At 63.7% G+C, this 43,853-nt stretch carries 36 protein-coding genes and 1 pseudogene; 19 read left to right on the top strand and 18 right to left on the bottom strand.

Features of this window, described 5'->3' with window-relative positions:
* Nucleotides 1-108 precede the first annotated feature (108 nt).
* Together NKH13_RS32870 and pgi are read right to left on the bottom strand one after the other, a co-directional pair.
* On the bottom strand, nucleotides 109-831 hold the full coding sequence (locus NKH13_RS32870) for an HAD family hydrolase (RefSeq protein ID WP_352719328.1): 723 nt from the start codon (nucleotides 829-831) through the stop codon (nucleotides 109-111).
* Nucleotides 832-836: 5 nt separating this feature from the next.
* Nucleotides 837-2,480, bottom strand: coding sequence for a glucose-6-phosphate isomerase (pgi, locus tag NKH13_RS32865; RefSeq protein ID WP_352719327.1), 1,644 nt, complete (start codon nucleotides 2,478-2,480; stop codon nucleotides 837-839).
* A 255-nt stretch (nucleotides 2,481-2,735) separates the two neighbouring features.
* Here pgi and pdxR point away from each other — a divergent pair, with 255 nt between their 5' ends.
* Both pdxR and NKH13_RS32855 read left to right on the top strand, forming a co-directional pair.
* Nucleotides 2,736-4,229, top strand: coding sequence for a MocR-like pyridoxine biosynthesis transcription factor PdxR (pdxR, locus tag NKH13_RS32860; RefSeq protein WP_352467513.1), 1,494 nt, complete (start codon nucleotides 2,736-2,738; stop codon nucleotides 4,227-4,229).
* 194 nt (nucleotides 4,230-4,423) lie between these two features.
* The gene (locus tag NKH13_RS32855; RefSeq protein ID WP_352665368.1) at nucleotides 4,424-6,013 is read left to right on the top strand and encodes a trimethylamine methyltransferase family protein; all 1,590 of its coding nucleotides are present in this window, start codon (nucleotides 4,424-4,426) and stop codon (nucleotides 6,011-6,013) included.
* 3 nt (nucleotides 6,014-6,016) lie between these two features.
* Here the strand turns inward: NKH13_RS32855 and chrA are convergent, their stop codons facing one another.
* The 4 genes from chrA to NKH13_RS32835 all read right to left on the bottom strand — a co-directional run bounded on the left by chrA (nucleotide 6,017) and on the right by NKH13_RS32835 (nucleotide 11,739).
* On the bottom strand, nucleotides 6,017-7,405 hold the full coding sequence (chrA, locus tag NKH13_RS32850) for a chromate efflux transporter (RefSeq protein WP_352719326.1): 1,389 nt from the start codon (nucleotides 7,403-7,405) through the stop codon (nucleotides 6,017-6,019).
* A complete protein-coding gene (locus NKH13_RS32845) occupies nucleotides 7,402-8,241 on the bottom strand; it encodes a chromate resistance protein ChrB domain-containing protein (protein WP_352719325.1) in 840 nt (279 codons plus the stop codon). The genes chrA and NKH13_RS32845 overlap by 4 nt, the downstream gene beginning before the upstream one ends.
* Nucleotides 8,242-8,512: 271 nt before the next feature.
* On the bottom strand, nucleotides 8,513-10,318 hold the full coding sequence (locus NKH13_RS32840) for an IlvD/Edd family dehydratase (RefSeq protein WP_352665372.1): 1,806 nt from the start codon (nucleotides 10,316-10,318) through the stop codon (nucleotides 8,513-8,515).
* Nucleotides 10,319-10,554: 236 nt separating this feature from the next.
* Complete coding sequence (locus NKH13_RS32835) at nucleotides 10,555-11,739, bottom strand: Mrp/NBP35 family ATP-binding protein (protein WP_352916980.1); 1,185 nt, start codon at nucleotides 11,737-11,739, stop codon at nucleotides 10,555-10,557.
* Nucleotides 11,740-11,934: 195 nt separating this feature from the next.
* On the opposite strand from NKH13_RS32835, the gene NKH13_RS32830 reads away from it, so the two are divergent.
* The gene (locus NKH13_RS32830; RefSeq protein WP_352719323.1) at nucleotides 11,935-12,312 is read left to right on the top strand and encodes a VOC family protein; all 378 of its coding nucleotides are present in this window, start codon (nucleotides 11,935-11,937) and stop codon (nucleotides 12,310-12,312) included.
* A gap of 38 nt (nucleotides 12,313-12,350) precedes the next feature.
* Here the strand turns inward: NKH13_RS32830 and NKH13_RS32825 are convergent, their stop codons facing one another.
* Nucleotides 12,351-13,355 carry an inorganic phosphate transporter gene (locus NKH13_RS32825; RefSeq protein WP_352719322.1) on the bottom strand — a complete coding sequence of 335 codons (1,005 nt, stop codon included), beginning with the start codon at nucleotides 13,353-13,355 and terminating at the stop codon, nucleotides 12,351-12,353.
* A complete protein-coding gene (locus tag NKH13_RS32820) occupies nucleotides 13,355-13,996 on the bottom strand; it encodes a DUF47 family protein (protein ID WP_352719321.1) in 642 nt (213 codons plus the stop codon). The genes NKH13_RS32825 and NKH13_RS32820 overlap by 1 nt, the downstream gene beginning before the upstream one ends.
* A 189-nt stretch (nucleotides 13,997-14,185) precedes the next feature.
* Here NKH13_RS32820 and NKH13_RS32815 point away from each other — a divergent pair, with 189 nt between their 5' ends.
* The 6 genes from NKH13_RS32815 (at nucleotide 14,186) to NKH13_RS32790 (ending at nucleotide 21,485) form a co-directional block, all read left to right on the top strand.
* Entirely contained in the window at nucleotides 14,186-15,085 is a 900-nt protein-coding gene (locus NKH13_RS32815; protein WP_023717897.1) for a LysR family transcriptional regulator, read from the top strand.
* A gap of 133 nt (nucleotides 15,086-15,218) precedes the next feature.
* A complete protein-coding gene (locus tag NKH13_RS32810; RefSeq protein WP_352916977.1) occupies nucleotides 15,219-15,698 on the top strand; it encodes a formate dehydrogenase subunit gamma in 480 nt (159 codons plus the stop codon).
* Nucleotides 15,695-17,251, top strand: a complete 1,557-nt coding sequence (locus NKH13_RS32805) for a formate dehydrogenase beta subunit (protein ID WP_352719320.1) — start codon at nucleotides 15,695-15,697, stop codon at nucleotides 17,249-17,251. Before NKH13_RS32810 ends, NKH13_RS32805 begins: the two co-directional genes overlap by 4 nt.
* Nucleotides 17,252-17,263: 12 nt before the next feature.
* Nucleotides 17,264-20,176: a formate dehydrogenase subunit alpha gene (gene fdhF / locus NKH13_RS32800; RefSeq protein ID WP_352719319.1), complete on the top strand. Its 2,913-nt coding sequence runs from the start codon at nucleotides 17,264-17,266 to the stop codon at nucleotides 20,174-20,176.
* 183 nt (nucleotides 20,177-20,359) lie between these two features.
* Nucleotides 20,360-21,187 (top strand): formate dehydrogenase accessory sulfurtransferase FdhD, encoded by an 828-nt coding sequence (gene fdhD / locus NKH13_RS32795; protein WP_502908434.1) that lies wholly within the window; start codon nucleotides 20,360-20,362, stop codon nucleotides 21,185-21,187.
* Nucleotides 21,177-21,485, top strand: coding sequence for a formate dehydrogenase subunit delta (locus NKH13_RS32790; protein WP_352467525.1), 309 nt, complete (start codon nucleotides 21,177-21,179; stop codon nucleotides 21,483-21,485). Before fdhD ends, NKH13_RS32790 begins: the two co-directional genes overlap by 11 nt.
* A gap of 357 nt (nucleotides 21,486-21,842) precedes the next feature.
* Here the strand turns inward: NKH13_RS32790 and NKH13_RS32785 are convergent, their stop codons facing one another.
* Together NKH13_RS32785 and NKH13_RS32780 are read right to left on the bottom strand one after the other, a co-directional pair.
* Entirely contained in the window at nucleotides 21,843-22,343 is a 501-nt protein-coding gene (locus tag NKH13_RS32785; protein ID WP_352719334.1) for an MmcB family DNA repair protein, read from the bottom strand.
* 742 nt (nucleotides 22,344-23,085) lie between these two features.
* Nucleotides 23,086-23,385 carry a DUF1330 domain-containing protein gene (locus NKH13_RS32780; RefSeq protein WP_023717905.1) on the bottom strand — a complete coding sequence of 100 codons (300 nt, stop codon included), beginning with the start codon at nucleotides 23,383-23,385 and terminating at the stop codon, nucleotides 23,086-23,088.
* 153 nt (nucleotides 23,386-23,538) lie between these two features.
* On the opposite strand from NKH13_RS32780, the gene NKH13_RS32775 reads away from it, so the two are divergent.
* From NKH13_RS32775 to NKH13_RS32765, 3 genes are all read left to right on the top strand, one after another.
* Nucleotides 23,539-23,865, top strand: coding sequence for a GYD domain-containing protein (locus tag NKH13_RS32775; RefSeq protein ID WP_023717906.1), 327 nt, complete (start codon nucleotides 23,539-23,541; stop codon nucleotides 23,863-23,865).
* 164 nt (nucleotides 23,866-24,029) lie between these two features.
* Nucleotides 24,030-24,158, top strand: coding sequence for a hypothetical protein (locus tag NKH13_RS32770; protein WP_302893588.1), 129 nt, complete (start codon nucleotides 24,030-24,032; stop codon nucleotides 24,156-24,158).
* Nucleotides 24,159-24,284 carry a hypothetical protein gene (locus NKH13_RS32765; protein WP_352467528.1) on the top strand — a complete coding sequence of 42 codons (126 nt, stop codon included), beginning with the start codon at nucleotides 24,159-24,161 and terminating at the stop codon, nucleotides 24,282-24,284.
* A gap of 40 nt (nucleotides 24,285-24,324) precedes the next feature.
* On the opposite strand, the pseudogene NKH13_RS32760 reads toward NKH13_RS32765, so the two are convergent.
* Nucleotides 24,325-24,399 (bottom strand): annotated as a pseudogene (locus tag NKH13_RS32760) (MerR family DNA-binding transcriptional regulator); the annotation flags it as partial.
* A 223-nt stretch (nucleotides 24,400-24,622) separates the two neighbouring features.
* Here NKH13_RS32760 and NKH13_RS32755 point away from each other — a divergent pair.
* Nucleotides 24,623-25,240 (top strand): L,D-transpeptidase, encoded by a 618-nt coding sequence (locus tag NKH13_RS32755; RefSeq protein WP_352719316.1) that lies wholly within the window; start codon nucleotides 24,623-24,625, stop codon nucleotides 25,238-25,240.
* 110 nt (nucleotides 25,241-25,350) lie between these two features.
* Here NKH13_RS32755 and NKH13_RS32750 read toward each other — a convergent pair whose 3' ends face one another.
* From NKH13_RS32750 to trpS, 3 genes are all read right to left on the bottom strand, one after another.
* Entirely contained in the window at nucleotides 25,351-25,920 is a 570-nt protein-coding gene (locus NKH13_RS32750) for a NifU family protein (protein ID WP_292664553.1), read from the bottom strand.
* Nucleotides 25,921-26,465: 545 nt separating this feature from the next.
* Complete coding sequence (locus tag NKH13_RS32745) at nucleotides 26,466-26,957, bottom strand: universal stress protein (RefSeq protein ID WP_107649287.1); 492 nt, start codon at nucleotides 26,955-26,957, stop codon at nucleotides 26,466-26,468.
* Between the two features lie 192 nt (nucleotides 26,958-27,149).
* Nucleotides 27,150-28,226, bottom strand: a complete 1,077-nt coding sequence (gene trpS, locus NKH13_RS32740) for a tryptophan--tRNA ligase (RefSeq protein ID WP_352719315.1) — start codon at nucleotides 28,224-28,226, stop codon at nucleotides 27,150-27,152.
* Nucleotides 28,227-28,580: 354 nt separating this feature from the next.
* Between trpS and NKH13_RS32735 the strand changes: the two genes are divergently transcribed.
* Together NKH13_RS32735 and NKH13_RS32730 are read left to right on the top strand one after the other, a co-directional pair.
* Complete coding sequence (locus NKH13_RS32735) at nucleotides 28,581-28,826, top strand: type II toxin-antitoxin system VapB family antitoxin (RefSeq protein ID WP_023676383.1); 246 nt, start codon at nucleotides 28,581-28,583, stop codon at nucleotides 28,824-28,826.
* Complete coding sequence (locus NKH13_RS32730; RefSeq protein WP_352719314.1) at nucleotides 28,826-29,230, top strand: type II toxin-antitoxin system VapC family toxin; 405 nt, start codon at nucleotides 28,826-28,828, stop codon at nucleotides 29,228-29,230. Before NKH13_RS32735 ends, NKH13_RS32730 begins: the two co-directional genes overlap by 1 nt.
* On the opposite strand, the gene murJ is transcribed toward NKH13_RS32730, so the two are convergent.
* Both murJ and NKH13_RS32720 read right to left on the bottom strand, forming a co-directional pair.
* Complete coding sequence (gene murJ / locus NKH13_RS32725; protein ID WP_352719313.1) at nucleotides 29,205-30,803, bottom strand: murein biosynthesis integral membrane protein MurJ; 1,599 nt, start codon at nucleotides 30,801-30,803, stop codon at nucleotides 29,205-29,207. The two genes, NKH13_RS32730 and murJ, sit on opposite strands and share 26 nt — an antisense overlap.
* Before the next feature lie 46 nt (nucleotides 30,804-30,849).
* On the bottom strand, nucleotides 30,850-33,648 hold the full coding sequence (locus NKH13_RS32720) for a [protein-PII] uridylyltransferase (RefSeq protein WP_352517229.1): 2,799 nt from the start codon (nucleotides 33,646-33,648) through the stop codon (nucleotides 30,850-30,852).
* A gap of 227 nt (nucleotides 33,649-33,875) precedes the next feature.
* Here NKH13_RS32720 and NKH13_RS32715 point away from each other — a divergent pair, with 227 nt between their 5' ends.
* The 3 genes from NKH13_RS32715 to NKH13_RS32705 all read left to right on the top strand — a co-directional run bounded on the left by NKH13_RS32715 (nucleotide 33,876) and on the right by NKH13_RS32705 (nucleotide 37,743).
* Nucleotides 33,876-36,380, top strand: coding sequence for a heavy metal translocating P-type ATPase (locus NKH13_RS32715; RefSeq protein ID WP_352916972.1), 2,505 nt, complete (start codon nucleotides 33,876-33,878; stop codon nucleotides 36,378-36,380).
* Nucleotides 36,381-36,423: 43 nt separating this feature from the next.
* Entirely contained in the window at nucleotides 36,424-36,810 is a 387-nt protein-coding gene (gene copM, locus NKH13_RS32710; RefSeq protein WP_352469262.1) for a CopM family metallochaperone, read from the top strand.
* A gap of 87 nt (nucleotides 36,811-36,897) precedes the next feature.
* Nucleotides 36,898-37,743 (top strand): aldo/keto reductase, encoded by an 846-nt coding sequence (locus NKH13_RS32705; protein ID WP_352719311.1) that lies wholly within the window; start codon nucleotides 36,898-36,900, stop codon nucleotides 37,741-37,743.
* A 220-nt stretch (nucleotides 37,744-37,963) separates the two neighbouring features.
* Here NKH13_RS32705 and mutS read toward each other — a convergent pair whose 3' ends face one another.
* Entirely contained in the window at nucleotides 37,964-40,615 is a 2,652-nt protein-coding gene (gene mutS / locus NKH13_RS32700) for a DNA mismatch repair protein MutS (protein ID WP_352719333.1), read from the bottom strand.
* Nucleotides 40,616-40,818: 203 nt separating this feature from the next.
* Between mutS and NKH13_RS32695 the strand changes: the two genes are divergently transcribed.
* Nucleotides 40,819-43,098 carry an NADP-dependent malic enzyme gene (locus NKH13_RS32695; RefSeq protein WP_352719310.1) on the top strand — a complete coding sequence of 760 codons (2,280 nt, stop codon included), beginning with the start codon at nucleotides 40,819-40,821 and terminating at the stop codon, nucleotides 43,096-43,098.
* A 276-nt stretch (nucleotides 43,099-43,374) separates the two neighbouring features.
* Here the strand turns inward: NKH13_RS32695 and NKH13_RS32690 are convergent.
* On the bottom strand, nucleotides 43,375-43,853 hold a 479-nt coding region (locus NKH13_RS32690), incomplete at its 5' end, for an adenosine kinase (RefSeq protein ID WP_352916969.1).

The following is a 43,853-nucleotide window of genomic DNA, read 5'->3' as shown; positions in this document are numbered from 1 at the left end:
GGTCATCCGATGCTGGCCTCCACTCCAGCCAGCATCTTGAATCACAAAACAGATAAATCTGGAATCCCCTTTGATTCCGTCAAAGGGGGAACCGCTCTAGCTGCGAGTCTAGACCGTCTCGCTGACTCGGGCCGCAAGAAAATCGGGCAGATCGGCAACCGAATCCAGAATGATATCGGCGATCTGCGACAGCGATTCACGTGTACCGGTGCCGGACAGCACGCCGATCGCCAGGCCGCAGCCGCCGGCGCGCGCCATTTCCAGATCGTGGCGATTGTCGCCGACGACGGCGATCGCCGCTGGCCTGAGTCCTGTCAGATCCGAGAAGGCAAGGATCGTATCCGGCGCCGGTTTTGGATTGGCCACCGCGTCGTAACCATAGGCGGCTTCGAAAAGCTGCGCGACGCCCAGTGTGACCAGGGTCTTTTCCGCGCCGCTGGTCGAGTCGTTGGTGGCGACGCCAAGCCGGTAGGATTTCCTGTGAAGCAGCCCAAGCGTCTCGACCACACCCGGCAGCGCCACCGCCATTGCCGATCCTTGCGCCGAGGTGATGGCGTTGAAGCGGGCGACGGCAAGCATCTGGTCCTCGTCGGACAGCCGTGGAAACCACAGCTCGACGACGTCCATGTTGGTGCCGGAGGCAAAAATCGAATCCGGCTTGAAGCGCTTGGTGGCGAAGTCGAAGCCCGCCGCCGCAAGCAGCCTGTCTGCTTTCCAGCGATCGCCTTCGGCCGCATCCATCGCCATGAAGTCGGCGATGCCCAGCCATGTCGCGTTGAAATCGACAAGCGTGCCGTCCTTGTCGAACAATATTCCCTTGATGTCCGCCAAGCTTTTCACTCCGGGCCGCGCAAGCGGTGAATGTATTCCACCAGTCCGGCAGTCGAGGCATCCCGCTTTGCGGCATTCTCCTTGCCTTCAACGACGGGCAGCAGGCCGGTCGCCAGTTCCTTGCCGAGCTCGACGCCCCACTGGTCGAAGGAGTTGATGTTGAACAGCGTGCCTTCGACGAAGACGCGGTGCTCGTAGAGTGCAATCAGCCGTCCGAACGTGTGGGGGTCGAGTTTCCTGTAGAGGATCGTCACCGAGGGGCGGTCGCCGGAGAAGACGCGGTGCGGAGCAACCCTGTCGACATCGGCGGGCTTCATGCCTTTCGCCAGCATCTGCGCGCGGGCTTCCTCAAGCGTGCGGCCCTTCATGAAGGCTTCCGACTGCGCCAGGCAATTGGCGAGCAGAAGGTCGTGGTGATGCTTCAGTTCCGGCTCGTGGCCGACGGCAGCGGCGAGGAATTCGACCGGAATGAAATCGGTGCCCTGATGTAGAAGCTGGAAAAAGGCATGCTGGCCATTGGTGCCGGGCTCGCCCCAGACCAGCGGGCCGGTCGGCGTCGTCACAGCGCCGCCGTCCAGGGTGACGCTCTTGCCGTTCGATTCCATGTCGAGCTGCTGCAGATAGGCCGGTAGCCTGGACAGACGCTGATCGTAGGGGATGACGGCGCGAGCGGGGTATTTGCAGACCACCCGGTGCCACCAGCCAATCAGCCCCATCAGCGCCGGCAGGTTCTTCGCCAGCGGCGCGGTGCGGAAATGCTCGTCCAGCTCATGGGCGCCGTCGAGAAAGGCGCGAAAATCCTTCGGGCCGATGGCGATCATCACCGGCAGGCCGATCGCACCCCAGACGGAATAGCGGCCGCCGACCCAGTCCCAGAAGCCGAAGACGCGATCGGGCGCGATGCCGAATTTGGCGACCAGGTCGAGCGCCGTCGAGACGGCGGCGAAATGCTTGCCGACTGCTTCCTTGCCGAGCGCCTTCTCGACCCATCGGCGCGCGGTCTCGGCATTGGTCATCGTCTCGACCGTGGTGAAGGTCTTGGAGGCGATGATGAACAGGGTGGTTTCGGCGGAAAGACCCTTCAGTGTGTCGTGAATATGGGCACCGTCGATATTGGATACGTAATGCGCGCGCGGCCCGTCATGATAGGGCGCCAGCGCCAGCGTCGCCATGGCCGGGCCGAGATCGGAGCCGCCGATGCCGATGTTGACGATGTCGGTGATCTTCTTGCCGGTCGCGCCGGCCGCCTTGCCGGAACGCACCGCGTCCGCGAAGGCACCCATCGCGTCGAGTACGGCAAGGACTTCCACCTTCACGTCCTGACCGTCGAGCACGATGCCCTTGCCGGTCAAGTTGCGCAGCGCCGTGTGCAGCACGGCGCGGCCTTCGGTGACGTTGATCTTCTTGCCAGCAAACATAGCGTCGCGCCGGCCTTCGAGGTCGGCGGCCTCAGCCAGCTTCTCCAGCAACTCCATCGTCCGCGCATCGACCGCGCATTTCGACCAGTCGAGCAGCAGGTCGCCGTCGCTGGCGGAGAATTTCTCGAAGCGCTGCGGATCGGCAGCGAAAGCCTCGCGCATCGAGCCCGATTTGGCCGCACGATGATCGCGCAATGCGTCGAGCTGCTTTTGAAAGGACGATTGATCCACTGCTTTGCTCCGGTCTCTTGAGATGCATCTTATCAGGCCGGATGTTTCCGGCGCGTGTCGTCGCGGCAAACTATCGGGTCGAATTCTATCTGTTTCAATGCGCAGCGATGCCGCAGCGCAGCGTGGGCCGGCGCAAAGGATCACTGGCATAAATCCCAGCGATCAGAAAAATTGATTGGCGCAACACCTTGTGCCACCGGTACATTCGACTGGTCCAGCCAAGTGAAAAAAGCTGGCCATCGAGGAACATCTCCCATGCCACAGCGAAACGACACGGCCATATGGTCCGGCCTGTTCCGGATTTCGGCGGAATCCGGTCAGACCCTGCAAGCGCAGATCCGCCAGGCGATTGTCGCCGCCATCCTCGACCGGCAGATCGCGGCTTCCATGCCGCTTCCGTCCTGCCGGATTCTTGCCGAAAAACTCGGCGTAGCGCGCGGCACCGTGGTGCTGGCCTTCCAGCAGCTGGTCGACCAGGGCTTCCTGGTGGCGCGCGAGCGCCGCGGCCATTTCGTCAATCCCGAAGTGCTGGCGACGCCGGCCAAGCCGCACCAGAAAGCGCCCGACCAGGCCAACGAGATCGACTGGAAGGCGCGCCGGCAGATCGCGGCGAGCGACATGCCACCGCCGGCCAAGCACGACAACTGGATCAAGTCGTCCTACCCCTTCGTCTATGGCCAGTTCGACCCGGCGCTGTTCCCGACCGCCGAATGGCGCGAGTGCAACCGCATGGCGCTGGCGGTGCTCGAAATCCGCAACTGGGCGTCCGACATGGTCGACCGCGACGATCCACTCCTGATCGAGCAGATCCAGGCACGGCTGCTGCCGCGACGCGGCATCTTCGCCAATCCGGACGAGATCATCGTGACGCTGGGCGCGCAGAACGCGCTTTACATGCTGGCGACGCTGTTGATGACAAAGGGCTCGAAGGTGGCGATGGAGGACCCGGGCTATCCCGATGCACGTTCGATCTTCCGGCTGGCCGGCGCCGACATCCAGCCGGTTCCGGTCGACCACTCCGGCATCGTAACCTCGGCCATTCCCAATGATTCCGGCTTCGTCTTCGTCACGCCCAGCCACCATTGCCCCACCATGGTGCCGCTGTCGGCAGAGCGGCGGCAGGATCTTCTGGCGCGCGCCAACCGCTACAACCAGATCATCATCGAGGACGGATATGACAGCCAGCTCCTGGACGAGGCGCCGCAGCAGGCGCTGAAGAGCCTCGATCGGTCCGGCCGCGTCGTCTACGTCGGCTCGATGTCAAAGACGCTGGCTCCCGGCCTCAGGCTCGGCTACATCGTCGCCTCGGCCGGGCTGATCTCCGAGCTTCGGGCGCTACGCCGCTTCATGCTGCGCCATCCGCCGGCGAACAACCAGCGCGCCGTCGCATTGTTCCTGTCGCTCGGCCATCACGAGGCGCTGGTGCGGCGGCTGTCGAGCGCCTTCGATGAGAGGCGCAAGCGTCTGGTCCATGCGATTTCCGCCTTCCTGCCGGAGTGGCGCTCGACCGATTCGGCCGGCGGCACGTCGCTCTGGCTCGAGGGGCCGCGCGGCACCGATTCGCGCGGGCTGGCGGAGGCCGCAGCCTCGCGCAGCGTCATCATCGAGCCTGGCGACCGCTTCTTCGACCGTACCGAAAAACCATCGCGTTTCATGCGCTTGGGCATTTCCTCGATCGCGTTGCAGCACATCGAACCCGGCATCCGCGAACTGGCGACGGCAGCTGGACGCAGGCCGGCAGCGGCCTGATCTCCCTTCCCCGACCGGAGCCTGGCGCACGTAGTGCGGCTCCGGTTCTTTAGCTCCTTGGCATATGCGACGGGACCGGCTGGCACATAGGCTGTGCCAATGCCGGCGGCATAGTCGCTATATAAAGGGGACGAAGCAGGCCGATGGTGGACCAACCGCCGCGCCCGCTCCGCAGCTAAAGTTGGAGTGCCTTCATGCCAATGGCCCATGAGAAGCAGGACGTGTCCGCAGACCAGCGTTCGCGGCGGTCCGGCGGGCGCGAGGCGCGCCGCGCCATGCGGGCGGCACCGCTCGCCGACGACGTCAAGCCGGTGCGTGCTGGCCTCGAAGGCGGAAGCTACAGCCCGCTCAGCGGCAATGATTGCGAACGTATCCATGAGGCCGTGCTTACTCTTCTGGAGACAGTCGGTTTCGCCAACGCCATCCCCTCCTGCATCGAGGCACTCACCAAAGCCGGCGCGACCTTCAGTGAGGACGGCCGCCTGCGGTTTCCTCGCGGCCTTGTGCTCGACACGATCAAGAAAGCGGCACGGCATTTCACCCTGCACGGCCAGGATCCGAAGCATGACATGGTGATCCAGGGCAAGCGCGTGCATTACGGCACGGCTGGTGCTGCGGTGCATCTCGTCGATGTCGAAAAGCGTGAGTATCGCGAGTCGCTGCTGCAGGACATTTACGATGCCGCGCGCCTGGTCGAAGGGCTCGACAACATCCATTTCTTCCAGCGGCCGATGGTGCCGCGCGACATTCCCGACCCGCTCGATATGGATTTCAACACGCTCTACGCCTGCGTCATGGGCACGTCGAAGCATGTCGGCACCTCGTTTACCGTGCGTGAGAACGTCAAGCCGGCGCTCGACATGCTCTATGCGATTGCCGGCGGCGAAGAGAATTTTCGCGCCCGGCCTTTCGTCTCCAATTCGAACTGCTTCGTCGTGCCGCCGATGAAGTTTGCCGAGGACGCCTGTGGCGTTCTCGAAGCCTGCGTCGAGGGCGGCATTCCGATCCTGCTGCTGTCGGCAGGCCAGGCGGGTGCGACGGCACCGGCGGCGATTGCCGGCGCCGTGGTGCAGGCGGTCGCCGAAGTGCTCGTCGGCCTCATCTACGTCAACGCCATCAAGCCAGGCCATCCGGCGATTTTCGGTACTTGGCCGTTTGTCTCGGATCTCCGGACCGGCGCCATGTCGGGCGGTTCGGCCGAGCAGGCGGTGCTGACCGCGGCCTGCGCGCAGATGGCGCAATTTTACGACCTGCCGGGCGGTTCGGCCGCCGGCATGACAGATTCGAAACTGCCTGACATTCAGTCCGGCTACGAAAAGGGCATAACCGACGTGATGGCCGGTCTTGCCGGCCTCAACCTGGTTTACGAATCGGCCGGCATGCACGCCTCGCTGCTCGGCTTTTGCCTTGAGAGCCTGATCATCGACAACGACATGCTCGGCCACTGCCTGCGCTGCGTGCGCGGCATCGAAGTGACGGACGAGTCGCTGTCGATCGACACCATTGCCGATGTCTGCCTGAAGGGCCCGGGCCATTATCTCGGCAACGAGCAGACGCTGCGGCTGATGCAGACCGAATATTTCTATCCGGCCGTCGGCGACCGCTTTTCGCCTAAGGAATGGAATGAGAAAGGTAGGCCTGACATCTTGCAGCGGGCGATCATCGAGAAGAAGCGCGTGCTTGCCGAACGCTTCCCGCGCCACGTGCCGAAGCCGGTCGACGACAAATTGCGCGCCCGCTTCGGCGATATGATCAAGCTGCCGCGCGGCAGAATGGGCGGCTGAGCGTTACCCGCTCACCGCCAGCAACAACACACCGGCCAGCGCCGATCCGGCAAGCGTCGGCAGCATACCGATCTTCAGCTTCAGAATGGCGATCATGGAGGCACAGGAAAGCAGCGCCGCGCGCCAGTCTATCGATGAAAGCACCGGCACGTCCATTTCAAGCCCGACATTGCGCACTTCGCCGAAGATGACGTGCAAGCCAAACCATAGAGCGAGATTCATGATGACGCCGACGACGGCGGCGGTGATCGCACCGAGCGCCGCCGACAGCGCCTTGTTGCCGCGCAGCGCTTCGATGTAAGGCGCGCCAAGGAATATCCACAAGAAACATGGAGTAAACGTCGCCCATAGCGTGAACAGACCCCCAAACAATCCGGCAAGCAGCGGCGCCAGCAAGCCCGGCTGGCGGAACGCGGCAACGAAGCCGACGAACTGCAAGACCAGGATGAGCGGACCCGGCGTGGTTTCGGCAAGTCCGAGGCCGTCGACCATTTCACCGGGTGCCAGCCAGCCGAAGTACTCGACCGCTGCCTGCGCGACATAGGCAAGGGCTGCGTAGGCACCGCCGAAGGTGACGACCGCCATGACACTGAAGAAGCCACCGATTTGCGTCCAAACGCTGGCAGGGCCGGTGACAGCCCAGACCAGCAGAATAGGCCCCAGCCAGATCGGCAGCCAGATCGCCAAAGTGCGCGGCGCGTGCCATCGTGTCGGCCTGACGTGGGTCAGTTCGCCGCGCTCGAACATCAGATCGACCACGCCCTTTATGTCGGGAACATCGCCCTTGCCATGCGAAGCGCCGGAAAAAAAAGCCGGCGCACTACGGTTGCCGATCCAGCCTGCCAGGCCGGCAAGCAGCACGATCAGCGGAAACGGCACGTTCAACGCGTAGATGGCGATGAAGGCGGCGAGTGCGATCGACACCATGACCGGGTTTTTCAGCGCGCGTCTGCCGATCCGGATCACCGCCTCGATGACAATGGCGAGCACGGTCGCCTTGACCCCGAAAAACAGCGCCGCGACGAGTGGTACATCGCCATAGAGCGCATAGAGGCTGCTCAGGACGAACATGACAAGCGCGCCCGGCACGACGAAGAGAATGCCGGCAACAAGGCCGCCGACCGTTTTGTGCAGCAACCAGCCGATATAGATGGCGAGTTGCTGGGCCTCGGGGCCAGGCAGCAGCATGCAGTAGTTCAACGCATGCAGGAAGCGTTGTTCGCCGATCCAGCGCCGTTCCTCGACCAGTTCCTTGTGCATGAGCGCAATCTGCCCGGCCGGGCCGCCAAAGCTGAGCACGCCGATTTTCGCCCAGACCTTCACGGCCTGCCGGAAGCTCGGCACAACCGGCTCCTGGATCTCCGGCGGCTTTTTCGAAAGGACGGCGCTCACGATGGTTTGCCCGCGCCGAGACTGACTGCGCCGGCGGCCGGCCAGTTATGCGTCTCTTCGGTGGCATCGCGGCACCAGCGGAAGAACGCATCGTAAAGCAGCATGCCGGCCTCGAGCTGCTCCAGATCGTCGCGAAACATTCGTGACAGGCCAAGCGAGGCGGCCAGGAACCCGGCCGCCTGTGGAACAAGATCGAGGCTCGCAGTATCGGCAGCGCGTATGATCGTGGCCAGGCGATCGAGCGCTTCGGATTTAAGCCCGAACTCCTCGATCATGGTGTCGAAGGTGCAGCGTTCGCCGCGGTGGCTCCAGAACACGTTCTCGATGTCGAAAGGCACGGCCTGAAAGCGATCGGCGACGGCCGCCACTTCGGCCGGCTCGACGAAGAGAAAGACCGCGTGAGGATCGATGAAGCGCCGGATCAGCCAGGGGCAGGCGATGCGATCGACCTTCGGGCGCGTACGCGTCACCCAAACGGTGCGGCCCTTGGCATCGGCGGGCGGTATCTTGTCGGCGTGAACGAGAAGGCCCTTGGCATCGCGCCATGCTTCAAACCCGCCGTCGAGCGATTCGGCGGCAATGCCCTCCTGCCGCAGCCATGCGGCCACGCCTTGCGAAAGCTTTTTTCCCTGCTGGCAGACGACTGTCACTTGCCTGCCAGCGAAGTCGGCAGCCCAGTTCGAGACAGTCCTGAAATCACGCCGATCCGACCCCGGCAGCAATCGCGGGTCGGCGTTGTAGTCATCATCGATGCGGACGTCGATGATTGCGGGTGCACCCGGCAGCCCAATCAGACGGGACAGTTGCGATACAGTGATAGCGGTTGTTGACGGCATGGCGTCCACCTCCTTGAAAGAGAAGCTTGGACGCGAACGTTGGGCTGACGCCTCACGGGGTCGTCGCGATGCACCCCTTGCGATGATCGTGGATTTGTCACGCCCGCTTGTCAAGCATTTGTCCCTGCTGTCGCAGGGCAATCGCTTTTGACAAATGACCGCATCCAACTCTGTGGCAAGCATTTCTCCCCGTTAGCGGGCTGTTAACGGGGAGAAATGAGGTGACCGCAAAATTGGCGACCTGACGGCTGGCTCGTGCGACGGACCCTGGTCAGTGATTGTCCCTCGGCACGCCGCTTGTATGAGCCACATCCTGGTATTTCACCGCCGGCTTCAGCACCATGCCTTCGGAAAACTGGTCGACCATGCCGCGCTGGATTTCCTGCCAGGGCGTCTGGTGCTTCGGATAGTGATAGCCGCCATTGTTTTGCAGCTCGGCGCGGCGCCGCGTGATCTCGTCGTCGCTGACGAGGATGTCGGCGGTACCCTTGCGCAGGTCGATGCGGACGCGGTCGCCGGTCTTCAGCAGCGCCAGGCCGCCGCCGATGGCGGCTTCCGGCGAGGCGTTGAGGATCGATGGCGAGCCCGACGTGCCCGACTGGCGACCGTCGCCGATACAGGCCAGCGCGTGGATGCCCTTTTTGATCAGATAGGCAGGCGGCTGCATGTTGACGACTTCCGCGCCGCCGGGATAGCCGATCGGGCCGGCGCCACGCATGAACAGGATGGTGTGCTCGTCGATGCCCTGTGCCGGGTCGTCGATGCGGGCGTGATAGTCCTCGGGGCCGTCGAAGACCATGGCGTTGCCCTCGAAGGCTTCGGGGTCCTTTGGGTTCGACAGATAGCGCTCGCGGAATTCGGGCGAGATGCCGCTGGTCTTCATGATCGCCGAATCGAACAAATTGCCCTTGAGATTGATGAAGCCGGCATTGGCTTTCAGCGGCTCGGCAACCGTGCGGATGACGTCGAGGTTCTCGTTGACGGCGCCGCTACAATTGTCGCCGATGGTCTTGCCGTTAGCCGTCATGGCTTCCGGATAGGGCAGCAGGCCGCCCTTCATCAGTTCGGCGACCACGGCCGGCACGCCGCCGGCATGGTGATAGTCCTCGCCGAGATATTCGCCCGTCGGCTGCAGATTGACGATGAGCGGTATGTTGAGGCCGACCTTCTGCCAATCGTCATTGTCGAGCGGCACGCCGAGATGGCGGGCGATGGCGTTGAGGTGGATCGGCGCATTGGTCGAGCCGCCGATCGCCGAGTTGACGACGATGGCGTTCTCGAAGGCCTTACGGGTCATGATGTCGGAGGGCTTCAGATCCTCATGCACCATGTCGACGATGCGCTTTCCGGTCTCGTAGGCGATCTGGCCGCGTTCGCGATAGGGGGCGGGGATAGCGGCCGAGCCCGGCAATTGCATGCCGAGCGCCTCGGCCAGCGAATTCATCGTGGTGGCGGTGCCCATCGTGTTGCAATAGCCGGTCGACGGCGCCGAGGAGGCAACGATATCCATGAACTCGTCATAGCCAATCTCGCCGGCCGACAGGCGCTGGCGCGATTCCCAGACGATGGTGCCGGAGCCGGTGCGCTTGCCCTTGTGCCAGCCGTTGAGCATCGGGCCGACCGAAAGCGCGATAGCCGGAATGTTGACGGTGGCCGCGGCCATCAGCATGGCCGGCGTCGTCTTGTCGCAGCCGATGGTGAGCACCACGCCGTCGAGCGGATAGCCGTAGAGCACCTCTACCAGGCTGAGATAGGCAAGGTTGCGGTCAAGTGCAGCAGTCGGCCGCTTGCCGGTTTCCTGGATCGGGTGGCAAGGGAACTCGAAAGGAATGCCACCCATCGAGACGATGCCTTCGCGCACGCGCTTGGCCAGTTCGATGTGATGGCGGTTGCAGGGCGACAGGTCCGAGCCGGTCTGGGCGATGCCGATCAGCGGCTTCCCGGACATCAGTTCGGCCCGCGTCAGCCCGTAATTCAGGTAGCGTTCCAGATAGAGTGCCGTCATGCCCGGATTGTCGGGATTGTCGAACCACTCCTGCGAGCGAAATTTTTTCTTGTGGGTGGGGGCGCCTGCCATCGTGGTCTCCGTATTTGTATGACAAATCGATATGACAACGCGCGGAAGCAGGCAAGGGGCACGCGCCATCCGAATCCGCACTTTGGTGCGATAGACATAGATCTGCCCCCGCGCTAGACGGGGATTGGGGTTTGCCAGTCCGCTATCCCGGAAAAGTTGGAGCGTGTCGCCGCGGACCTACCTGACCCTTCCGGCCACCCTCCCCCTCAAGGGGCCCACTTGGGGGGATATCCGCATCACTCGAATACGATGCTCGGCACTGCAGCCTCGGCCGCGCCGCGCTCTTCATTGACGCGGTCCCAGACCTTGGCGGCGATGTCGCGATAGATTTTCGCCTCAGCGCCATCCGGCTTAGAGACCACCACCGGCGTGCCGGCATCGGAGCTCTCGCGGATGGACATCTCGAGCGGCACTTCACCAAGGAAGGTGACGCCGAGACGCTCGGCCTCGCGGCGCGCGCCGCCATGGCCGAAGATGTCGTAGCGTTTTCCCGTATCGGGGGCGAGAAAATAGCTCATGTTTTCGACGATACCCAATAGCGGCACGTCGACCTTTCTGAACATGTTGAGGCCTTTGCGCGCATCGATCAGGGCCAGGTCCTGTGGCGTCGAGACGATGACGGCGCCGGCCAGCGGCACCTGTTGGGCCATGGTCAGCTGGGCGTCGCCGGTGCCGGGCGGCATGTCGACGACGAGCACATCGAGCGGTCCCCATTCGACCTCGCGCAGCATCTGCGTCAATGCCGACATCACCATCGGCCCGCGCCAGATCATCGGCGTCTCCTCATCGACGAGGAAGCCCATCGACATGACCTTGAGGCCATAATTCTGCATCGGTTTCAGGATCTTGCCGTCGACGGTCTGCGGTCTGCCACGAATGTTGAGCAGACGCGGCATGGAGGGGCCATAAATATCGGCATCGAGCACGCCGACCCGCAGCCCGTTGGCGGCAAGCCCAAGGGCGATATTGACGGCGGTGGTCGACTTGCCGACGCCGCCCTTGCCGGAAGCAACAGCGATGATCGCCTCGATGCCGGGTACGCCGCGCTTGCCCTGGCTGTGTGAGGCCGGCGCCTGGGGCATGGGACGCGCAGGTGCGGCCGGTGGAGCGGGCCTCTGAGCCGGGCTTTGCGGAACCGGCGCCTCCATGCCGCCTCCCTTCTTTTCCGCCGTCAGCGCGACCACGGCGCCGGCGACACCGGGGATCGCCTTGACGACACGTTCGGCGGCCGCGCGCAGCGGCTCCATCTCCTGGGCACGGGCAGCGGGAACGGTGATTGAGAAGAACACCTTGGCATCGGCAATGAAAATCTCGGACACCAGGCCGAGGTCGACGATATTGCCGGTGAAATCCGGCCCATTGACCGTTTTCAGGCGCTCGATAACGATTTCCTTGGTCACGTTTTCATGGGCGGCGGGCATGAGTTTTTCCTCTACTTTTCCGCTCCAGATAATGCAGTTCCGGAACAGAACCAAGCGATGGACCAACAGTTGCAGCGGCGTACCGGGGAGGCAGCGAGCATATGACGGCATTTCCAGTGGGAGTAGCCGTCGCCAAATCGTCAACGCAGCCTATTTCAATGGACATGGAATGACCGTCAGGGAAGGAGACGAATCATGCTCGCAAACAGCAACGCAACGGCCAATCTCGCTGTGAAGGACCTGGCCAAGGCCAGGGCTTTCTACGAAGGGACGCTCGGCCTCAAAGAGGTGCACAATGAAGGTGGCGAACTGATCGTCTATGAAAGCGGCGATACCGCCATCAACGTGTACCGTTCGAACTTCGCTGGGACCAACAAGGCGACGGCTGTGACCTGGACGGTCGGCGATGAACTCGGCAAGATCGTCGAGGCATTGAAATCGAAGGGCGTGACCTTCGAGCATTACGACATGCCCGGCCTGACGCTGGAGGGCGACGTTCATGTCGGTCAGGGCATGAAGATCGCATGGTTCAAGGATCCGGACGGCAACATCCTGAACCTTGTGGATAGGTAGATACGGCGCATCGCCTGCCGCGCAGTGCTGCGGTGCTGTCACCATGCCAGGCCGACCGCGAGGTAGGTGAGAGCCGCGATCGCCGCGGTTGCCGGCAGGGTGACGATCCATGCCACCACGATGTTGCCGGCAATGCCCCAGCGAACGGCGGAGACGCGGCGGGCGGCGCCGACGCCAATGATGGCGCCGGTGATCGTGTGCGTGGTCGATACCGGAATACCGAGCCAGGTGGCGGCGAACAGGGTGATCGCACCGCCGGTCTCGGCGCAGAAACCCTGCATCGGGTTCAGCCGGGTGATCTTCGAGCCCATTGTGTGGACGATGCGCCAGCCACCGAGCAATGTGCCCAGCGCCAGCGCCGACTGACAGGTGATGACGACCCACAGCGGCACGTAAAAATTCGCGCCGAGCATGCCTTGCGAATAGAGCAGCACGGCTATGATGCCCATCGTCTTCTGCGCGTCGTTGCCGCCATGGCCGAGCGAATAGAGCGAGGCGGAAAAGAACTGCATGACGCGGAACGTGCTGTCGACTGCGAACGGCGTCTGCCGCACGAACAGCCAGGAAACCGCAAGGATCAAGATGAGCGCCAGCAGAAATCCCGCCGCCGGCGATAGCACGATGGCTGCCGTGGTCTTGCCCAATCCGGCCCAGACGATAGCGCCGGTGCCTGCCTTGGCAACGCCGGCGCCGACCAAACCGCCGATCAGTGCGTGTGAGCTGCTGGACGGGATGCCGACGAGCCAGGTGACGATGTTCCAGACGATGGCGCCGACAAGTGCTGCGAAGATCACTGCCGGCGTGACGATGCTGGCGTCGATGATGCCGGTTCCCAGCGTCTCCGCCACGTGGAGACCGAAGAACATGAAGGCGATGAAATTGAAGAAGGCCGCCCAGAACACCGCATAATGCGGCCGCAGCACCCGGGTGGAGACGATGGTGGCGATGGAGTTGGCGGCATCGTGCAGGCCGTTAAGGAAATCGAAGAACAGCGCGACGAAGACAAGGCCGACCAGCACGGGAAAGGCTATTGCGGCTTCCACTATACGTTCTCGATGACGATGCCGCTGATTTCGTTGGCGACGTCCTCGAAGCGATCGACCACCTTTTCCAGCTCGCCGTAGATCTCGCTGCCGATCAGATAGGCCATCGGATCGCTGCGGCCGTGCCGCTTGAACAGGTCCTTCAGGCCCTGCTCGTGCAGGTCGTCGGCCCGGCCTTCCGCGCGCATGACCTCCTCGGCGATGGCGTTGAGGCGCACCGTATGCGCCCCGACCTCGCCGAGCAGCGGGATCGCCTCGGCCACCAACTTGGCGGCCTCGACGACGACGCCCCCCATTTCCTGCATCAGCGGGTCGAATTCCTTCTTTTCGAACAGCCTTACCGTCTTGACGGTCTTGTGCATCATGTCGATGGCATCATCCATCGACTGGATCAGGTCCTTGATGTCGCCGCGGTCGAAGGGCGTGATAAAGGAGCGGCGCACGGCCAGCAGCACTTCCGCGGTGATCTGATCGGCTTCGTCCTCGAGATCGATGATCGTCTGACACCAGCGGTCGATGTCGTTGCCCTGCAAAAGCTGCTGCAGTGCCTCGGCGCCAGCGACCACGGTGCGGGAATGCCGCTCGAACAGGTCGAAGAAGCGATCTTCGCGCGGCAAAAGCTTGCGGAACCAGCCCAGCATGTTCGGTCTCCCGTCGTGTCGGTCCACGACCAGTTCCATCCACATAGCGCTGCATGCCATCGCGGGAAACAGTAAGCCGGCTGAAAGATGTGGATGCGGACGATTTACAGGCGGCTTGCGGCCGAAGGCGATTTCCACGACGTTGCGCGCTACGATCGGACACAGCGTCCGTGACAGGCTCCCGACGGCATGATCGACAAGCTGGAATTCTTCATAGCACTTGCCAGGGAAGAACATTTCGGCCGGGCGGCGGAGGTGTGCGGCGTCACCCAACCGACGCTTTCGGCCGGCATCAAGCAGCTGGAGGGCCAGCTCGGCGTGATGCTGGTGCTGCGCGGCTCGCGCTTCCAGGGGCTGACGCCGGAAGGCAAGCAGGTGCTGGTGTGGGCGCGCCGCATCGTCGGCGATAGCAGGACCATGCGCGAGGAGATGCGGGCGGCACGCCACGGCTTGTCAGGGCGCATCCGTATCGCCGCGATCCCGACGGCGCTGGCCATGGTGGCGCGATTGACGACGCCGTTTCGGGCAAAGCACCCCGGCGTTACCTTCTCGGTGCTGTCGCGGACATCGATCGAGGTGCTGTCGCTGCTCGGCAATTTCGACATTGACGCCGGCATCACCTATCTCGACAACGAGCCGCTCGGACGCGTCACCAGCGTGCCGCTCTACGACGAGCGCTACCAGCTGATCACCGCCGTCGGGAACCCCTATTTCGACCGCGACAAAGTGACATGGGCGGAACTCAGCCAGCTGCCGCTCTGCCTGCTGACGCCGGACATGCAGAACCGCCGCATCATCGACCAGCATCTGGCCGAAGCCGGCGTGCAGGTGCGGCCGACTTTGGAATCCAACTCGATGATCGTGCTGTTTTCGCATATCCGCACCGGCAAATGGTCGTCGATCATGCCGCTTAACCTTGCGGAAACGTTCGGCTTTTCCGAGCCGATCCGGGCTATCCCGATCGTCGAGCCGGATGCCAGCCACACCGTCGGGCTGGTGGCCGCGCCGCGCGAACCGCACACGCCGCTGGTCTCGGCGCTGTTGGACGAGGCAATGGCGCTGGCGGACGATTTCCGCGCCCGCCGCTAGGCTAGACAATGCTGGTGAACGCGATCGATAGAAGATTTCTATCGAGCAACGGATCGGCTTTATTGATTTAGCGGGTTTCCTCTGATTTCTTAAGCACTTAGCGGAAGACCGCCACGACCAGGGAGGGCGCTGCATGACGATGCAGCCTGCAAGTACCGAGATCGCATCGCGCACGGCGGCGATCATCCAGGAGCTGAAAGGCCTCGAAGGCCCGCTGTTGCCGATCCTTCACGGTATACAGGAAGAGTTCGGCTATGTGCCGCAGGACGCGCTGCCCGTGATCGCCGAGGCGCTGAACATCTCCAGGGCCGAGGTGCATGGCGTCGTCACTTTCTATCACGATTATCGCAGCCAGCCGGCCGGCAGGCATGTGCTGAAGCTCTGCCAGGCGGAAGCCTGCCAGTCGATGGGTTCGGATGCGATCGCCGCCAAGCTCAAATCATTGCTGGGCATAGGCTTCCACGAGACACCCCGCGACGGTTCGGTGACGCTGGAGCCGGTCTATTGCCTCGGCCTTTGCGCCTGCTCGCCGTCGGCGATGCTGGACGGTGAGGTGATCGGGCGGCTCGACGACGAAAAGCTCAATGAAATCGTTGCCGAGGTGCGCTCATGATCCCGCGTATCTATATTCCGGGCGATTCCGGCGCGCTGGCGCTCGGCGCGGAAAAGGTCGCCAAGGCGATTCGGGCGGAATTGGCCGAGCGCGGCATCGAGGCCAAGATCGTGCGCAACGGCTCGCGCGGCGCCTATTTCCTCGAGCCGATGGTCGAAGTGGCGACAGCCACTGGCCGCGTCGCCTATGGGCCGGTGAAGCCATCCGACGTCAAAAGCCTGTTCGACTGCGGCTTCCTCACCGGCGGCCACCACAAGCGCTGGCTGGGTACGCCGGACAAGATCCCGTTCCTGGCCAAACAGACGCGGCTGACCTTTGCGCGCTGCGGCGTCACCGATCCGCTGTCGCTCGATCACTACAAGGCGCATGGCGGGCTGAAAGGCCTGCAGAATGCAGTGGCGATGACGCCGTCCGACGTCGTCAAACAGGTGACCGAGTCCGGGCTGCGCGGTCGTGGCGGCGCCGGCTTCCCGACCGGCATCAAGTGGAAGACGGTGCTCGATACGTCGGCCGACCGCAAATACATCGTCTGCAATGCCGATGAAGGCGATTCCGGCACGTTCGCCGACCGCATGATCATGGAAGGCGACCCCTTCGTGCTGATCGAAGGCATGGCGATCGCCGGCATTGCCACCGGCGCGACCAAGGGCTTCATCTATATCCGCTCCGAATACCCGCATGCGGTGGCGGTGATGCAGAAGGCCGTCGAGATCGCCCGCAAGGCCGGCTTGCTCGGCGTCAATGTGCTCGGCTCGGCCAATTCATTCGACATGGAAGTCCGCGTCGGTGCCGGCGCCTATGTCTGCGGCGAGGAGACCGCCCTGCTCGACAGCCTCGAAGGCAAGCGCGGACAGGTGCGGGCCAAGCCGCCGCTGCCGGCGCACAAGGGCCTGTTCGGCAAGCCGACGGTAATCAACAACGTCATCTCGCTGGCCTCGGTGCCGGTGATCATGGACAAGGGCGCCGCCTTCTACAAGGATTTCGGCATGGGCCGTTCGCGCGGCACCATCCCGATCCAGATTGCCGGCAACGTGAAGTATCCCGGTCTCTACGAGGCCGCGTTCGGCATGACGCTGGGTGAAATCGTCGACGACATCGGCGGCGGCACGGCGACGGGGCGTCCGGTCAAGGCGGTACAAGTGGGTGGCCCGCTCGGCGCCTATTTCCCGCGCGCCCTGTTCGACACGCCGTTCGACTACGAGGCGTTTGCCGCCAAGGACGGGCTGATCGGCCATGCCGGCATCGTCGTTTTCGACGACAGCGCCGACATGCTGAAGCAGGCACGCTTTGCCATGGAATTCTGCGCTATCGAAAGCTGCGGCAAGTGCACGCCGTGCCGCGTCGGCTCGACGCGCGGCGTCGAGGTGCTGGACCGGCTCGCCCAGAACGTCGAACCGGAAAAGCAGATCGCGCTGGTCACCGACCTTTGCAACACGATGAAGTTCGGCTCGCTTTGCGCTCTCGGCGGCTTCACCCCATATCCAGTGATGAGTGCACTCAACCATTTCCCGGACGACTTTCGGCCGACGCCGGTCGCCGAAGCAGCGGAATAGGAGCGGACAGGCATGAACGCGGCATTCGACATCAAATCGCTGGTCCAGGAAATCGACTACGGCACACCCGCCTCGGAAGCCGAACAGCAGGTAACGCTGACCGTCGACGGCAAGTCGGTGACGGTGCCGGCGGGGACCTCTATCATGCGCGCTTCGATGGAAGCGGGCGTCGAAATCCCGAAACTCTGCGCCACCGACATGCTGGATTCGTTCGGCTCCTGCCGGGTCTGCCTCGTCGAGATCGATGGGCGCGGCGGCACGCCGGCCTCGTGCACGACGCCGGTCGGCGAAGGCATGGTCGTGCATACGCAGAGCGACCGGCTAGACGCCATCCGCCGCGGCGTGATGGAACTCTATGTCTCCGACCACCCGGCGGCGTGGGGCGAGAAGGCCGGCACCGGCGCCAGCGAGTTCGACAAGGTCGTCAGGACGGTCGGCCTGACCGAGAACCGCTATGGCGTGGACGGCCGCAACCACGTCAAGCAGGAAAACGGCGTGGCGCCCGGCCATGGCTCGCTGACCATCGACTATATCGCGCGTGATGAATCGAACCCCTATTTCACCTACGATCCGGCGCAGTGCATCGTGTGCTCGCGCTGCGTGCGCGCTTGTGAAGAGGTGCAGGGCACGTTTGCGCTGACCATCGAGGGCCGCGGCTTCGAATCCAGGGTCTCGGCCGGCATGCACGAGGCGTTCGTCGATTCCGAATGCGTGTCGTGCGGGGCCTGCGTGCAGGCCTGCCCGACCGATGCGCTGAGGGAAAAGACCGTGCTGGCGAAGGGCCTGCCCGAGCGCTCGACCGTCACCACCTGTGCCTATTGCGGCGTCGGCTGTTCGTTCAAGGCCGAGGTCAAGGGCGACGACGTCATCCGCATGATGCCCTACAAGGCAGGCAAGGCCAACCACGGCCACTCCTGCGTCAAGGGCCGCTTCGCCTATGGCTATGCGACGCACAAGGACCGGATCCTGAAGCCGATGATCCGCGAGAAGGTCAGCGATCCGTGGCGCGAAGTGTCGTGGGAAGAGGCGCTCACCCATACGGCGAACGAATTCCGCCGCATCCAATACCAGTACGGCCGCACCTCGATCGGCGGCATCACCTCGTCGCGCTGCACCAACGAGGAAACCTACCTCGTCCAGAAGTTGGTCCGGCAGGGCTTCCGCAACAACAATGTCGACACCTGCGCCCGCGTCTGCCATTCGCCGACCGGCTATGGCCTCGGCCAGACCTTCGGCACCTCCGCCGGCACGCAGGATTTCGATTCGATCGAGCAGACGGACGTCATCCTGCTGATCGGCGCCAATCCGACCGATGCGCATCCGGTGTTCGCATCGCGCATGAAAAAGCGCATGCGCCAGGGCGCCAAGCTGATCGTGCTCGATCCGCGCCGCACCGACATCGTGCGCTCGGCCCATGTCGAGGCGCAATTCCATCTGCCGCTGAAGCCGGGCACCAACGTCGCCATGCTGACAGCGCTCGCCCATGTCATCGTCACCGAAGGCCTGTTCGACGAGGCCTTCATCCGCGAGCGCTGCGACTGGGACGAGTTCCAGGATTGGGCATCGTTCGTGGCATTGCCGGAAAACAGCCCGGAGGTCGTCGGCCAGCTCGCCAACGTCGATCCCGACGACATACGCGGTGCAGCCCGGCTCTATGCCCGCGGCGGCAACGGCGCGATCTATTACGGCCTCGGCGTGACCGAGCACAGCCAGGGCTCGACCACCGTCATCGCCATTGCCAACCTCGCCATGGCGACCGGCAATATCGGCCGGCCGGGCGTCGGCGTGAACCCGCTGCGCGGCCAGAACAATGTGCAGGGCTCCTGCGACATGGGCTCGTTCCCCCACGAGCTTCCCGGCTATCGCCACATCTCAGGCGACGCCGTGCGCGCTATCTATGAGAGCCTGTGGGGCGTCAAGCTCGACGACGAGCCCGGCCTGCGCATCCCCAACATGTTGGACGCAGCCGTCGACGGCTCGTTCAAGGGCCTCTATGTGCAGGGCGAGGACATCCTGCAGTCGGACCCCGACACCAAGCATGTCGCCGCGGGTCTCGCCGCGATGGAATGTGTGGTCGTGCACGACCTCTTCCTCAACGAGACGGCCAACTACGCGCATGTCTTCCTGCCCGGCTCGACCTTCCTCGAGAAGGACGGCACCTTCACCAATGCCGAGCGCCGCATCAACATGGTGCGCAAGGTGATGGAGCCGAAATGCGGCTATGCCGACTGGGAGACGACGCAGGAGCTCGCCAAGGCGCTCGGCCTCGGCTGGAACTACACGCATCCGTCTGAGATCATGGACGAGATCGCCAAGACGACGCCGAGTTTCGCCGGCGTTTCCTTCGACCTTCTCGACCGGGTGGGCTCGGTGCAGTGGCCCTGCAACGAGAAGTCGCCGGAAGGCACGCCGATCATGCATATTGGCGGCTTCGTGCGCGGCAAGGGCAAGTTCATCCGCACCGAATACGTGGCGACCGACGAAAGGACCGGACCGCGCTTTCCCCTGCTGCTGACCACCGGCCGCATCCTGTCGCAATACAATGTCGGCGCGCAGACCCGGCGCACCGACAACGTCGTGTGGCATAGCGAGGACCGGCTGGAGATCCATCCGCACGATGCCGAAAATCGCGGCCTGCGCGACGGCGACTGGGTGCGGCTGACCAGCCGCTCCGGCGAGACGACGCTGCGCGCGCTGATCACCGAGCGGGTGTCGCCGGGCGTCGTCTATACGACCTTCCACCATCCCGACACCCAGGCCAACGTCATCACCACCGACTTCTCCGACTGGGCGACCAACTGCCCGGAATACAAGGTGACCGCGGTGCAGGTGGGTGCATCCAACGGCCCGTCGGAATGGCAGCGCGACTATGACGAGCAGGCGAAGCAAAGCCGCCGCATCGCGAAGTTGGAAGCGGCGGAGTAGCGTTTTGGCGTCGTGCCGGAGCACCCCCCTCTGGCCTACCGGCCATCTCCCCCTCAAGGGGGGAGATTGGATGTCATCTCGGCTTTCGCCAATCACCAGCGTCGAAGGGTGCCTTACGTCTGAACTGCCAATCTCCCCTCTTGAGGGGGAGATGGCCGGTAGGCCAGAGGGGGGTGCCGCGTGATGCCCAAACGTCGTGCTGTCACCCAGATCAGCCGCCTCGCGCGCCGCGCCGGCGGCACCGCGGCCGCCAACCGCATGGTGCCGGAAGAGACGCCGGTAGCATTCTCCTTTGCCGGCACCACGCATGCGGTGATGATGGCAAGCCCGGCCGATTTCGAGGATTTCGCGCTCGGCTTCTCGCTGACCGAAGGCATCATTGCCTCGCCAGACGAAATCGAAGCGATCGAGGTCGAGGATCACGGCGCCGGAATCGATATCCAGATCAGGCTGAAGGACAGCGCCAACACCCGCTTCGAGGCGCGTCGCAGACGGCTGGCCGGCCCGGTCGGCTGCGGGCTGTGCGGCATCGAATCGATCGAGGAAGCAATGCGCTCGGTCGATCCGGTCGGCGCGTCAACGCTTACGCTTCAGGCCGACGATATCGTTCGCTCGGTCAAGCTTTTGTCGAAGGTGCAGCCGCTGCACGCCGAGACCGGCGCGGTCCACGCGGCCGGTTTTTACCTCCCCGGCAAGGGCATCGTCATGGCGCGCGAGGATGTCGGCCGTCACAATGCGCTGGACAAGCTGGCCGGCGCCCTGGCCAAAGCCGGTATCGACGGCAGGTCGGGGGCCGTCGTCGTGACGTCGCGCGTTTCGGTCGAGATGGTGCAGAAGACCGCGGCGATCGGTGCTGCCTTCATCATCGCCGTCTCGGCGCCGACGGCACTTGCCATCCGCACCGCGGACGACGCCGGCATGACGCTGGTGGCGCTGGTGCGCGGCGACGATTTCGATATTTTCACCCATCCTGACCGCGTGGTTTCCGGAGTTGCCAAGCATGTCGCATGACGAAGGCCACCTCATGAGCACCAGCGAAAAGCTGGTTCGCATGGCCAACCAGATCGCCGCCTTTTTCCACTCCAAGCCGCGCGAGCAAGGCATTGCCGGCGTCGCCGAGCACATCAACAAGTTCTGGGAGCCGCGGATGCGCCGGCAATTGTTCGAGATGCTGGATAGCGGCGGCGAAGGGTTCAACGAGCTTGTCGTCGCGGCCGCGCCTCACATCAAGCGGCCGGGCGCGCCGGAGGGCGCAGGTTTTAGCGTCGGCGGTGCGAACACCGAGACTACCGCCGCGTCACAGAAGTAGGCGCCGCGGACCTACATTCACACTCTCTATAGTTTCATCTGCCGCAAGCTGCGCGCCTCTGCTATGATCCGGCGATAAGAAATCGTCGGGTCGGGCGGACAACCTCGTGAGGCCGATCGAAACTCGATACGCGCTCAGTGGCGACGTGCGGATCGCCTATCAGGTGGTCGGCCAGGGATCGCTCGATCTGGTCTTCGTGCCGGGTTTCATTTCCAATCTCGACCTGCACTGGGAAGACGAAGGCTACACCCGGCTGTTGGCGTTACTTGCGGAACACCGCAGTCATACATCATCTCTTATGCAAGGTGGCGGCAGCCGGGGCAGCGCAAGCCTCCATGACTACGGAGAGGGAAACCCCTACTCGCTCTCACCCTCCAGCGCCGGCACCGACACGCCAGCAAGCTCCGCCGCCAGCAACCGCGCAGCACCGGCGCGCGCGATCCTCAGCATCAGCGCCTTGCGTGTCGCCGCCGCCATGCGGTGCTCGGGCGCATCGCGCAAAATCTCAGCACCATAGCCGTCCGAGAGAATGAAGCCGCACTCTTCCGGAAAGATTTCCTGGGGCACGCCGGGATGCGTGGCGAAGAAGAAGCGGTCGGAATGCAGCCGGTAGTCCGGCCATTTGCGGTCGACCCTGAAATCCTCGATCGAGGATTTGATCTCGATGATCCAGATGTCGCCCTGGCGGGTCAGCGCCACGAGATCGGCGCGGCGCCCGGTCGCCAGCGACAGTTCGGGCAAGACATGCGCGCCCATCTGCTTGAGCAGCCGCTGCACGCCGCGACGAACCAGCATGGCACGCTCCGACTGGCGGCCGTCGATGAGCGGGTTGAGGGGAAGAGGTGAGATGATCGGCATGGCCGCACCATGCCAGATTTTGTTCACGGTTTGAACCCGGTTTTCAGTGCGATTATCTGGCTGACAAACCTAATCTGCAAAATACTGTGGAGCGGGCGCTACAAGGCCCGCCCTTCCACAAGGCGGGCCGCTCGCGTTATGAATGCGGTTCTTACTGGTGAGGGGAGCTATGTTTTCGCGAGGCGTCGCGGTTGATCTAATATTCACCGCTGCAGGCCCGAAAGTGGTCGCAGCATAATCAAAAAGGTGGCGAAGCATGGTTACTGAGATTGCAAGTTTGACGATCGACCAGACTAGGCTCAATAGGATGCTCACGCGGGGCGTCGTATTTTCCGTTATTTGGCTCGCCGGTTTCGGGTCTTCTTATGCACTCTACCAGGGGCTTCTGGCGCGACGGATGATAAAAATGAATCCCATGCTTCGGGGAAATGGCCGCGCCTGGTGGTGCATCATTGTGGGAGGGCTTGGGGCCGCAGCCTTATGTGCGATAGTTGGCGCCGGCATTTTCAACGCCATGACACAACCCTAGGTCACACGGTAACACCGCCTGCCGATCCGGTGTTGGGTCATATTGATATGTAGGTCCCATTCAATGAGCGCTTCCGGCGTCATCCTCCCATCGTTGGCCGTCATTCCCGGCCGCAAGTTTGAAGCTTGCTGATTCATATCAAAATGCTCCTGTCCTGTCGCCGGGCCGCACCAGATATGGCAACTCAGATTTGCCATTGTCATCGAACAGGCCTCAGCTAACCGGCATCATGCCCTCCAGAGCAATAATTCTCGTCTTTGCGCAGCGTTCGCGGATGGCCTTGAGCCGGCCGTATTCTGGAGAATCGTACCATGCCAGGAGGGAAGCCATGTCGGGGAATTCGACAATGACGAGGCGATGAGGCTCCCAATCGCCTTCCAGAACTTTGGTGGCTCCGCCGCGAGCGATGTACCTCCCCCCGTAGCGGGCTTCGGTTGCAGGCACGTCCCGGCGGTATTCCTCGAAGACGGCGGCGTCGGTTATGTCTACATCAGCAATGAGATATGCGGCCATTGACCTTACTCCCCTTGGGAAAGGCAATTGAAACAGGTCTATTAGCGGTCCCGCAACTAAGCCAGCGGTACTACGCCTCGGAAACGACTCGCGTTCTCCCGGATTGCGGCGCTTAACTGTCTTGGTGGGGGCAGCTCTGGGAGGAGACGAACCATGCCGATGTATCTCACGCGATTCAGCTACAGGCCCGAAACCTGGGCGCGCTTGATGGACAATCCCGAGGATAGACGCGAGGCTGCCCGTTCCTACATCGAGTCGGTGGGCGGAAAGCTGCACGGGTTCTGGTATGCCTTCGGAGAGTACGATGGCTGGAACCTGTGGGAGGCGCCGGACAATGTGTCGATGGCATCCGTCATGCTCGCAATCGGTGCGGGAGGCGCGCTCAGCTCGTACGAGACCACCGTGCTGTTAAGTGTCGAAGAGACGATGGACGCGCTTGGGAAAGCGAAGTCGATCCGCTATCGCCCACCGGGATCGTGACGGCCGCCCCTGCTTTGCGGAGTGTCGAAGGCTGGGGAACGCTTGCTCTCGAACGGCGCCCGTTCCTACACTTTTGCGCAAAAAATGTCCGCTGCACCCTCTTGGCAGCGCCGGCAGCTTGCGCTTTCAATGTCGGCCACGGGATTTTTTACGAGGAGCACACCATGACGGAAGATGACGACCGGAAATCGGCGACGCCGGAGGAAATCCGCTCGGCCATCAGAGGCTGGGCGGTGCTTGGGGCAATCATCGTTGCCGTGTTTGGTGCCGCCTACGTCATGATCGATAGTTGAATGGCCGACGATCCTGGTCGCCCCGATGGACTGCCTGAAAAGATCGGCACGGTCCTTGGTGCATTGGTGGTGATCGGCACGTTCGGGCTTCTGGCCTGGACCGTGCTTCGCGGCGTCCTTTATTGAACCCGGCCCGTCAGGATCATCTCCTGCAGCGGCCGCGTCTCAGGCCGATCTCCTCGTAGTAACGGATGGTCTTGGCCGGCAGGCCAGAGCGCCGGGCAGCGTCACCGACATCCATGGTGATTTCCTCGTCTCGTGGCTTTTGTTCCTGGCCTATTGATTTTGCAGCATAATCCTGCGGAGGCTGTTGCCGAAATGCCATAGTCGCAGGTTTACCAGCATGCAAGTCCAAGGATATAGGCATCGCCCGCTTGGCAAGCAAAGCAAATGCCAGCATGAATGAAGATGAAAAAGCGGCCGACTCGAGCCGCTGTTGTTTGGGCAGGGCATCGGACCTTTTCATGCGCATGAAGTCACTTGCAATCGTCGCGGCCCTGGCGCTGTCGACAGCTGTCGCCGGTTGCAGCACCATCGGGTCGCAGATCTTCACCAACAACTACGGCGCGGTGACCGATGCCGGCTATCACCTGCCGCGCATCCCGATCGAAAAGGTGCCGTTCAAATACCGCCGGCAGATCGTCGACTACGACACCAGGGAAAAGCCGGGCACCATCATCGTCGATACGCAGAACAAATTCCTCTATTTCGTCATGGGCGACGGCGAGGCGATGCGTTACGGCATCGGCGTCGGCCGTGAGGGTTTCGAATGGCACGGCACTGCACATATCGCGCTGAAGCGCGAATGGCCGACCTGGACGCCGCCGTCGCAGATGATTAGGCGCCAGCCGGAGCTGACCAAGTTTGCCGGCGGCATGGAGCCGGGATTGAAGAACCCGCTCGGCGCGCGCGCCATGTACCTGTTCAACAAGGGCGGCGATATGGGCTATCGCCTGCATGGCAGCCCGGAATGGAATTCGATCGGCAAGGCGATGTCGTCGGGCTGTATCCGGCTGATGAACCAGGACATTATCGACCTCTACGACCGCACCTCGGTCGGCGCCAAGGTCATTGTAATATAAAGCCCTCATACGCGGACCGTCTAGGCAACAACACAGACGTCGCAAACAGAAAACCGGGCACTTGAGCCCGGTTTTTTGTTGTCTGCGGAAGTTGAAGATGGAACGGCGTGTCAGGAAACCTGTTCGACATGCTGCACTTCCGGCACAAAGTGCCGGAGCAGGTTCTGGATGCCGTGCTTCAGCGTCGCCGTCGACGACGGGCAGCCGGCGCAGGCGCCTTTCATGTGCAGGAATACCGTGCCGTTCTCGAAGCCGCGGAAGGTGATGTCGCCGCCATCCTGGGCAACGGCCGGGCGCACCCGCGTGTCGAGCAGCTCCTTGATGGTGAGGACCAGCTCCTCGTCGGCCTTGTCGTAGAATTCGCCGGTCTGGCTGGTCTCGGCGGCGGGGCCGGCCTTGGCCATCACCGGGGCGCCGGACATGAAATGCTCCATGATGGCGCCGAGGATAGCCGGCTTCAGATGCTGCCAGTCGGGGCCGTCCTTGGTCACGGTGATGAAATCATAGCCGAAGAAGACGCCGGTGACGCCGGGGATCTCGAACAGCCGGCCGGCCAACGGCGAAGCCGTTGCGGCGCTATCGGCATCACGGAAATCGGCGGTGCCTTCTTGCAGCACTTCCTTGCCGGGCAGGAATTTCAGCGTCGCCGGGTTTGGCGTCGACTCGGTCTGGATGAACATGGCCGTCTCCGTGCCCGTTTCGGGGCAGCTAGTTTGGAATAATTCTAATTAGGCTTTATCCGCCCGACATTCAAGCGAAAGGCGTCGCGGGGAACGACTGGCTGGTGGAATGAATTTTCTTCTGTAGCGCCGTGCGTCTTCCTGAAGCGCCAACGATGCCGTTCATGCAATGATACTCACCGGCCGTAAGCAACCACTGCATCGCTGCGTTCTTGGACCACTGTAACGGCATGGATCCCAGGGTCTGCGCCGCGTCGCTTCGCTCCTTGCTCCGCCCTGGGATGACGAAAGGAGGGACGCTCCGGCTCATTTTGAACGCCTGCGACTTGCCATCGGCCCACCCGAGAGCCGTATCTCTCACGCCTGCGATTAGCCATAAGCCACCACGCCTTCGTCATCCCAGGGCGAAGCAGGAGCGAAGCGACGTAGCGGAGACCCTGGGATCCATGCCGTGACCTTCGAGCGTCGCGGCGCTGAACGACAGGGTCCTTTTTGGCCCCGCAACATTGGCCCGATCGGTTCGTCGCAGGCCCGCTGAACGTACCCTAGGCCAAGCTGTCGATCTCCTCGTCCGACAGGTTCTGCGGCACCACCGTGACCGGGATAGGAAAGGCGGCGCCCTTGCCGGCGACCGCACCGACCAGCGGCCCAGGCCCTTCCTTGCCGGCGCCTGCCGCCAGCACCAGGATGGCGATGTCCTGGTCTTCCTCGATCAGCTTGTGGATCTCTTCGGTCGGCTTGCCTTCGCGCACCACCAGCTCCGGCTCGATGCCGAGCTTCTGGCGCACCTTGTTGGCGTAGCTGTCGAGTGCCGCGCGCGCCGTGGCGGTCGCCTCCTCGCGCATGATCTTCTCGACGCCCAGCCAGTGCTGGAAATCATCCGGCTCGATGACATAGAGCAGCACCAGCACGCCGCTCGTGCTTTGCGCCCGCTTCGAGGCGTAGGCGACGGCGCGCTCGCATTCGGGCGTGTCGTCGATGATCGCCAGGAACTTGCGGCGATGACCGGCTTCGCGGCTGAGGCGTTTGGAGACCATATTCACCCTGTTCGATGGTTTCGGTCGCAATCTGCCACCGCCGCAGCCCGCCCGCAAGCGACCGGCGGCTGTGGCGATGCTGGTGCAGCTTAAAGCGCGTCGCGTTCGACCAGCCTCATGCGACGCGCTTCAGGTTCTTGTTTTATGCATGTCGTTATCGCAAAACCGCTGCACACTTTTGCGCGACATGCATTAGCTTTGCAGCAGGCCGATAATGTCGCGCACGGTCTTCATCGTCGCTTCGGCCAATGTGCCGGCACGCTCGCCGCCATCCCGCAACACCGCGTCGACATAGGCGCGGTCATCGGAGATGCGGCGCATCTCGCCGGCGATCGGCGCCAGCTTTTCCACGGCGAGATCGGCCAGCGCCGGCTTGAACACCGAAAACTGCTGGCCGCCAAATTCCTTCAGCACGGCCTCTTTCGAGATTTCGGCGAGGCCGGCATAGATGCCGACGAGGTTTTCCGCTTCCGGCCGGCCGGCAAGCCCGTCCAGTTCGCCGGGCAAGGCTTCCGGGTCGGTCTTGGCCTTGCGGATCTTCTTCGAGATGGCATCGGCATCGTCGGTCAGGTTGATGCGCGACAGGTCCGACGGGTCGGATTTCGACATCTTTTTCGAACCGTCGCGCAGCGACATGATGCGCGCCGCCGGGCCGCCGATGACCGGCTCGGTCAGCGGGAAATAGCCGTTCACCGTCTCTTCGCCGACCTGCATCTCGACGCCGACGCCAAGCGCTGCGATGCGGTCCGAAAAGTCGTTGTTGAATTTCTGCGCGATGTCTCGGGTCAGCTCCAGATGCTGCTTCTGGTCGTCGCCGACCGGCACGTGGGTGGCGCGGTAGACAAGGATGTCGGCGGCCATCAGGGAGGGATAGGCGAGCAGGCCGAGCGAGGCGTTCTCGCGGTCCTTGCCGGCCTTGTCCTTGAACTGCGTCATGCGGTTCATCCAGCCGATGCGCGCCACGCAGTTGAAGACCCAGGCAAGCTCGGCGTGCTGCATCACCCGCGACTGGTTGAAGACGATGTGCTTGTTCGGATCGATGCCGGAGGCGAGAAACGCCGCGGTGATCGAACGCGTCTGGTCCTGAAGATCCTCATAGACGAGCTGTGCGGTCAGCGAATGCAGATCGACGACGCAATAGATGCAGTCGGAGGTGTCCTGCAGGGCGACGAATTTCTTGATGGCGCCGAGATAATTGCCGAGATGCAGATTGCCGGTTGGCTGGACGCCGGAAAAGACGAGCGGTTTGAAGGGGGGCTGATCGGTCATGGTGTTTCCCTGGCTTGTGGAGGGCCGTTTCGCGCGCGGCGAAAGTCTTGCGACGGCGCGCTTATGGACGAGAGCGAGGAGACGATCAAGAGGGCGTTGGCCACGTCACGCGGGGCTTTGGCGTCGGCCGAGCAGAAGGCTGTTTGAGGGGGATGGCGCCGACCAGAAACAAAACCCGCCTTGCGGCGGGTCCTCGGCGCCAATCAGCACCATACCGAAATTAGTAGCATAGCTGCCGGCACAAAGCAAGAACAAAATAGCTCGCCTTGGCAATCGCTTCGATTTGGCCAGGCCTACATTGACGGACTGATGTAGATAGCTACATAATATATGCTACACCGCGGAAGCAAAACAATGACGATCAACATCAACAACAAGGAAGCTGACAGCCTGACGCGGGCTTTTGCCAGGCTTGAAGGTGTCGGCATCACCGAGGCAATCGTGATCGCCATGCGCGAAGCTCTGGAGCGCCGACGCAATCGCGAGACGCCGCTGGAGACGGCGGCACGGCTCCGGGCCGAGTTCGGTATTGAGCTGAGCGAGCAGGCGCGCAAGCCGCTGCCGCGCTCGGTCTACGACGAATTGTCCGGCGAAGACTGATGTTCATCGATGCAGCCGCTATCGTTGCAATACTGAGCAACGAGACCGAAGCCCAGCGCTGCGCGCAGGCGGTCATGAAAGCGTCGGCTCCGTTCACGTCGGCCATCGCGGTTTGGGAAGCCGCGATGGCGCTTTCGCGATCGGAAAAGCTAGCCATCCCGGTCGCCACAAGCCTGGAGATAGTCAGCCGTTTTCTCGAAGAGCGTGGAATCACCTTGCGGGAGCTTCCGCCTGCCTCTGACGCGGCATCCCTGTCTGTTGAGGCTGCGTCGCGGTTTCGCAACAACGCTGGCCGACTGAACATGGCCGACTGTTTCCACTACGCCTGTGCGCGCTACTACGCCGTTCCGATGCTTTCGACGGCGGACGAATTCCGCTTCACGGATCTGGAGACTGTTGCTTGACCGGCTGGGACCCCTTCCGCCCGATATTGCGGCGGATCATGCCGAAATCTGCGCCGCCGGTGGCGAAGGCGGTGACGAAGTAGAGCAGCGCCCCGCCGGCGACGAGCGCAAGCAGGGTTACCGCCTGGATCACCAGAGGCGAGCCGGAAGCCAGCTTTGCGGCGAACCAGTGCTCGGCAAAATAGAGCGCCGCGGCCATCACCGCCGCCGACAGCACCAGCCGCGGGATGCGTTTCATGAGCGGCACGTCGCGGCCCCAATGGCCGCGCCGGATCAGCACGGCGAGCAGCATGAACGCATTGACCCAGCCTGCGACGGCGGAGGCAACGGCAATGCCGGGCGCGCCCATGGTCGGAAACAGCGTCAGCGCCGTCGTAATGTTAACCGCCACCGAGATAGCGGCAAAAATCATCGGCGTGCGCGTGTCCTCGCGGGCGAAATAGCCTGGGGTGAACGCCTTGATCAGCACGAAGGCCGGCAGGCCGAGGCCGAAAATCGCCAGGATTGCCGCGACCGTCGGCGTCGAATTGTTGGCGGCAAAGGCGCCGCGCTCATAGACCAGCCGCACGATCGGCTCGGACATGACCAGCAGGGCGGCCGCCGCCGGCAAGGTCATGAAAAGGGTAAACTCGACCGAGCGGTTCTGCAGATTGGCGGCCTCGACCAGATTGCCTGATTTCAGCGCCCGCGACAGTTCCGGCAAAAGCACGATGGCGACGGCGACGCCGACGACGCCCAACGGCAGCTGGTAAACGCGGTCGGCATAGGCCAGCGACGACACCGCGCTGTCCTGCGCCGACGCGATCGCCGTGCCGATCAGCTGGTTGATCTGGGTGATGCCGCCGGTGATCGCCGCCGGCAGCGCCAGGATCAGCAGCCGCTTGACGTTCGGCGTCATCTTCGGCCGCCGGAAGCCGATCGAAATGCCGGCATGGCGCACCGCCGCCCAGACGATCGCCAGCTGCACCAAGCCGGCCGCCAGCACACCCCAGGCCAGACCGAAACCGACGGTGCAGGCGTCCGAACCCTTGTACCAAGCATAGGCAAGCACGGCGATGAGGATGACGTTGAGGAACACCGGCGCCACCGCGGCGGCGAAATAGCGGCGCAGCGAATTCAGCATGCCGGCCATCATGGCGCCGAGCGACATGCAGATCAGGTATGGGAACATGACGGTCGCCAGCGCCACCGTCGTCTCGAATTTTCCCGGCGTGTCGGCAAAGCCCGGCGCCACCAGGTAGCGCACGATCAGCGGCATCGCCAGTTCCATGGCGATGGTCAGCGCCAGAAGCGCCGTGAACAAGACGCCGAACACCTCTTCGGAAAAGCGCTTGGCGCCATCGGTGCCATGTGTCTCGATCTCCTTGGCAAACAGCGGCACGAAGGCGGCGTTGAAGGCGCCTTCGGCAAACAGCCGGCGAAAGGTGTTGGGGAACTGGAAGGCGGCGTTGAAGGCGTCGGCGATCGGCCCGGTGCCGAGTGCGGCAGCCATCAGCATCTCGCGGCCGAAGCCGAGGGCCCGGCTCATCAGCGTGCCGGAAGCGACGGTGGCGAATTTCTTGACAAGGCTCATGCGCTCGAAGTCTGCCTGCGGGATTGGGGCAAATGGAAGGTGACAGTCACTCGGCGGCCGTTTTGGTCTTGCCGCGCTCGGACGCGGTGCCCTCGAGCACCGCGATCAGCCTGTTGCGAATGGTCGCCGTACGCGACGGGCTGTCGATCTTCTGGCCGGTGAGATCGGTGACGTAGAATGTGTCGATGACTTTTTCGCCGAAGGTGGTGATGTGGGCTGAGGCGATGTCGAGCGACAGGTCCGACAACATGCCGGTGATCTCCGACAGAAGGCCCGGCCTGTCCAGCCCCTCGACCTCGATCACCGAGAACCGGTTCGACAGCGTATTGCGGATCTCGGCGCGTGGCGGAATACGGAAAACCTTGGCGCCGCGCCGAGGCTTGGTGCGCTTCTCGATCATTTCGGGCAGCCAGCTCTTGCCCGACAGAACATCCTCGATCAGCCGGCCGACGCGCTCGGCACGGCGGCGCTCGTCCTCGTCGCGGTCGAACTCCCTCGAGATCAGGATGGTGTCGAGCGCGCGGCCGTCCGAAGTGGTGAAGATCTGCGCGTCGACGATATTGCCGCCGGCCGCAGCACAGGCGCCGGCAATCACCGAGAGCAGGCGTGGATGGTCCTGCGCCAGCACCGTGATCTCGGTCACCGCCTCGAACTGGTGGGTCTTGACCATTGTGGCCAGCTTCTTGCCGGCATGGTCGGCCTCGCGGATGAATTCGGCATGGCGCACCTGGTCGGGAAGATCGACCGCCAGCAGATAGTTCTCGTAGTGCTGGCCGACATAACGCTTGCGGGCCTTTTCCGGCCAGTCGGCAAGCGCCTCGGCCAGTTGTTCGCGCGCCGCCGCCGTCCGTTTGGCGCGCGACACCTCCGAAAACCCCCCAGTCAACAAAAGCTCGGTCTCGTAGTAGAGCGTACGCAGCAACTGGCCCTTCCAGCCGTTCCAGACACCAGGCCCGACACCGCGGATATCGCAGACGGTAAGCACAAGCAGCATCTTCAGCCGTTCGACCGACTGCACAATCGCGGCAAAATCCTCGATCGTCTTGCGGTCGTTGAGATCGCGGGTCTGCGCGGTCATCGACATGACGAGGTGGTTCTCGACCAGCCAGGCGACCGTTTCGGTGTCGGCCGGCGAGAGCCCCATATGCGGGCAGATGCGCCGGGCGATCCTGGCGCCGGCTTGCGAATGGTCTTCCGGCCTGCCCTTGGCGATGTCGTGCAGCAGCACGGCGACATAGAGCGCCTCGCGGCTCTTCTTCAGCCCCGGCATCAGCGCGTGGGAAAGCGGATGGACCTTTTCGCCGTCGCCGCGTTCGATCTCGGCCAGCACGCCGATGCAGCGGATCAAATGCTCGTCCACGGTGTAGTGGTGGTACATCGAGAACTGCATCATGGCGACGATCTTGCCGAAGTCCGGGATTAGCTTAGCAAGCAGTCCGGCCTCGTTCATGCGCCGCAGATTGAGCTCGGCGTTACGGTCCGAGGTCAAGATGTCGAGGAACAGCCGGTTGGCCTCCTCGTCGCGCCTGAGCGCCTTGCCGACGAGGCCGAGCGAGCGGGTCAAAAGCTTCAGCGCATCGGGGTGGAATTCCAGGCCGTGCTTGTCGGCGAACCAGAACAGCCTGAGCAAGTTGACCGGGTCGCGCTCGAACACTTCGTCGTCGGCGATGTTGATGCGGTGGTTGTCGACGATGAAATCGGCCGTGCCGGCGAGCTTGCGCTTGCGGCGCGAGAAGGTGAGAAAGATGCGGTTGAAGCCCGGCACATGCTTGGCCTGCTCCTCTTCCAGCGCGGCACAGAAGATGCGGGTCAGGTCGCCGACGTCCTTGGCGACGAGGAAGTAGTGCTTCATGAAGCGCTCGACCGCCGACAGGCCGGGATGGGTGGTGTAGCCGAGCCGCTCGGCGATGTCGCGCTGGATGTCGAAATGCAGCCGCTCCTCGGCCTTGCCAGTGAGGAAATGCATGTGGCAGCGCACCGCCCACAGGAAGTCCTCGGCCTTCTGGAATTCCCGGTATTCGGCGTCGGTGAAGACGCCCTTGTCGACCAGTTCCTCGCCGGTGCGCACCCGGTAGAAATACTTGGCGATCCAGAACAGCGTCTGCAGGTCGCGCAGGCCGCCCTTGCCGTCCTTGACGTTGGGTTCGACCAGATAGCGGCTCTCGCCGGCCTTGGCGTGGCGCTCGTCGCGTTCGGCGAGCTTGGCCTGGACATATTCAGGGCCGGTGGTGCGCACCACCTCGTGATCGAAGCGCTGCAAAAGCTCGTCATAGAGCTTTTGCTCGCCCCACAGGAAGCGCGCTTCCAGGATCGAGGTGCGGATGGTGATGTCGGTGCGCGACAGCCTAAGGCATTCGTCGATGTTGCGCGTCGCGTGGCCGACCTTCAGGCCGAGGTCCCACAGCATGTAGAGCATATATTCGACGATCTGCTCGCCCCACGGCGTCTGCTTGTAGGGCAGCAGGAACAGCAGATCGATGTCGGACCCCGGCGCCAGCGTGCCGCGGCCATAGCCGCCGACGGCAACGACCGCCATGCGCTCGGCCGATGACGGGTTTTTGACGCGATAGACATGGGTGGCGGCGAAATCGTAGAGCGCACGGATGATCTCATCCATCAGATGCGACAGCCGGGCGGCGCAGGCGGTGCCGCTGCCATCGTCCATCAGCATGCGTTCGGCGACAGTGCGGCCGTCGGCGAGCCGGCTTTTGAGAAGCTTGAGGACGCCGCTGCGCGCGGCCTTGCCCGAACCGTCGCCTGCCGTGGCCGCGGTCAGTTCGGTCATCTCGCGGCGCAAGGCTTCGCCGTCGATCAGTTCCTCGAGCTTCAGGGATATTCTTGCCATAAATGCCGTTCGGCCTCGCCGTTTCGGCGGCGTCTATAGCGCGTTTTCGCGGCGCTGGGTATGGGGCGGACGGACGCGTTCTCCGCAGCGGTGGAACGGGACGATCGTCTCGCGCCCGCGGCCGGGCGGTTAGGGGCATGGGCGCGAAAAATCGAAAACAGCCCTTGACCTTCCCGTTACTGGAAGCACTACCTCCGCCGCAACATCGAAATACAGGGGCTTTCGGCATGACGCATTCCGATCACCATCATCACGCCCATGGCAGCCGTTGCTCGGCAAAGGGCGCCTCCTCTGCTGCGGACGCCGTCATCCGCGATCCGGTCTGCGGCATGACCGTCGATCCGGCCGCCGGCAAGCCTACCGCCGGGCATGGCGGCCATCGCTATCATTTCTGCAGCGAAAGCTGCCGTTCGAAATTCGTCGCCGAACCCCAGAAATATCTGACCGCCACCGATCCCGTCTGCGGCATGAGCGTCGACCGTGCCACGGCCAGGCACTTTTTGCGGCACGAGGGTCAGGGTTTCTATTTCTGCTCGGCCGCTTGCCAGGCGAAATTCGAGGCCGAGCCGGCAAAGTATCTCGGCGACAGGCCGGCACCGCAGGCAATGCCCAAGGGCACGCAATACACCTGCCCGATGCATCCCGAAATCATCCGCGACAAGCCCGGCTCGTGCCCGATCTGCGGCATGGCGCTGGAGCCGATGGGGGTGCCGACCGGCGACGAGGGTCCGAACCCCGAACTGGTCGACTTCACCAGGCGGTTGTGGGTGAGCGCGGTGCTGTCCGTGCCGTTGCTGGTCATCGCCATGGCACCGATGCTCGGCCTGACGTTCCAGGCCTTCATCGACGACCGTGCGAAGGTCTGGCTGGAACTGGCGCTGGCCAGCCCCGTGGTGCTGTGGGCGGCATTCCCGTTCTTCCACCGCGGCTGGGATTCGATCCTCAACCGCAGCCCCAATATGTGGACGCTGATTTCGCTCGGCGTCGGTGCTGCCTATCTCTACAGCGTCGTCGCCACGCTGTTTCCTGGCCTCTTTCCGCACCAGTTCCGCGGCCATGACGGCACCGTGCCGGTCTATTTCGAGGCGGCGGCGGTGATCGTCGCGCTGGTGTTCCTCGGCCAGGTGCTGGAATTGCGCGCCCGTGAGAAAACCGGTTCGGCGATCCGTGCGCTTCTCGACCTGGCGCCGAAGACGGCGCGGCTGATCGGCGCGGACGGTTCCGAAAACGACGTGCCGCTCGATATTGTCAAGGCCGGCGACCGCTTGCGCATCCGCCCCGGTGACGCAGTGCCGGTCGACGGCATTGTGCTCGAAGGACGCTCTTCCATCGACGAATCGATGATCACGGGCGAGCCGCTGCCGGTCGAAAAGACCGAAGGCGACAACCTCATCGGCGGCACGCTCAACAAGAACGGCTCGCTGGTCATGCGCGCCGAAAAGATCGGCGCCGAGACGACGCTGGCACGCATCGTCGAGCTGGTCGCCAAGGCGCAGCGCTCGCGCGCGCCGATCCAGGGGTTGGCCGACCGCGTCTCGTTCTACTTCGTCCCGGCCGTCGTGCTGGTCGCCATCATTGCGTTCGTCGCCTGGGCGATCGTCGGACCGGAACCCAGCCTGGTCTTTGCCATCGTCTCGGCGGTCTCGGTGCTGATTATCGCCTGTCCGTGTGCACTCGGCCTTGCGACGCCAATGTCGATCATGACCGCCACCGGGCGCGGCGCGCATGCCGGCGTGCTGATCAAGGAAGCGGCGGCGCTCGAGCGCTTTGCCTCGGTCGATACGCTGATCGTCGACAAGACGGGAACGCTGACCGAAGGCCGGCCGCGACTGACCGACGTCGTTGCCGTCGAAGGCATGGCACAGGACGATCTGCTGGCGCTCGCCGCCGGGCTGGAAAAAGGCTCGGAGCATCCGCTGGCCGAGGCCATCGTCGAAGGCGCCCGCGAACGCGGCGTGAAGGTCCCCGACGCGAGCGGTTTCGAGGCTATCACCGGTAAGGGTGTTTCCGGCACGGTCTCGGGACAGAAGGTGGCGCTCGGCAATGCCGCGATGATGGCCGATCTCGGCATCGATACGGCATCGGTCCTGGCCAGCGCCGAGACGCTGCAGGCCGATGGCAAGACCGCGATGTTCGTCGCTGTCGCAGGCAAGCTCGCCGGCCTCGTTGCCGTCGCCGATCCGATCAAGGCGACGACAGCCGAGGCGATCAAGGCCCTGCATGACAGCGGGCTGAAGATCGTCATGGCGACCGGCGACAATGAGCGCACGGCCAAGGCCATCGCAGCCAAGCTCGGCATCGACGCGGTGCGTGCCGGCCTGCTGCCGGAGCAGAAGAACGCGCTGGTCGAGGAGTTGCGCGCCGGCGGTGCCGGCGTTGCCATGGCCGGCGACGGCGTCAACGATGCGCCCGCACTTGCCGCCGCCGATGTCGGCATCGCCATGGGCACCGGCGCCGATGTTGCGGTCGAAAGTGCGGGAATTACGCTGGTCAAGGGCGACCTAAACGGCATCGTCAGGGCGAGGACGCTGGCCCGCGCGACGATCCGCAACATCCGCCAGAACCTGTTTTTCGCTTTCCTCTACAATGTGCTTGGCGTGCCGGTTGCTGCCGGCGTGCTTTATCCGCTCACCGGCACGCTGCTGTCGCCGATGATTGCGGCGGCGGCGATGAGCCTGTCTTCGGTTTCGGTCATCGCCAACGCATTGCGGCTCAGGACGTTGAAACTCTGAGTAAAACTTCCAGATAGACCCTGTTCAAAAAAGGAGACGATGAATGACCTTGGCCAAGAAGATCGTGCTGCTGATGATGGCGGCGGGAATGCTGCTTGCTGTTTTCCTCGAAAGCGTTCCAGCACAAGCCGAGGAGATGAAGCACGACATGGGCGCAATGGGCGCACAGAGCCCCTCGACCGAGGGCTACAAGGCGGCGATGGACAAGATGCATACCGACATGATGGCGATCGAATATTCCGGCGATGCCGATGTCGATTTCGCCCGCGGCATGATCCCGCATCACCAGGCGGCCATCGACATGGCCAAGATCGAGCTCGCCAATGGCAAGGATCCGGAAATGCGCAAGCTCGCCGAAGCAGTAATCGCCGCGCAGGAAGCCGAGATCAAGCAGATGCAGGATTGGCTCGCCGCCCATCCGGTGAAGTAGCGGTTCACGCTATCAGAGCGAATCCGGGGAAGAGGCTTCACCTGGATTCCCTTTGGCGGCTATGATGCCGCCTGACTGGAGCATGCCATGCCATCGACGATAAGAAGGACCACCCTGCCCTGCGGCGAAGCCGTGCCGGTGCTCGGCCAGGGCACCTGGAAGATGGGCGAAGACGGCCGCCGCCGTGGCGACGAGGCCAATGCCCTGAAGCTCGGGCTGGATCTCGGCATGACGCTGATCGACACCGCCGAAATGTATGCCAGCGGCGGTGCCGAGGAGGTGGTGGCGGAGGCCATCGCCGGTCGCCGCGACGAAGTGTTCCTCGTCTCCAAGGTGCTGCCGTCCAATGCCTCGCGCACCGGCGTGAAACGGGCCTGCGAGAACAGCCTGAGGCATCTCGCCACCGACCGCATCGATCTCTATCTCTTGCATTGGCCGGGCAGCGTTCCTTTGATGGAAACGGTAGAGGCGTTCGAAGCGTTGAAGGCGGCCGGCAAGATCCGCCATTGGGGCGTCAGCAATTTCGATACCGATGAGATGGAAGAGCTGGTTCGGTTGCCGGCCGGCGGCAACGTCCAGACCAACCAGGTGCTCTACAATCTGTCGCAGCGCGGCGTCGAGTTCGACCTCGCCCCGCGGAGCCGGCAACGCGGCATGCCGCTGATGGCCTATTCGCCGGTCGATCAGGGGATATTGGCGCGCAACGCCAGGTTAGATGCCATCGCCGCTCGCCACGGTGCGACGCCGGCGCAGATCGCGCTTGCCTGGGTGATGGCGCAGGACGGGGTGATCGCGATTCCCAAAGCTAGCCGCGCGGAGCATGTCCGGCAGAATGTCGCGGCGTTGGACATCGAGCTCACGAGCGAAGATTTCGCCGACCTCGACCGCGCCTTCCCGCCGCCGAGGCAGAAATCGGGCTTGGCGATGATTTGAGGGGTGGGGCGGAAGGCAAGCCAAAGCAGCGTTCCGTCACACCCCCCTCTGTCCTGCCGAACATCTCCCCCTCAAGGGGGGAGATTGGATTTCGCATCGGCTTTCGCCAACTTCGAACGTCGAAGGAAAAGCGCTGTCAGCGAAACTGCCAATCTCCCCCTCGAGGGGGAGATGTCCGGCAGGACAGAGGGGGGCGCCGTAGAGCGCTATCGGACGAGCACTACTTCCCAACCATCCCCTTCAGCCGGTACAGCGCCTCCAGCGCCTCGCGTGGCGTCATCTCGTCGGGATTGATCTTCACTAGCGCCGCGCCCAGCCCATCACTCTTCGCCGGCTTCGACGCTTCCCGCTTCGCCGCCACGGAAAACAGCGGCAGGTCGTCGACCAGGCGGTTGGCCTTGCCCGAAACCTCGCCGGCTTCAAGCTGGTGCAGCACTTCCTTGGCCCGGCCGACGACGGCTTCCGGCAGGCCGGCCAGCCGCGCCACCTGGACGCCGTAGGACCGGTCAGCCGCACCCTTGCCGACCTCGTGCAGGAAGACCACGTCGCCCTCCCATTCCTTGACCCGCATGGTGACGTTGGAGAGCCGCGGCAGTTTTCCGGCCAGCGCCGTCATCTCGTGGAAATGCGTGGCGAAGATCGCCCGGCAGCGGTTCTTCTCGTGCAAATATTCGACCGCCGCCCAGGCGATCGACAGGCCGTCGAAGGTGGCGGTGCCGCGGCCGATCTCGTCGAGAATGACCAGCGCGCGTTCGCCGGCCTGGTTGAGGATCGCCGCCGTTTCGACCATCTCGACCATGAAGGTGGAGCGGCCGCGCGCCAGATCGTCGGAGGCGCCGACCCGCGAAAACAGCCGGTCGACGACGCCGATATGGGCTGATGCCGCCGGCACGAATGAGCCGGTCTGGGCAAGGATGGCAATCAGCGCGTTCTGCCTGAGGAAGGTCGACTTGCCGCCCATATTGGGGCCGGTCAGCAGCCAGATCGCGCCGGCCTTGGCATCGCCTTGCGGCGACAGATCGCAATCATTGGCGACGAACGGGCCTTCGCCGGAACGCCGCAGCGCCTGTTCGACCACCGGATGGCGTCCACCCGAAATCTCGAAGACAAGGCTCGCATCGACTAGCGGCCGGCACCAAGCCTCGCTTTCGGAAAGCAAGGCAAGTGCAGCCGAAACATCGAGCACGGCGAGCGCTTCGGCGCCGGCACGGATCGTGTCGGCCTGGCCGACGACTTCCGCCGTCAGCGCCTCGAAAGCGGCAAGCTCGATCGCCAGCGCCCGGTCGGCGGCGTTGGCGATCTTCGATTCCAGTTCGGCGAGTTCCGTGGTGGTGAAGCGCATGGCGTTGGCCATGGTCTGGCGATGGATGAAGCGCGCCTTGGCGCCGTCGCTGCCGGTCATCAGCGCATGGTGGTTGGCGGTCACCTCGATGTAATATCCCAGCACATTGTTGTGCCTGATCTTCAGCGAGCGGATGCCGGTCTCGTCGATCAGCGAACGCTCCAGCCCGGCGATCACTTTTCGCGACTCGTCGCGCAGTGCCCGCATCTCGTCGAGTTCGGCGTGGTAGCCGGAACGGACGAAGCCGCCGTCGCGCCTGAGCAACGGCAGCTCGTCGCTGAGCGCCTGTACCAGATGCGTCGCCAGTTTACCGGGCAGTGCCTTGATAGCTCCCAACGCCGCGGTCAGTTCGCCCGGCAAGGTGGTTTGGCCGAACAGTTCGGCGATGGCGCTAGCCGCTTCGAAACCGGCGCGCAGCGCGCCGAGGTCGCGCGGGCCGCCGCGGTTGAGCGCCAGCCTGGACAGCGCGCGCGGCATGTCGGCAACGCTCTTCAGGCTTGCCCGCACCGCCTGGCAGAGGCGCGTCTCGGAGCGGAAGAACGACACTGAGTCCAGCCTGGCGCTGATAGCCGCCGGGTCGGTCAGCGGCGCCATCAGCCGGTCGGCGAGCAGCCTTGCCCCGCCGCCGGTCACCGTGCGGTCGATCGCCTTGAACAGCGAGCCGTCGCGGCTGCCGGACAATGTGCGCAGCAGTTCCAGATTGGCGCGCGTCGCCGGGTCGATGAACAGGGTCGAGCCCTGCTCCTCGCGCTGCGGCCGCGACAGCGGCGGCCGCTCGGCCTTCTGCGTCTTTTCGACATAGGCGATGACGCCTGAGATCGCCGACAGTTCGGCGCGCGAAAACGAGCCGAAACTGTCAGGCGTCGCCACCTCGAAGAAGCGGGCGATGCGGCCGGCGGCCGAAGCCGAATCGAACAGCGACGGCGGCTGCGGGCTGGCGACGCGGCCGAGCACGTCGAATACCGGTTTCAGCTCCGGGTCGTAAAACACCGGCTCGGCGACGATCAGCTCGCGCGGATCGACGCGGAAGACATCGGCGAGCAGCCGGTCGGCGGTGGTTTCGGCGACGCGGAAGACACCGGTCGAGATCTCGATCCAGGCCAGCGCGAAAGCGTGATCGCTGCTGCCGCCCTTGACCCGTCCCAGCGCCATCAGAAAACTCGATTCCGACGGCGCCAGCAACTTGTCCTCGGTGATGGTGCCGGGGGTCACCAGCCGCACCACGTCGCGGCGCACCACCGATTTGCCGCCGCGCTTCTTGGCCTCGGCCGGATCCTCGATCTGCTCGCAGACGGCGACGCGGAAGCCCTGGCCGATCAGCTTCTGCAGATAATCGTCGGCGGCATGCACCGGCACGCCGCACATCGGGATGTCGAGCCCCTGGTGCTTGCCGCGCTTGGTCAGCACGATGCCGAGTGCCCGGCTCGCCTTCTCGGCATCGTCGAAGAACAGCTCGTAGAAATCGCCCATGCGGTAGAACAGCAGCGAATCCGGGTTCGCCGCCTTGATCTCAATGTACTGCTCCATCATCGGCGTCGCCGGCGCGAAGGCCGGGGTGGCGTTGTCGCTTCGAATGGGCGTCTCGTCGTTCAAGAAGCTGCTTCCAAAATTTTGCAAGCCATGCTTGGCGGTTTACAGCGGCGAAGTGTAGCCTTAATCCCGAACCTTCCACAAAAGAAAGCATGCGCACCCATCGCAAGCGGTGCCGTACGGGCGAGGAAACCAAAGGTACCATGGCCAAGAAAACCGAAAGCAACGGGCCCTCCGTCAGCGCCCAGGAGGCATTGGAATTCCATGCCATGGGCCGCCCCGGCAAGCTGGAGATCGTCGCGACAAAACCAATGGCGACGCAACGCGATCTCAGCCTTGCCTATTCGCCGGGCGTCGCCGTGCCGGTTCTCGCCATCGCCGAGGATCCGAGCCGCGCCTTCGACTACACGGTTCGCGGCAACATGGTCGCCGTCATCTCCAACGGCACCGCCATCCTCGGTCTCGGCAACCTCGGCGCGCTGGCCTCGAAGCCGGTGATGGAAGGCAAGGCGGTGCTGTTCAAGCGCTTCGCCGATGTCGATTCCATCGACCTCGAGGTCGACACCGAGGATGCCGACGAATTCATCAATTGCGTGCGTTTCCTCGGACCCTCCTTCGGCGGCATCAACCTCGAGGACATCAAGGCACCGGAATGTTTCATCATCGAGCAGCGGCTGCGCGAGCTGATGGACATACCGGTCTTCCATGACGACCAGCACGGCACCGCCATCATCTCGGCCGCCGGCTTGATCAACGCGCTGGAAATCACCGGCCGCGACATGAAGACCACGAAAATGGTCTGCAATGGCGCGGGTGCCGCCGGCATCGCCTGCATCGAATTGATGAAGGCGATGGGCTTTGCGCCCGAAAATATCATCCTTTGCGACACCAAGGGCGTCGTCTTCCAGGGCCGCACCGAAGGCATGAACCAGTGGAAATCGGCGCACGCCGTGAAAACCGGCGCGCGCTCGCTGGCCGAGGCGCTGGACGGCGCCGACGTGTTCCTCGGCCTCTCGGCCAAGGGCACGCTGACCACCAGGATGGTGCAGTCGATGGCCAAGAACCCGATCATCTTCGCCATGGCCAATCCCGACCCCGAGATCACGCCGGAGGAGGTCGCCGAGATCCGAACCGACGCCATCATGGCGACGGGACGGTCCGACTACCCGAACCAGGTCAACAACGTGCTTGGCTTCCCCTACATCTTCCGCGGCGCGCTCGATGTGCGGGCGACCACCATCAATGACGACATGAAGATCGCCGCCGCCCGGGCGCTGGCGGAGCTCGCGCGCCAGGACGTGCCCGACGACGTCGCCGCCGCCTATCAGGGCAACCGGCCGAAATTCGGCCCCAACTACATCATCCCGGTGCCGTTCGACCCGCGGCTGATCTCGGCGATCCCGATCGCGGTCGCCAAGGCGGCGATGGAGTCCGGCGTCGCGCGCAAGCCGATCCTCGATCTCGACCGCTACGCGCAGGAGCTTTCCGCCCGCCGCGACCCGATCGCCTCGACGTTGCAGCGCATCTACGACCGCGTCCGCCGTCAGCCCAAGCGCATCGTCTTTGCCGAGGGCGAGGAGGAGCAGGTGATGCGCGCCGCCGTCTCCTATGTGAACCAGCGGCTCGGCACCGCCATCCTGCTCGGCCGCGACGACATCATCAAGGAAAACGCCAGGAACGCCGGCATCGACCTCGGTAAGCAAGGCATCGAGATCATCAATGCGCGGCTGTCGCGGCGCAACTCGGTCTACACCGACTATCTCTACGAGCGCATGCAGCGCAAAGGCTTCCTGTTCCGTGACTGCCAGCGGCTGATCAACAACGACCGCAACCATTTCGCCGCCTGCATGGTGGCGCTGGGCGACGCCGACGGCATCGTCACCGGCGTCACCCGCAACTATTCGACGGCGCTCGACGATATCCGCCGCGTCATCGACGCAAGGCCCGGCCACTGCGTCATCGGCGTATCGATCGTGCTCGCGCGGGGTCGCACCGTGCTTGTCGCCGACACCGCCGTGCACGACATGCCGAATGCCGAACAGATCGCCGACATCGCCGAGGAGGCCGCCGGCTTCGCCCGCCGCATGGGCTACGAGCCGAGGCTCGCCATGCTCGCCTATTCAACCTTCGGCCATCCGCAGGGCGAACGCTCCGAGCGCGTCCAGGAAGCGGTGCGCATCCTCGACAAGCGCCGCGTCGATTTCGAGTATGACGGCGAGATGGCCGCCGACGTGGCGCTCAACGCCCGCGCCATGGCGCAGTATCCGTTCATCAGGCTGACCGGCCCGGCCAATGTGCTGATCATGCCGGCTTTCCACTCGGCCTCAATCTCGACCAAGATGCTGCAGGAGCTCGGCGGCTCGACCGTCATCGGCCCGCTGCTGGTCGGCCTGAACAAGCCGGTTCAGATCGTCTCGCTGAATGCCAAGGACAGCGATATCGTGAATATGGCGGCGATCGCGGCGTATAGCGCTGGGGCTTGAGGAGCGAGCTTACCCTCCTCTCGCTGGGAAGGGTCGTGCGAAGGCGACGCCTATAGAGGGCAGTGCTATCGCATGGGGGGTTCCCCCTCATCCGGCCGCTTCGCGGCCACCTTCTCCCCGCTGGGGAGAAGAGCCTGGCATCAACCTGGCGACCTCCTCTCCCCTCGGGGAGAGGTGGGATTTCCCCCAATTGCCCTTTGCAATTGGGGTGGCAATACGGGTGAGGGGGCACATGCCGCTGTGCGATTGCCCTGCCATCGAGCGAGACCGAGCTCCCTACAGCAGCCCCGCCTGTTCGGCCTCTCGGCGCAGGTTCTGCCTTGGCCTTGGGCCGATTTGCTGGATGACCAGCCCGGCGGCCAGCGAGCCGAGATCGCCGCACTGCTTCAGGCTGCGGCCCTGCGTGTAGCCGTAGAGGAAACCGGCGGCATAAAGGTCGCCGGCGCCTGTCGTGTCGACCAGCTCGCGGATCCTGGTCGCCTCGATGGTGACGGTCTCGTCGCCGCGGACGATGACCGAGCCCTTTTCCGAGCGGGTGACGGCTGCGATCTTGCAATCCTTGCGGATCTGCGCCAGCGCCTCGTCGAAGCACGCGGTCTGGTAGAGCGACTTGATCTCGTGGCTGTTGGCAAAGACGATGTCAACGGTGCCTGAGCGCATCAGGTCGAGGAACTCGTCGCGGTAGCGGTCGACGCAGAACGAGTCCGACAAGGTCATCGACACTTCGCGCCCGGCGGCGTGGGCGAGCTTCGCGG

Origin of the sequence: Mesorhizobium sp. M1348 (genome assembly GCF_040317925.1) — a bacterium.
GTDB lineage: Bacteria > Pseudomonadota > Alphaproteobacteria > Rhizobiales > Rhizobiaceae > Mesorhizobium.
This window is presented reverse-complemented; position numbering and strand designations above follow the sequence as displayed.

Bases quoted from the DNA above. Each gene is read 5' to 3' on its own strand.
- NKH13_RS32750 (WP_292664553.1), bottom strand. From the start codon at position 25,920: ATGTTCATCCAGACCGAGTCGACGCCAAACCCGGCGACGCTGAAATTC.
- mutS (WP_352719333.1), bottom strand. From the start codon at position 40,615: ATGATGGAGCAGTACATTGAGATCAAGGCGGCGAACCCGGATTCGCTG.
- NKH13_RS32775 (WP_023717906.1), top strand. From the start codon at position 23,539: ATGCCGATGTATCTCACGCGATTCAGCTACAGGCCCGAAACCTGGGCG.
- NKH13_RS32780 (WP_023717905.1), bottom strand. From the start codon at position 23,385: ATGGCCGCATATCTCATTGCTGATGTAGACATAACCGACGCCGCCGTC.
- NKH13_RS32730 (WP_352719314.1), top strand. From the start codon at position 28,826: ATGTTCATCGATGCAGCCGCTATCGTTGCAATACTGAGCAACGAGACC.
- NKH13_RS32765 (WP_352467528.1), top strand. From the start codon at position 24,159: ATGGCCGACGATCCTGGTCGCCCCGATGGACTGCCTGAAAAGATCGGC.
- fdhF (WP_352719319.1), top strand. From the start codon at position 17,264: ATGAACGCGGCATTCGACATCAAATCGCTGGTCCAGGAAATCGACTAC.
- NKH13_RS32845 (WP_352719325.1), bottom strand. From the start codon at position 8,241: ATGCCGTCAACAACCGCTATCACTGTATCGCAACTGTCCCGTCTGATT.
- NKH13_RS32705 (WP_352719311.1), top strand. From the start codon at position 36,898: ATGCCATCGACGATAAGAAGGACCACCCTGCCCTGCGGCGAAGCCGTG.
- NKH13_RS32715 (WP_352916972.1), top strand. From the start codon at position 33,876: ATGACGCATTCCGATCACCATCATCACGCCCATGGCAGCCGTTGCTCG.
- NKH13_RS32735 (WP_023676383.1), top strand. From the start codon at position 28,581: ATGACGATCAACATCAACAACAAGGAAGCTGACAGCCTGACGCGGGCT.
- NKH13_RS32840 (WP_352665372.1), bottom strand. From the start codon at position 10,318: ATGGCAGGCGCCCCCACCCACAAGAAAAAATTTCGCTCGCAGGAGTGG.
- NKH13_RS32720 (WP_352517229.1), bottom strand. From the start codon at position 33,648: ATGGCAAGAATATCCCTGAAGCTCGAGGAACTGATCGACGGCGAAGCC.
- murJ (WP_352719313.1), bottom strand. From the start codon at position 30,803: ATGAGCCTTGTCAAGAAATTCGCCACCGTCGCTTCCGGCACGCTGATG.
- NKH13_RS32785 (WP_352719334.1), bottom strand. From the start codon at position 22,343: ATGCCGATCATCTCACCTCTTCCCCTCAACCCGCTCATCGACGGCCGC.
- pdxR (WP_352467513.1), top strand. From the start codon at position 2,736: ATGCCACAGCGAAACGACACGGCCATATGGTCCGGCCTGTTCCGGATT.
- NKH13_RS32855 (WP_352665368.1), top strand. From the start codon at position 4,424: ATGCCAATGGCCCATGAGAAGCAGGACGTGTCCGCAGACCAGCGTTCG.
- NKH13_RS32805 (WP_352719320.1), top strand. From the start codon at position 15,695: ATGATCCCGCGTATCTATATTCCGGGCGATTCCGGCGCGCTGGCGCTC.
- NKH13_RS32820 (WP_352719321.1), bottom strand. From the start codon at position 13,996: ATGCTGGGCTGGTTCCGCAAGCTTTTGCCGCGCGAAGATCGCTTCTTC.
- trpS (WP_352719315.1), bottom strand. From the start codon at position 28,226: ATGACCGATCAGCCCCCCTTCAAACCGCTCGTCTTTTCCGGCGTCCAG.
- fdhD (WP_502908434.1), top strand. From the start codon at position 20,360: ATGCCCAAACGTCGTGCTGTCACCCAGATCAGCCGCCTCGCGCGCCGC.
- NKH13_RS32835 (WP_352916980.1), bottom strand. From the start codon at position 11,739: ATGCCCGCCGCCCATGAAAACGTGACCAAGGAAATCGTTATCGAGCGC.
- NKH13_RS32790 (WP_352467525.1), top strand. From the start codon at position 21,177: ATGTCGCATGACGAAGGCCACCTCATGAGCACCAGCGAAAAGCTGGTT.
- NKH13_RS32745 (WP_107649287.1), bottom strand. From the start codon at position 26,957: ATGGTCTCCAAACGCCTCAGCCGCGAAGCCGGTCATCGCCGCAAGTTC.
- NKH13_RS32695 (WP_352719310.1), top strand. From the start codon at position 40,819: ATGGCCAAGAAAACCGAAAGCAACGGGCCCTCCGTCAGCGCCCAGGAG.
- NKH13_RS32830 (WP_352719323.1), top strand. From the start codon at position 11,935: ATGCTCGCAAACAGCAACGCAACGGCCAATCTCGCTGTGAAGGACCTG.
- NKH13_RS32815 (WP_023717897.1), top strand. From the start codon at position 14,186: ATGATCGACAAGCTGGAATTCTTCATAGCACTTGCCAGGGAAGAACAT.
- NKH13_RS32770 (WP_302893588.1), top strand. From the start codon at position 24,030: ATGACGGAAGATGACGACCGGAAATCGGCGACGCCGGAGGAAATCCGC.
- copM (WP_352469262.1), top strand. From the start codon at position 36,424: ATGACCTTGGCCAAGAAGATCGTGCTGCTGATGATGGCGGCGGGAATG.
- NKH13_RS32810 (WP_352916977.1), top strand. From the start codon at position 15,219: ATGACGATGCAGCCTGCAAGTACCGAGATCGCATCGCGCACGGCGGCG.
- NKH13_RS32755 (WP_352719316.1), top strand. From the start codon at position 24,623: ATGCGCATGAAGTCACTTGCAATCGTCGCGGCCCTGGCGCTGTCGACA.